Genomic DNA, 57,671 nt, shown 5'->3' with positions numbered 1-57,671 from the left:
CAGGCTTTCGAGATACAGTAAAATCACTCGAATCTGCTCATCTGCCGCGACCGCCTCCGCCATCGCACAAGCCGTCAGATCAATGTCGTTTCCCGTCGCGATTACGTAGCGCACGCCATAGCCGGCTTCGCGAAGTAGAGCGAACGGCATGACACTTGCTGCGCCGCTCTGCCCTATGATTGCGATAGGACCATCTTTGGGCTCGATGTCGGTAAAAACCGTGCTGAAATTGAGAACCGCGCCATTCGCAAAATTAGCGGCTCCCTGTGCATTTGGCCCGACTATCCGCATGCCACGCTCCTCGGCGCACGCTAGCATCTGCAGCTCTCGTTGCCGACCTTCAACGCCGAGTTCTCCAAAACCCGCGCTCATCACAACGGCGGCTTTCACACCAGCTGTCGCGCACCTGGCGATCTGCTCGACCGCACTACGGCCATCAACCGCAACGATCGCGGCATCTGGAGCAGCCTTGATGTCAAGGATGTCCTTGTAGCACCGCAACCCCTGAACAGTGTCGCGAACCGGATTGACAGGGTCGATTTCACCCTTGAATCTGAAACGTTGCAGGAAAGCAATCGGACGCCCACCGACCTTATCGGGGTTCTGCGAGGCACCAATCACCGCCACTGATTTGGGATTGAGTAAAAGCTTTGCAGCATCCAGCGACGCCGCCGCCAGATCATTCGATCGTTGCACCGGAGCTCTCCACCAAGGTTGACCATTTTGCAGTATCGGCCTGCAACAGCTTGTTGAACTCGTCGGGGGTGGTGTGGAACGCTTCCGCCCCAAGAGATACAAGACGCTTCTTCAGATCGTCGCTGGACAACGCCGCGGCAAGCGCGGACGCTAGCCGGTTCTTGATTTCAGGCGACGTACCTTTCGGAACAACGATGCCGAACCAACTTGTCGATACAAATCCTGGCAAGCCAGCTTCGCTCACCGTTGGTACATCCGGAAGAGCCGGAATCCGATTAGCAGTCGTGACAGCAAGCGCCTTGACGTCCCCCGAAGTTATGTAAGGCAAATCGCCAGGCGTTATGTCGAACATCATGCTGATGCGGCCGCCCATAAGGTCCGTCAAGGCAGGCGCGGATCCGCGGTAAGGCACGTGAAGAATGTCGATTTGCGAGGTGCGCTTGAAAAGTTCGCCCGTCAAATGAACAACACCCCCGTTTCCGCTCGACCCGAAGGTCAGAGCGCCCGGCCTCTGTTTCGCGAGGGCGATCAGATCTGTGATGTTCGCCACGGGCAAATCTTTATTCACGATCACCACATGGGATGACAGCACTGCCGTGCCGATCGGCTCGAAGTCCACAAGCGGCTTGACCTGCATCTTGTCCTTGTAGAGCGCGGGATTGACGGTCATCGTGCCGGTCGTGGCGAAGAACAGCGTGTAACCGTCCGGCGAGGATGTCGCGGCGGCATGCATCGCGATATTGCCGCCAGCCCCGCCGCGATTGTCGATGATGACCGATTGACCGAGCTGCTGACCGAGATATTGCCCGACGAGGCGGGCCATCACGTCAGTACCTCCGCCGGGAGGAAACGGTACGATGAGACGAATGGGCCGTTCAGGATAATCGCTAGCCTGCGCGAGATTCGGCGTAAGCAGAATCGGTGCGCAGAGCAGTAGCTTTATGATCGAGCGTCGTGAGCGCATGAAAGCATCCCGTTGTCGAGTGACAAAAGGATGTCATCGCCTTTCGAACAGAACAAGACGTTGGCAAGGAAAGCTGATTTCGATTTAAGTGATGGTGCTGCCGGTGTTCGGCGCCGCTCCGACGATACGCACTTCCTCGCCGATAATTTCGTCCGGGATCGGCTGCTCGGTCAACGGAGCCAACATCGCATGGCAACAAGACATCAAAATATCAATGCAGCGCTAGCTGCTTGACGAGCGGAGGAATCAGCTCACGCAGCCTTGACAATATAAACTTGGTGGCCAGCGACATCGACTTGGGTTGAGCGGATGCGAGATTGATCTGCCGGCAAATCGCAGGATTGGTAATCTTCACAATAGACAGCTTTCCAGCCTTCACTTCTTCCCAAACGCTACATACTGGAAGAATCGCGACCGCGTCTCCCAACATGGCGACATGCTTCATCACAGAGATAGATTCTGCCTCGATTGCGACTGTCAGCGATATGTCCTGCTTGCGCGCATGATAGTCCAGGACAGACCGAAGCCCGTTCTGGAAGTGCGGAAGAACAAGTGGCACACCAGCCAACTCCGCAAAGTTGACCGTACTGGACAGCGCTAGGCGATTTGTCGGCGAGCAGACCACAAATGTCTCAAGCTCGCCCAACGAGTATTCATCCTGATTTCTGGCGATCGAGAAACGGTTGATTACAGCCATGTCGATGCTGCCCGCAGTCAACCATTCGTCGATGTGGCCATTCAGCCCCTCGCGAACGATCAACCTAATCTCAGGCGCGCTCGACTGCAGGTCAGCCCTCAACATAGACATGACGTTCGTGGCCAGCGACGGAATTATGCCAAGGCGGACGACACCCGACGGCACTTTTGAGGACTGGCGCGCCAAGTTATTGAGCTCCGCCGATTGATCCAGCAGCGTGATGGCGTTCGGTAGCATCTGGATTCCGAACTCGGAGAGCACGAAGCCCCGGCCCGTCCTATGAAAGAGCGCGCCGCCCCAGCTCTCTTCAATTTGCCCGATAGTGCGACTGATGAGCGACGGAGCCAGTTCCAGCAGAGCCGCCGCCTTGGATAGAGAGCCAGCGCGAGCGACCTGGATAAAGACATCCAACTGCCGAAGACTGACGTGTGTCATGCCAGCACCTCCAATTAGACCTACGACAGAGCAAAATCCGGGCCAACTCCAGTTCGTTTCGGATGGCTTGAATCACACCAGCGCAGAAAATTACTCATCATGGCGCAGAATTGACCGAACATGGCTGCGCTAAAGCCCTCATAGTAGTCAGTTCTTTTCCTCATCGGATATCAGAGGTCGAGCCATTCCTGGGGACGCTGGGCCACACGCAACAGCTGATCATCAGGTTCCTTGACGCCAGGCGCTAAGCTTACGATTGAGACTGCTGTCGAAGCGAGATCCATCGATAATGAAGCGGTCATGGATTCCGGTACCAATCGTCTCCCGATCGTCCCGGCAATCAATCCTAAAGCGCAATTTTCGTCCCTCGATGGCGGTCAGTTCGACCTCGGCCGTAACGTGCATCCCGACAGGCGTCGCGGCAATGTGATCAAGAGCAATATGTAGGCCTACCGTTTTCTGATCTATCGCAAGAAACGGCACCAACGCCCGCATGCATGTCCACTCAGAGAAGCCGACCAGATACGCCGTCGCGAATACGGCCGGCATTGCCGAAAATCCCGGGAAGATTGAACCCATGCCGGGCACCGTGATGGTCGGCGTGACCTCCATGGTCTCTCTGTGAACCAGCCCGACGTCTAGCTTTGCCAAAGTCAAAACATCCTCCATGGATCTTCAATACTGTTTCTGCACGTTGATAGCCGAACCCTCCGTTCGGATATCTCAAGCTCACCCGGCACCCGCGCGAAATGTTTCGAGAACATTATCGGCTCGCAACCTACAATCAGCTCTTCCAGCCGCTGAAAGTGGCCGCGATCCGATCGGTCGGAACCGATAAACGGGCCGATGCCGCGTCGAGGTAAGGCGCGTCCGCCAATTGAAGACGCGGATCGCGGATAAAGGCCTCTCTCTCTGCCCGTCGATCCTGCGCCCCTTGACGGAGATAACCATTCGGCGCCATCGCAATCGCACCAACGGGCGGCAGGTCAGCCCGTAACTTGACGCCTCGCAGTCTCTTACGCATCGCCCAACCATTTTGTCTCGATGCGCGGTTCAACCGACCAACGTACAGACATCGCCCATCGGACCGGGCTCGATACGGCAGGCTGCGAGCCCTTCAGCATCGAACGGCGCGGGCTCTCTCACCAAGATGCATCAGCTATCGACGACCATGGCGCTCCCGATCGTCGACGGGCTCTCTGCCGCGACAGAGTGCTTGGATTCTGCGAGTAGGTACTGCGCCACCAAGATTTCAGCCGTGACCCTGAGCGTAAAGAGAGCCGATTTTTTCATCTTGCTATCCTAACCTCAACGATACGGGATCCTGAACTCAAACCAGATTTGACTTTAATTCACGAGACCGGTGCGCTTTAGAGGTCCCCTCGCGTTTCGATCAGTCCGCAAAATGCTCGGGACTTTCCAGATTGGCGGTAATCCCAGGTGCTCACGCAGCGTCGCGCCACTTTATTGAGTTCGGAAGGCACCCCGGCGTCGTCCGGGATCACGTGGTCGACGAAGGCTTCGAGCCTGATGGCAAAATATCCAGCATCGTATTGAAGCCATTGGCGGCTCCAGATTGAAACCAGCATTCGATGGAGTCGGCGATCTGCTCGGGGGAGCGAACAATGATGCGGTGGTGAGTGCCACCTCGCTGGTATTCAGCAGATCCCTCACAGTCCATTGACTGTCTCGCGCCAAGGTCGTGGCGACCTTGAACGACGTCTGGACGCTGTCCTTCGGCAGACCCGCGGAGGAGGCTTATCGAGATCAAGAGATTGAGGGCTTACTCCCAAAGTATCCGTAAGCCGGGCGTGTCCGAGCTCGAGCGGAACAAGATCCCATATCTGCCTACTCTTCGTGCTTCCATCGTGAAACGCTCCTAGAGCTTAGAAGGTCTGCTTGAACTCCGCGCCATCTAGGCCCCTTTCCGACAAAAGATCGCGGCGCCCGTGAGGAATAGAACGGCCGTACCGAGATTCCATCCGAGGATCATCGCGGTCGCATCCAGCGGATGGAACATCGACAATGCGGTTGCGGTGATAGCCGAAACGGCAAGACTCCCCATCAGGATGACCGATGTTGGTCGGAGCGTGGCGGCGTAGCGCAGCATAGCCAGCATCAGCAGCGACAGAGGCAGGCTGGTCAGGACCAACGTCGCGAGACAACCGGACGCCGCCTCGATGGTAATCGCGCCTGGCGGTACCGGGACCCAGCCAGCGAAGCACTGATAGCCGATGGTCGACAGCCAGACGACGAGCGCCGGGGCGGGTAGGAGAAGCCACCAGCGGGACCGGTCCGGCAGGCTTATGAAGAAAGTAGCGATGGTGGCAAGGACACCCGTCATGAGCGACGAGATCATATTGATGGCGAATACCGCATCCTGCATGCGTTCGGCGAATTGCGGCCGCACGCCATGGCTGATCGTCATGAGGCCCATGATCGCGGCGGCAAGCAGGAGCCATCCAACAGCTCGAACCAGCGGCGGACGAAGGCGTTTGACCGGCGGAGCGTTGGTGGCGAGCGAGCGGATCAGATCGGCCGTGTCCATCACGAATCCCTCCGATCCGAGAGCAAGGTCCGAAGGTTCCGGAGCGCCCGATGCGTCGCCATTTTCAGCGAAGCGATGGAGAGCCCGGTCGCATCGGATGCCTCCCTTAGCGACATTTCCTTCAGCTTGAGGAGATCGACAGCCGTTCGCTGGATCGGCGGCAGGCCGCCGAGAGCCTCTGTCAGGCGACGCTTGTCAAACACGTCGTCGCTGTTGTCGGACGCTGCGGCAGTTGCCTCGTGCACGGCGGTGAGTGGCGCCTCGCGCGATATCTGCCGACCACGTCGACGCAGCCGATCAATGGCGCGACGATTGGCGATGCCGACCAGCCAGGGACCGAATGGCCGTGAGGGATCGTAGGTGTGCCGGATCGAATGTAGGGTCAGCAATATGTCCTGCACGGTATCTTCGATGTCCCAATGGTCCTTGTTCCATCGCCTGACCAATGATCTGAGATAGGGTGTGATCTCCTGGAGCAGGCGCAGGTAGGCGACCGTATCGCCGTCCTGCGCCCGCGCCATGAGAATTGTCCAGTCGAGATCGCGGGACGCAGCGGCCTCTGGATCCCCCGGCGTAGCCGTCGCCTTTTCTCGTGTCGCCTCGCCATCCGAGGCCGCCAGCGTCAGACGCCGCCGCCCGTCATCCTGCATTGCGCCAACTCCCAGAGACAGCAGCTGTAAGCCAGCAATGGCCCTGGGGACCGGTATGGAGGCAGCCGTGCTGCATCACCTTGCCTCCGGCGAACCAGATCGAGCACCACCTTTGTTGATCCAATGGTCGAGCGAGACTGGACCTGGGCCGATGGCTATGATGGCCATGGCCAAAGCTGCCCAGTACAGGTGGAAGTTAGCCCAACCATTCGGAAACACCAGCTGGATGACGCCCGTCATGACCAGCAGGCCGAGTGCGGCAAATCGCGTTCCGAGACCGACTATCAGTTGAATGGGCAGCGCGATTTCGGCAATTGCAGTCATCAGGGCCAACTGGTCAGGTGCGGGAAGCGCATACTCTCCCCCGAAGACATGCAGCTTGAACTGCTCCTCGAACAGGAACAAGGTCCCAAGCGAGAGCGACAGGAAACCGTCCCACCGCGTGAGGCCGGAGCGAAGGAAGGGAAGCGCCAGGGCAATGCGCACTACCGGAGGTGCGAGCCATTGCGCGGTCGCTTCGATCCGGAGGAGCACATGACGGACCGTTGCGCTCGTGCTGCTCAACGATGTCGGCTGCGGGCTCATGCGGCCTCCATCGATGGGGCTGACTGCATGTCATAGCCGACAATGACGCCTGCCTCGATCATGCCTCGAAGCGTACTGGCAAGATCAAAACGTGGATTGACTAACAGCCCTTCCTTCATGGCATCGACGATGGGCGATCCTGCCCGAAGCGCTTCTATGAATGCAGCGGCGCCTCCCGGCAGACGCCGAATCTCGACCTCCGCTTCGGGGCGTGCGACCAGCGCATCCTCTCCTCTGTCATCGAGATCGATTTGCACAGCTTCGATGCCGTCAATGTTCGCCTGCCAGATGCCGACGATCGGAAAGGCAGACCTCACGATGCGGACGGACGGGTGCAGGACGAGCCGTATCGTCGGGACATCGCCCGGCGGCACATGGCCGAGGGCTGACGGTGGCAGCGGGGATGCTTCGGCTGCGTGGTAGGCTTCCACCCACGCCCGCTCGAAACGCGCGACATCGGGGAGATAGGCAAGCACGGTGGCGGGCTCGAAGCGCGCGATGAAGGCGGGAAAGCCGGCCCCATAGTCGAGCATTATCGGAGAGGCCGGCGGTTCCGCCATCACATAGAGGCGCGCCATGGCAATGAAGAATTCCTCGCCGACAAGACGATGAACCACCGGATAGGCCGCCTTCAGGGTCTCGATCAACCCGACGACGACATTGTTGCGATAGACGGCGAAGCGCTTTGCGCTCGGCCGTCCGTCGGGGCCGACCAGCCCCGAAGGAGCCAGCTTCTGCGGATCAAGGATCGCACGGGCGAAGTCAGCCTGTCGGTCGGCGAACCCGTGCATGACGGAATCTTGCTCGGGGCCTTCAAGAATCGAAGCCGAGATGCCAGTTGATCCGATCATGGGCGATCACCACGACGAGCACGCTGAACGACGTTGGTCCAGAAGGTTTGGAGGCTGTCGACGCCGCCGGCCGTCGAACTCCATAAGGTTGCATCCCCGACCAGCAGCGTGCCCGCGAAGATGTCCGGCTTCGACTGCAGCAGCGCGTCGAAGGTGGTGCGGCCGTTAGCCGTGAAGGGATGGGGCGGAGCCGCGAGATCGATCTTCTGGCGCACCAATACGTCGAGTTTCGTGAGGGCTTCACCCACGCGCTCGAAGTGCGGCAGGTGGGGGTGAAGATTGAAGGTGCGCACGCCCGAGAGCAGATGAAGGCGGTCGAGCGAGGCATCGGCGTCGATCAGCGATGGCGTGCCATCGGCCTCGGAGGCCGGGCGCAATCCAAACCGATTTTCGGCCGGAACGCCCAACTCGGCGAGCAGCGAACGCCCGAAGCCGCCAAACCCCTGTCTCGGCGGAATGGTCTTGTCGCCATGATGCAAAAAGTCCGCGACCTGCCGTCCGATCATCTCCACATGCGAGCCAGGCTCTTCTTCTCCGATGTCGTGATGCGGGCCAACGAATACGAGATGATCCGGCTTGGAAAGAAACGAGCGGACGAAATCGATTTCCGCCGCGCTCGCCTGCTGATGGGTTCGCAGCGAGTCGAAGCTGATTACGATGAGCGTATCGATGCCCTCAAGGGCTTCGGATCCGAGCGGGGTGAGCCTGCCATCGTCAACGACACGTTCGATCTCGACAACCGGAAGCCCTGTGATCGCTTCTCCCAGCTTCACGAACGCAGCGAAGTTCTGCCTCACGATGTGATCGAGAAAACCTGCTATACCCTGGTCGTATCGGGAGGGATCGCTCCGCTCCTCGAAGCGGGGAAAGAGCATGCGGCAGCTCTCGAAGAGCGCTGGAAACCGGCTCTCGATGATGTCGAGGGGAGCTCCAGCCTCATCCGGCCGGCTCCAGGCATAATAGATAGCAACTCTCCGCGCCGGCATATGAGCTCCTCCGAGAATTAGTGTGCGTGGATCAGGGCGGGTGTCCGCCGCTGTGCGCGGTCGATGTCAGCCATTATGAGTTCGGCGCGCTCCGTCTCGGCCTTCAGCGTCGGCCAATCGGGCACATTTGCGTCCCACTCGATCAGAGTTGGAACCGGGCCGATGCGCTCGATCGTATGGGCGAACAAACCCCAGACGATCTCTTCGATCGGTCGGTCGTGGGCGTCGATCAGCAGGGGACGGCCTTCTTCATCGACGTCGGGCGCGAAGCCGGCCAAATGGATCTCCTGCACATTAGAAAGCGGGTAGGCATCGAGATAGGCGATTTGGTTCCAATTCTGATTGGTGCAGGCGACATAGACGTTGTTCACGTCCAACAACAGACCGCACCCTGTCCGTCTCACGATCTCTGCGATGAAGTCCGTCTCCGACCAGGTGCTCTCGGCGAAGGCCAGATAGGTGGACGGGTTCTCCAGCAGCATCTGGCGATCGAGAGCGTCCTGCACCTGGTCGACATGCTCCACGACCCGCGCGAGCGTCTCGTCCGTGTAGGGCAGCGGAAGCAGGTCGTTCAGGAAGCCGACGTCGTGGGTCGACCAGGCGAGATGCTCCGAGAACAGCGCGGGGGAATAGCGGTCGATCATTTGGCTCAGACGCGTGAGATGATCCTTGTCCAAAGCACGATCCGCGCCAATCGACAGGCCGACGCCATGGAGCGACAGCGGATAACGTTCGCGGACCGCTGTGAGGTAGCGATGCGGCGGCCCGCCCGCGCCCATGTAGTTCTCGGCATGAACCTCGAAGAAGCCAATGTCGGGGGAGGTTTCCATGATCGTGCGGTAATGCTCGGCCTTCAGGCCGACGCCGGCACTCTTCGGCAACGGTGCCTGGGACGGCTTGATGGTCAGTTTCGGCATGGTTTTCACCTCAGGCGTTTCAGGGATGGCCGGGCCGTGGGAGGCGGCCCGGCCGGAATGGGGACTAGACCTTAGGCTTCAAGCTGCCTGATCCGTTGGGGGTGGAGATCGTCGTGCAGGTACCGGTCGGTACCAGCTTGAAGGCGTTACCCTGGTAGTCGGCGGTGCTGGTGCCCGCGCAGGTCGTGCCTGCACCCGCGTAGCAATCGTTCTGTCCCTTGAGGGCGGTGCCGAAGCAGGGCTCGACCTTGCCGGACTTCACCTTCACAGTGTTGTCGGCCTGGATTTTCTTCTGCTGCGCCGTGAACTCCTGAGCATTCGCGGGCACCGAGGCGAGCGTGCCGAAGGCAGCAGCGAAGGCACCCGCCACCAGCGTAGACATCAGACGATCGGACATGTTGGATTCTCCTGAAAGTTAAGCCAGCACATCGATTGCGGCTGGCGGGATGGCGGCTGTTTCGGCGCGCCTGTAAGGTGGTTCGTTGTGACGTCCTCCGAGGTCACTCTGCTTCGGAGGATTTTTGTCAGCGGCCTTCTGCGCGTTGAATTGGCTGCGGGACGACCACGCAGCCGCTTCAGGAACCGACGACGCATTCCGCTGTCCGACCGCGAACAGCGGTTCAGGTCGACGGGGCCCTTTGAACTCCCGTCTCGCTCAGGCCACCGGCTTCGACGCGATCACCGCACTCGGATGCAGCTCGGGCTCGCCGGCCAGCAGTTCGGGAACGGTCGCGAAGATCTGGCTGGCGGCACTGCCGGACATATGGGCGCAACTCGGCCCGGTCAACGACACCGCGTGCCGTCTGCAGCGTCCGGCACCGCATCGTTCAGCTCAAAACCAGTGCAGGAATATGAGGGAGATTTGATCGGCTCTCGCTGATCGTCACGCTATCGAAAAGCCGGTTGAACGAATGGCCGGGGCACGCCGGCGCCCTCATCGGAGCTGGCGAAGGTCCAGCTTCTTCCTTCCACCGCCACACAACGGGTAGCTCGTGTTCGGCGTCGATATGCACAGGCGTTCATCATCTGGCAATCCGGATCAGATCGGCGACTGTTGCGCGAGCCCCCTTGCGCGCACATAACCGGACAGCGCCGCCGCCAGGTGTTCAAAGACTGCACGCATCGGCGAGCTTGAGCGCAGGTCTTCGTGCATGGCAATCCAGACTTGCAAGCTCAACGAAAATTCGTTCGGCAATAAGCGAACGAGCGCAGGATCCCTTCGTGCAACCGCCGTTTGGCAGATCCCAATCCCGAATCCGGCTCGGATCGCGGCAAGCTGTGCAACATGGCTGTCCGTTCGCAACGCGAAGTCGTCGCGCCTCAGGTTCATTCCCAGCTGCCGCAAGGCGCGGATTGATACGCCTTCCCGATCGAATCCTATCAGCGCGTGCTGGGTCAAGTCGTGCATGCTGTGGGGTCGGCCATGTTCACCCAGATAGCGTCGATGGGCATAAAGCCCCAACGTGACCTGACCTATTCGGCGCGCAACGAGAGTTGCCTGCTTGGGCCTTGTCATCCGCACGGCGATGTCGGAATCTCGCCGGAGCAAGTCTTCCGCGCGGTCGGAAACGGATAGCTCGATGATGATCTCCGGGTGACCGGCGCGAAATTCGGTGAGAATCGGAGGCAGCACTTCCGTAGCCACGATCTCGCTCGCTGCAATCCGCACGACCGCGCGAGGCAGGGCTTCGTTGCTGGAGATTGTTCGGACGAGAGTTGCCGCTGCGGCGGCCATCGCCTGCGCGTGAGGTTCGATCGCGCGCCCTGCAGTGGTCGGTCTGAGACCATCCTGCGCGCGCGTAAACAGCGAGGTGCCGAGAGTGATCTCGAGCTCCTTGACATGCCGACTGATCGTAGGCTGGGTAAGCCCCAGCGTCCGTGCCGCCCCCGACAAGCTTCCTTCCCGCAATACGGCGAGGAATGAGCGGTAGAGCTCCCAACCAGGATCCTTCTCCATAAATTCCTGTATATCGGTTCGACGCCTTTCTACAATTCCATTTAGACGCCGCGTTGACCATCTTGATCCGGACAACAACCACCGGCACTCGAGGTCCTCATGCGCGTACATGCTATCCAAACCGGAACCGTCAGGATCAAAACGGCCCAGGTCGCGGGCCGCGGCCACGGATTTCGGCGCCAGCTCGCGATGTTCACTGACCCCAACTGGACCGATTGGCTGCCTACCTATGCCTGGGCAATCGAGCACCAGGAGGGCGTCATCGTCGTCGACACCGGCCAGGGGACACACCTGCTGGAAAGTGCACAGTCGTGCCATCCTTATGTGAGGTGGGAAGTAGCGTTCCGAATTGAGCGTGAGCAGGAGATCGGTCCGCAGTTGCGTGCCCTCGGCATTGGGGCGCGAGACGTGAAGAAGGTTGTTCTAACCCACTTGCACATGGATCACGACGGCGGACTGGTCCATTTCCCGAACAGCGAAATCTTCGTTGCTCGGGACGAGATGCGCGCGGCGAGCGGATGGATGGGGCGCATACGCGGATATCTACCTCATCGGTGGCCTACGTGGTTCGATCCGCTTCCGCTCGATCTTGCAGCTGAGCCGTTTGGACCCTTCATGCGCAGCCGTCGCCTGACCGATGCCGGAGACATCATTGTCGTCGGCACACCCGGCCACACCGCTGATCATGTCTCAGTCCTTGTCCAGGACGGTGACATGACCGTATTTCTTGCCGGCGACGCCTCTTACAATCAGGCCTTGATGGTAGCCGGCACGGCGGACGGCGTCAGTGCAAACGAAAAAATATCGACTGCGACGTTGGAGACAATCGGCACCTATGCAAAGAGTCGTTCAACCATCTACCTGCCGACCCACGACCCCGAATCCGGCACCCGGCTCGCAAATCGCTGTATCATAATGAGCTGATCTTTGGCTCTGCCGTTCGCCGCGATGCTCGGTTGCCTCGATCTCATGAGTCGGCCTCGAACTTCGCGTCCATCCAATCGAAGAAATCCGCGTGCCACAGTGTCTGCGCGCCGAGTTGACAATGCTCGGCGCCGCCTGAAGCGCGATCGTACACCCTTGTTGTAATGCTGCGCGCGCCCGTGAGCGCTTTTTCGAACTGGGTGACCTGCTCAATCGGGACGAAGTGATCTTCAGTACCAGCGAGGATGAGAAGGTCGGCGGTGATGCGTGGAGCGACGCCGTCAAGCGTGTACTTGCGCAACTCGATGGCGCTATCGAGCGGATGTTTGGTGCCGAGGGTCCACATGCCGCTCGCGATCGCCCAACGGAATCCGGGAGACCACGCCGCCTTGAGGCGAACCATGAGATCGACTGCGGCACCGAGACCGTGCGCGCGCAGCCAGGTGACAGCCGGCGGCACGAAACGCGTCGCCGACTGACCCGCGTCGAACATCACATCATAGGCGGCGACACCGTCGAAGCGCTGATCGAACGCGGCGGCACGCGGCGCGAAGTACCCCCCCATACTCATGCCGACCAGCACCATCTTGGCGGGCCGCGGATGGCCGCCGAGAAAGCTGTCGATCACCGCACGCACCGGCTTCTCCCACTCGTGCGTGAACGTGAGGCCCTGTTCGCGCAGCATCGCGCCCTGTCCGGGTCCGTCGTAGGTCAAGACATCATAGCCGTGCTCGTTCGCATCCTTGACCAGCGCGAAATAGAGTTCCTCAATCGTCGAGTCGAAACCGCCGCCGAACACGATCAGGGATCGCTTCTTCGATGGGCCGTCGGCGGCCGGATAGTAGACTGCGTCGAGGTGATGCGCTTCGCCGTAGGGCACTACGATCCTCTGGTAGCGCACGCCGAGCGCGTCGAGGCCGGCATAGAATGCGCGCCGGTTCTTCCCCGCGGCCGACGGACGCTTCGGGTCATCGGGCGGAAGGAAGAACTCGGCCGTGCGGTAATAGTTGTGGGCGCGCAACAGCGCCCGGCCCCGCCCGAGCGGATCCTTGATCGTCTCGGCGCGAGCGCTGACGCGATCGGCGGTCGCGGTCCAGGCTGCGAACCAGCCCTGCGCGTCGCCGGAGCGGATGTGCTTGATCGTTTCCAACACCTCCGACGTATCGGCGCCGTCGGCGGCGATGTCGGTCAAAGCCCGCAATGTTTGAAAATGATAGCTCTGGTCCGCGAAGAACCGCCCCTGACCGACATCGGCCGCTCCGATCCACGCATAGGTCCCTGCTCCCGCCCCAAGCACTGTCAGCACGATCACGATCCACTTCAGGGTCATACGCGCCGTCTCCGCCGTTAACGCAATATTTCTTGCGTTAAGATGCCGAAGGCTCACATTAATGCAAGCCGAATTGCGTTTATGATGAGGATGATTCGAAACTGGAGACGCTGATGGCTGAAGAGGGTGCACCGAAGAAGCGGCCGGGCGGTCGGAGTGCCCGCATACACCAAGCAGTTTTGAAGTCCGCCTTCGAGGAGCTTTCCAAGAGCGGTTTCAGGGATTTCAGCATCGCCGACGTCGCGGCGCGGGCCGGCGTACATGAAACCTCGATTTACCGGCGCTGGGGCTCACGCGAAGCGCTGGCGCTCGACGCGAGCCTGCATTTCGCCGACGACGCGATCGCCATTCCCGACACCGGCGTACTGAAGACAGACCTGATGGAGATCATGCAGAGCGCGATCCGACTGCTCGGCACACCACGCGGCCAAGCGATGCTTGCGCTGGTGGAATTGCGCGACGACAACATGCAGCGTTTGAAGCGCGCCTACTGGCGCGAACGGTTCTCGCGGCTGCGGCCAGTGTTTGATCGCGCGATCAAACGCGGCGAGTTTCCTGCCGACGCCGACCCGATCATTTTTCTCGAAACGCTGGTGGCACCACTGTACTTCCGCCTGTTGGTCAGCATGGAAGCGCCCAGCAGTTGGCCGCTCGACGAACAGGTGGATCGCCTGCTGAAGGCTTACGTGAGCTAGCGCGGCATGCTTTAACCTTGATCGCCTGGTGCTCTAGGCTTATTTCGACCGTAGATGCCTGGGTTACTCGAGTGACGATCACAGATTTGACCAACGGCTTATACATCCCCGCATTTTGGCAGCCGACCAGCAGCACATGCGAACAATTGAATTTGACTGAATCGAAATCGGGTAAGCCAATTCAGCGCGGATCACTGTAGCGACAGCTTCGGCGCTGTTGACGGTGACGCGTCAGGCATCATCCGGACTTCGCCGCCCCCATTCCCAATCCTCGACGCGTCCGGTCGACGGCGAGGCGTAGTTGACTGGTCGTAGTAATAGATCTGCCTTACCAGGACGGAAGCCAAAGCATCACAAACGGGACCGGAAATGGCAGCGGAAGGGGGACGAATACCAGCTGCATCGGCCCAGCTCTCAGCACCACGAATGATTCTCTGGAGGGCACAAAAGCACTGCGACCCACTCGCTTACGCCGCTCGTGGTACTCTCGAAAGTCGATAATATTGTTATCGTCGCTGCTCATCAGGTTCTCCCTACTCCGCATAAGCGGGGCGGCATGACCCCAACGGTATCGCCAAGTCGTCGGGCAGTTCGTCGTCTTGCCTCTCGCCGATCTTGACGCACATCCTATCGACCGATCGTCAGAGAGATGTCCGGCACACACTCTCTCAGTGGCACTCAACTGATGGCACCTGACTCGCCACCCATGCTAGCGCGTGTACAGGGCGCGTTTGTTGGCGGCTTTGCCCGTAACAGCGGCGAAAGCGGACATCGCCAGAGGCCTGAGACGGGCCAAAAGGCGGCGTTGCTCCGGCAACCTGGAGGTATCAGCTCAAGGATCAAGAGCGTCATCCGGTGTGGGGGAACTTTTCATGCGTGCTCGAAGTCGAACGACGATTTCGCTTACTCGCTTAGCGTCGTTAGCGATCGCATTGAGAGCTAGTCGGGCTTCTTCCAGATCTGGCGGTTCAGCGCTCAGCCAGTTTAACCCGGCATCTGCATTAAGGACCGTCGCTGTGAGCGCGTCGACGATGGCACTATAGGTGCGCACAAATTCCGCGGAGGTTTGCAAGGACGCTTCGCCAAGACTTCCATCTGGTTCGTTGAAACAGGAGCGATGCACTTTACGCTCCCTTAGATGCTGAACGGGGTGTGGAGCCTTGCGGATCACATCGGGTACGAGGTCGGGTTGGGAAAGGATGGGGACGTCTGCTGTCGGTCTCAAAGGCGGTGGCGCCTATGCGTTCTGCGATAAAACGTTGAAGCTCCGGTTGGGCGGCGCGGTCCCTATTGGCCACGATGTGGCAACTCGGCATCCACTTCCATGACATAGCGCGCTCCTCTACTGGGCTGTGAGAACGACTCGGCGTTGGCGGCCCGAGGAGCCGCTCCAACGTCGATGGACTGGGCATATACTCGTGAATCTGTGCCTCTATGAGTACTCGCCCTTCTGTAATGGGCCCGATGATGTCAAGCCTCCCGAGTGAACGCCACGCCGCCGAGCTCATGCTTCTGTTCGTGGTCGACGCCTGGCCGCCACATCATGCTGTCAGAGGGAGCGGTGAGCCTATCTAGATACGCGTGGTTCGTCGGACGACGGCCACTGGGCGTGTAACGGCTTCACCGCATCCACCGTCCCGGCGACGGGACTTCGGGCACCGGGCTTCAGTTCATCCCGGTTGCGTTCTTGATCTCCTCCACGTCTTCTATGCTGCGATTGAGCCCGCTTCGGCCCATCGGTAAGTCGTGCCATCGACCCAGATCCGATGCAGGATCACTGCGAGCTTGCGTGCCAAGGCGACCTTTGCGCGCTTCGAGCCTCTCCGCTTGGCGACGTCCATCCCCCAGCGTTTGAGTTTTGAGAACCGCGTGATGCGCGATAGCAGAACGTTGGCGGCTTCATACAAGGCCGTCCGCACCGTCTCATCGCCGGCCAGCGTGATTCCGCCCGTGACGTCCTTTTCTCCCGATTGATATTTCTTTGGCGTGAGCCCGAACAGCGCGCCTGCTGCCTTTGACTTTACAATGCGATGAGGATCATCAATCGCCGATTTGTAGGTGATGGCCACCAGGGGACCAACGCCTGGTACTGTCATAAGCTGGCGCCAGACTGCATCATCACGCACAATTGCCAGCACAGCCTTGTGTAGTCTTCCGTATTCTGCCTTCAGGGCCGATCGTGCCGAAAGCATCGCACCAGCAATGCGCTCCAATGTCGCCTGGCCTGCAACCAACTCTCGAATCCGCGCTTCGAAATTCCTTCGCGTCACCGGGCCAACCTTCAGACCGAAGCCGCGCAAAATCCCTCGGATACTTAATTCTACATCGATCAGCCGCCCGAGAAGCTGTTTGCGTGCGATCAGGAGTGCCCGGATCTCTTGCGCATCAACCGACTTTGCGTGTACCTGCCGAAACCATCCCATCCGGATCAACTGGGCGATCCCGCGGGCATCCTTGCGATCCGTCTTGACCGTCATTGCAGATAATGCGGCCTTCACGTGCCGCGTTTCCAGCAGAACTGTTTCAAATCCTGCACCTTTCAGGCCTGCATGCAGCCATTGCGACAGCGGCCCAGCCTCCAGCCCGATCCGCTTCACTGCAAAGCCGAGCGTCTCAAAAAACTCAACTAAGGCGTCGGGTTCGCTTGCGACCTTCGCTTCCTTCAGGATCTTACCCTGGGCGTCCACAACACACACGCTCGACAGTTCCAATGACACGTCGATTCCGGCATAATTCTCCACGGCTGTCCTCCGTCTCCAGATGCTTGGGGCCGACTCAAGTCGTGACCCCGTTTCATCATCTATCGGGGGACAGCCACCATCATGACCCCTTGCTCCGGAGCCGGGCCCATTACCGCATCTAGTTTGAGGAGCTTCGCATTGTCGTAAGCCGATCAGGCTGCGGCTTCGACCGGCGCCCGCGCGCCGGTCATGAAGGCAACCGCATCCGACATCGTATACGACTTGGGATCGATCACGGTGAGCCGCCGGCCGAGCCGATGGATGTGGATACGATCGGCAATTTCGAAAACGTGCGGCATGTTATGGCTGATCAAGACAACCGCCAGACCTCGCCCCCGAACGTCCAGGATCAACTCGAGCACACGACGGGATTCCTTGACCCCGAGCGCCGCAGTAGGTTCGTCCAGGATCACCACTCGCGAGCCAAAGGCCGCAGCCCGTGCCACTGCCACGCCCTGGCGCTGACCGCCTGATAGCGTCTCGACGCGCTGATTGATGTTCTGCACGGTCATGAGGCCAAGCTCTGTGAGTTTCTCGCGCGCGATGCGCTGCATGGCCTTACGATCGAGCATGCGGCAGATCGAGCCGAAAGGCCCCGCGCGGCGCAATTCGCGACCGAGAAACATGTTGTCGGCGATCGATAGACTCGGGGAGAGCGCAAGCGTCTGATACACAGTCTCGATGCCTGCAGCCTGCGCGTCGAGAGGCGAGCGGAAGGCGACAGGCTTTCCATCAAGCCTGATCTCGCCCGCGTTGGGAACGAGTGCTCCGGAAAGCGCGCGGATCAGCGAGGACTTTCCCGCACCATTGTCTCCAATGACGGCGAGTATTTCGCCGGGAAAGAGATCGAAATCAGCGTGATCGAGCGCCGTCACGCGACCATAGCGCTTGACGAGGCCGCGCGCCTGCAGAAGCGGCTGGGGAGTGTTGGATTGAATGCTCATGCCGACACCTTGCGAATCCATTGATCGAGGGCTACCGCGATGATGATCAGCCAGCCGACGGCGAATTCCTGCCAGAGCACGTCGACATCGGACAAGGCGAGCCCGTTGCGAAACACACCGACGATAAGGGCGCCGATCAGCGTGCCGACAATCGAACCACGGCCGCCGAATAGGCTGGCACCACCGACGACCACCGCCGTGATGCTGTCCAAATTGGCCGTCTGGCCAGCCTGAGGGCTGATCGAACCAATGCGCCCGATCAATGCCCACGCACCGAGCGCGCAAATTACGCCAGCGATCACATAGACGCCGAAGAGGATGCGGTCGGTTCGGATCCCTGCAAGCCGCGCCGCATCGGAATCGTCGCCCACCGCATAGAGATGGCGCCCGAAGGCGGTACGATTCAGCACGAACCAGAGAAATGCCACGAGTCCGAGCATGAAGAAGGAGCCGTAAGTAAAACGGGCGCCAAAGATGTTCACCGGCGTTCCCAATGCCTGGAGCAACGGGGCGATTTTCGCCACATCCTGCGAACGGATGGTTTCGGATGCCGAATACCAAAGGTTGAGAGCGAAAAAGATCGACCATGTCCCAAGCGTCACGATGAAAGGCGGCAGCTTGAGTCGGGTTACGAGCGCACCGTTGAGCACGCCACAACCCGCGCCCGCGGTGACACCCACGACGAGTGCGATTGGAGCTGGCAGTCCCATGGTGACCGCGAGCTTGCCCATGATGACGGAGCACATCACCATGATGGCCCCAACCGACAAATCAATGCCGGCGGTGATCACGATCAACGTCTGCGCCGCCCCGATTACGCCGATGATCGTGACCTGCTGGATGATCAGCGACAGGTTAAACATCGAGAGAAAGCGCGAGCCGACGGTGAAGCCGAAGGCCGCAACGCTGAGCAGGAGCACGATCGCCGGCACTGCCGTCGGATTGGCGTGCAGAAAGTGTTGAAGCTTCTGAAGCGGCGATCTTGCACGGACTTCGAATTCGGCGACGCGGCTCTCGGCCTTGTCGGGCACAAGCTCGAAGGCCTGGGCAGCGGGTTGGCTACTGCCAATATCGGTCATGACCGTTTTCCTCGTTGCATCTGGAACCTGCGGTTCCAATCTCGGGCGAACGTCCCTGGCTTTTCTGGCGCCCGGATCGCAGGCGCCTGTCCTTGCCAGGGGCAACAAGTCCGGGGTGCGATCAGCCCCAGCACTTCTTCAATGCGGCGGCGCTGTCGATCGATGGCAGATCCGCGGCCGGCTTGTCCGAGACGAGCTCGACACCGGTGTTGACGAACTCCAGGCCTGGTGACGCCTGCGGCTTGCCGCCACCAGAAGCGAAGGTCTTCACTGCTTCAACACCTTTCGCCGCCATCAGTAGCGGGAATTGCATGGAAGTGGCGCCGATGACGCCGTCCTTCACGTTGCGCACGCCGGGGCAACCGCCGTCAACGGAGACGATCAGCACGTCCTTGTCGCGACCGACCGAGCGCAGGGCCTCATATGCTCCCGCTGCCGCCGGCTCGTTGATGGTATAAACGAGCGAGATGCCGGGATCCTTTTGCAGCAAGTTTTCCATCGCCTTGCGACCGCCCTCCTCGCTGCCGAGCGTCACATCATGGCCAACGATGCGCGCATCCTTTTCGTCGCCGATCTTGGCGGGGTTGCCGAGATCAATGCCAAAGCCTTTCAGAAAGCCCTGATCGCGGGCGACATCGACCGAGATCTGGTTCACGTTGAGGTCCAGTAGCGCGATCTTTGCAGACGCTGCCTTGGCGCCCAGCGTTTTGGCGGCCCACTGGCCGATCAGTTGACCAGCCAGAAAGTTGTCGGTGGCAAAGGTCGCATCCGCCGCATTCGCCGGATCAAGCGGGGTGTCGAGGGCAATGACCAAAATGCCCGCCGCCCGCGCCTTCTCGACGGCCGGAACGATAGCGCGGGAGTCGTTGGGTGTGATCAGGATGCCTTTCGCACCGGCAGCGATCAGGTTCTCAATAGCTGACACCTGGCCCTCATTATCGCCGTCAACCTTTCCGGCGAAGGATCGCAGCTCGACGTCGTTCGCCTTGGCTGCCTGCTCAGCACCGGCCTTCATCTTCACGAAGAACGGATTGGTGCTGGTCTTGGTGATGAGTCCGACGATTGGCTTGTCGGCCGCGAACGAGCTGGTGGCGCCGAACGTAAACACGAGTGCCGCGAATAGTCCGAATGACTGACGCATGTGTTCCCTCCCTAGGGTTTTGGCGCGGTTCGACCGCGTGCCACGTGATCCTAAAAGGACCCAAATGGCCCTGTCAATAAATAAATCATCCCGACTTATTTATTGACGTCACCCGCAACAGCGGTCATTGTAGCGGTCAAGCGCCTTCGGAGAGGCGTAACGGACCTGTCCCGATGGCCAATAACCAACGAATTGCGGAGCCGAGGATGGACGAAGCAGCAGCGGCCGGAGCAACTAACCCGTCGGTGGCCTTGCCGGGCGGAAGCCGCGGCAGCACTCAGACGGGCGTGAGGCTGTACAACGAGCGGCTGGTCCTCTCCCTTATCAGGCGCCATCGCAGTCTCGCCAAGGTCGAGATAGCGCGCTTGACTGGGCTTTCGACCCAAACCACGACAGTGATCATCAATCGGTTGGAAGCCGATGGCTTGGTGCTCGCAGGCGAACCGCAGCGAGGCCGCATCGGCCAACCTTCCGTCCCCTATTCGCTCAACCCGGCCGGCGCTTTCGGTCTCGGTCTGATGATCGGCCGGCGAAGCTCGGATCTCGTGTTAATGGACTTCACCGCCGGCATCCGCGCCAGGCGACGCGCGATCTATTCCTTCCCCGAGCCCGAAGAGATTTTGGCATTTGTGGAGCGCGAGGTACCCAATCTCCTCGCCGAGTTGCCTGAAGCCCAGCAAAGCAGGATCAGCGGCATCGGCGTCGCGATGCCATTTGAGCTTTGGAGCTGGGAAGCTGATCTGCAAACGCCGCCAGGCGTGCTCGCCAGGTGGCGTGACTTCAACGTAGCCGCTGAACTCTCGCGCCGCTTCGGTCCTCTGCCGGTCCGCGTTTGCAACGACGCGACTTCGGCATGTGCGGCCGAACTGACTTTCGGTGCTGGCGCAGCATACCGTGATTTCGCCTACTTCTACATTGGCGCCTTCATCGGCGGCGGCATCGTTCTGAACGGCAGCCTCTTCCCGGGCCGTAGCGGCAACGCGGGCGCACTCGGCTCCATGCCGACCATGCGACGGGACGAAAACGGTGAGACAAGTCTTCAGCAGTTGATCCGCACTGCCTCCATCTATCAATTGGAGCGCAGAGTGATCTCCGCTGGTCGACGTGGAAGTGATATCTGGCTCTCGCCCGACGATTGGTCGAACTTCGAGGAGCCGCTCGATGCTTGGGTTACCGCGGCAGCCGAGGCCCTGGCACAGGCAATCGCCGCATTGCTGGCCGTGATCGACTTTGAAGCCGTCATCATCGACGGGGCCCTTCCGGTCGAAGTGCGTCGTCGTCTTGTCGAGCGGACAAACGACTATTGGGCCCGCATGGACAGGCAGGGCCTCACCGACGCCGTGGTGGTGGAAGGCTCGATCGGCCGCGATGCCCGCGCGATCGGCGGTGCCGCGTTGCCATTGCTCGCGGCGTTCGCTCGCGATCATGACGTACTCTTCAAGGATTGAGCGTGGTCGACGACATGGCTCTCCGATCCGAGCGCACTATCGCGGATCCTTCGCGCAAGTTCCTGGCAGCCTCGAGGCTTGTCGTGATGAACAAGGGTGACGCATCGTGATTCTTGTCTGTGGCGAAGCCCTGATCGATCTATTTGTGGCAAGGTCCGGCCGGTCGGAAATGTCGTCCCGTGCCGTTGCGGGTGGCTCTCCTTTCAACGTTGCTATTGGCCTCGCTCGGCTCGGCGTTCGAACGGCTTTCCTGAGTGGCATCTCGCGCGATCACTTCGGCGCGTTCATCACGGACAGGCTGGCTTGCGAAGGTGTGGATGACGGCTTTCTCGTGCGCACCGACCGACCATCCACGATTTCGATCGTGGCGACAACCAACGACGGTCAACCGAACTATGCTTTCCATGGCGACAGTGCAGCAGATCGTTCGCTTCAGCTTACCCACCTGCCCAGCACGCTCCCAGACGACATTCAGGCTTTGACTTTCGGCTCCTATTCCATGGCTGTCGAGCCGGTCGGCAGCACATTTGCCGCGCTCGCCCAACGCGAGCATGGGCGCCGCGTCATCAGTGTCGATGCCAACGTCCGTCCAACCGTCGTCAGCGATATGCAAAGCTGGGCCACTGCCGCGGAACGCTTTTACCGGACGGCCACGGTGATCAAGGCCAGCGACGAGGATGTTCGCGTTGCGTGGGGCGGTCGTGTCTCAATCGCCGATGCGGCCGCCTATTGGCTCAAGTGCGGCGCGCGCCTCGTAGTGGTGACCGAAGGAGCGAAGGGGGCAACCGCTTTTTCCGCCGCCGGCAGCGTTTCGGTGCCCGGTCGCTCCGTGGTCGTGCGAGACACCGTGGGCGCCGGCGACACATTCCACGCCGCGCTGCTTGCGCAGCTTGCGAAGACCGACAGGCTCCATCCCGAGGCCATCGCGGCGCTCAACCTATCGGCAATCCGCGAGTTGCTCACCTACGGGACGGCTGCCGCCGCCATCACAGTTTCCCGCGATGGTGCCGACCTGCCGACCGCCGCCGACATCGATGCGAGTACGGAGCCATGCCATGCTTGACAGAGTGACCGACGCAACGCCGCAGATCAGAGGGGATCGAATTGAGAAAGGCTCGCGCATGACAAGCCGCGTGATTCCGGTGGCTCCCTTTGTGCTGACCGTTTTCGGAGCGACCGGCGATCTGGCGTGCCGCAAGCTGTTGCCGGCGCTCTTTCGTCGCGATTTTGCGGGCCAGCTACCGGAGAAAGCGACTATTTTTGGCGTCGCGCGCGGCGCAATGTCGCGGGATGATTTCCTCGCCATGGTGCGCGCGGCGATCATGAAGTATGTGCCGGCATCAGAAAACACGGGACCCGAACTCGATCGCTTCCTGGCCCGTATCTCCTACATCGCTGCCGATGCCGAAGGCGAGAATGGTTGGACCGAACTCGCAGCCGCCCTGTCGGCCCACGCCGAACGCATTCATGTCCATTATCTGGCGACAGCACCGCATCTGTTCGGACCGATCTGCGAAAGGCTAGGTCGCTACGGTCTTTCAAAAGGCGATTCCCGCATTGTTATCGAGAAGCCGATCGGCAAGGATCTTGAGTCCGCAATCCAACTCAATCAAACCGTCGGCATGATTTTTCCGGAGGAACGCGTCTACCGGATCGATCACTATCTCGGCAAGGAGACGGTCCAAAATCTGATGGCACTACGGTTCGCCAACGCATTGTTCGAGCCGCTGTGGAATGCCGGTCACATCGACCATGTGCAGATTACCGTCGCCGAATCCATCGGCGTAGAGGAACGCGGCACCTACTACGACAAGTCCGGCGCCCTGCGCGACATGGTACAAAACCATCTTCTGCAACTGCTCTGTCTGGTGGCAATGGAGCCGCCACATTCGCTCGAAGCCGACGCCGTGCGCGATGAGAAACTCAAGATTCTGAAATCGCTCGAACGGATTGACGAAACAAACGCGGCATTCCTGACCGTGCCGGGTCAATACCGCGCCGGCGCATGTGACGGCATCGCTGTTCCCGGTTATGCGGAAGAGATCGCCGATCGCCCAAGCTCGACCGAGACCTTCGTTGCGCTCAAGGCGGCCGTTGCGAATTGGCGATGGACGGGCGTTCCCTTTTACTTGCGCACCGGAAAGCGGCTGCAGCAACGCAGCTCCGAGATTGTCGTAACCTTCAGGAAGGTTCCGCATTCGATCTTCAACTCAGATTCGGGAAAGGCTGTGCAGACGCGGCTTGTGATCCGCTTGCAGCCCGACGAGGGAATCAAGCTCTGGCTCATGATCAAGGAGCCCGGCCCCGGCGGCATGCGGTTGCAATATGTCCCCCTCGACATGAGCTTTGCGGAAGCATTCGACGTCTCGGTACCGGACGCTTACGAACGGCTGTTGATGGATGTGGTCCGCGGAGACGCGACGTTGTTCATGCGCCGGGATGAAGTCGAGGCAGCATGGCGCTGGATTGACCCAATCCGCCGGGCGTGGAGCCAGATGAATGAAATCCCGCGCCCATACGTTGCCGGCAGCTGGGGTCCCTCTGCCGCCGTCGCCCTGATCGAACGCGACAGCCGAACATGGATGGAGGACGCTGCGTGACGTCGGAGCGGCGCATAGTCAATGCTCAATCCGCAAACAGGAGACTTGTATGACGATCGAAGCAAGGGTCAATGCGAGGGTCGCCGAAGTGACAGATCGCATCGCTCGGCGCAGTCACGACGGCCGAGCACACTATCTTGATGGCATTGCGGAGACGGTAAGCAAGCCGGTGCGGCGACGACTTGGATGCGCCAACCAGGCCCACGCCTTCGCGGCTTGCGGTGCCCACGACAAGAAGATGATGCAAGATGGCCACGTCCCCAGTCTCGGAATTGTCACGGCCTACAACGATATGCTCTCGGCCCATCAGCCCTACGAGCGTTTCCCTGATCTCATCCGACAGAGTGCGCGTGCAGCGGGTGGTGTTGCCCAAGTCGCGGGCGGTGTTCCGGCGATGTGCGACGGCATCACGCAAGGCGAAGCGGGAATGGAGCTATCGCTCTTTTCCCGAGACGTGATCGCACTTTCCACCGCGGTTGCCTTATCGCACCAAACTTACAATGCTGCGGTCTATCTCGGCATTTGCGACAAGATCGTGCCGGGTCTCGTGATAGGGGCCCTGTCCTTTGGACATTTGCCAGCAGTGTTCATCCCGTCGGGCCCGATGACCTCGGGACTGCCAAACGATGAAAAGGCAAAAATTCGCCAAGCCTTTGCCGAAGGCAAGGTCGGACGTGATGCGCTGCTCGAGGCGGAGGCGCGAGCCTACCACGGTGCGGGCACCTGTACCTTCTATGGGACCGCGAACACCAATCAGATGCTGATGGAGATAATGGGCCTCCATTTGCCGGGCGCATCCTTCGTCAATCCGAACACTCCTTTGCGCGACGCACTGACCCGTGCTGCCACAGAGCGAGCCCTCGCCATAACCTTCCTCGGGAATGAATACACTCCGGTTGGAAAAGTGCTCGACGAACGCGCGTTTGTGAACGGTATCGTCGGTCTCCATGCCACCGGCGGATCCACCAATCACACGCTGCATTTGGTAGCGATGGCCGCAGCCGCCGGCCTCAAACTATCCTGGGAAGATTTTGCCGACCTCGCCGAGGTTGCTCCCCTTCTCACCCGCATCTATCCCAACGGTTCTGCGGATGTGAACCATTTCCATGCCGCTGGCGGCATGAGCTTCCTGATTCGTGAATTGCTCGGGGCCGGCCTATTGCACGCCAACGTCACTACGGTCTGGGGCACTGGCTTGGAGGCGTACCTAAATGAGCCGAAGCTCAGCTCCCAAGGAGCGCTGACCTGGCATGAGGGAACGCAAACCAGCGGCGACCCTTCCGTAGTGCGCGGCGTTGCCGAGCCCTTTCAGGAGACGGGCGGCCTGAGAGTCCTGGAGGGCGACCTCGGGCGGGCCGTCATCAAGACGTCAGCGGTTGTGCCGCAACGGCATCTGATCCAAGCGCCCGCCCGCGTCTTTCATTCCCAAGAAGAGTTTCAGAATGCCTTCGCGGCTGGCGAGTTCACGAACGATCTCGTCGTCATCTTGCGCTTCCAAGGTCCGAAAGCCAACGGTATGCCGGAGCTGCACAAGCTGATGCCCCCGCTTGGTGTGTTGCAGGATCGTGGCCTCAAAGTCGCTCTCGTGACCGACGGAAGGCTTTCAGGAGCCTCTGGCAAGGTGCCAGCTGCCATTCACGTCACGCCGGAAGCGGCGGAAGGGGGCGCAATCGCCAAGATATGCGATGGCGATCTCATCCGAGTTGACGCGGTTGCCGGTCGGTTGGAAGTCCTTGTCGACCGCGAGGACTGGAGGACGCGAGCGCCAGCGCATTTCGACCATTCCATCGCGCAACGCGGAGTAGGCCGGGAACTCTTCGCAATTTTTCGCGACCGGGTTGGCCGCGCCGACAACGGTGCAAGTATCTTTCTGGGAGCGTCGGAATGAGCGCGCAACAAGGCCTCCTCGAAATTCTCTTGAAGACGCCGGTAATTCCCGTGATTTCTCTTGATAGTGCGTCGGATGCGGCTCCGCTGGCACGGGCGCTGGCAGCCGGCGGCTTGTCTGTAATTGAAATCACGCTTCGTACGGCTGCATCCCTTGATGCGATCCGAGCTATTGCGAGCGAGGTCGAAAGCATTGAGGTCGGCGCGGGAACGATCATCGAGCCGGCACAGCTTGAGGCGGCGATGCGGGCCGGCGCCCGTTTCGCGGTTTCTCCAGGACACACCCATCGTCTGCTCGACGCCGCGGAGGCGAGCGAAATCCCACTCTTGCCAGGCGTTGCGAGCGCATCCGAGGCCATGAGTCTCATCGAACGTGATTATCGACTTGCGAAATTCTTCCCGGCTGAATCAGCCGGTGGCGTCGATTTTCTGTCTTCGCTTGCCTCGCCCCTTCCGCAGCTCAGATTCTGCCCCACAGGCGGCATAACTCAACAAAGCGCGCCTCGATATCTGGAGCTTACGAATGTCCTCTGCGTAGGCGGCTCTTGGATGGCCCCAAAGGATCTCGTCTCCGCGCGGGATTGGCAGTCCATCACCACTCAAAGCAGGGCGGCCGCTGCATTACTTGCCATGCGGCAAAGCCAAAGAGGTATGAGATCCAAGATCACGCTGCTCACGTAGCAAGAGAATAGCAGCAAGCCGGATAGCCGAAATGAAGTGATCGACTAGGGTGCAGTCGATTCTGGAATATCGTTGCGGCTTGTCGCTTCGCGGACAAGCTCCAACCACGCCCTCGAGGCCTCCGAAAGATAGGCACCGCGGCGCCATACCATGGCCATGACCCACTCAGTTTCCGGTCCCTCGAGCAGAACGTGCCGAACTGCGGCGTTGCGCCGTTGGGCAGCGATCATCCGAGGCAGGAAGGCAACCCCAAGACCGGCACCGACCAGCTCGATCATGAAATCGATCTGACTGCTACGCGCCACTACGTTGGGCTCGAAATTCGCGCGCCGACAGGCGTCGAGGATCAGGCGGTGCAGAGCAAAGCCGCTCTCGAAGAGAATGAAGGGTGTGTCCTTAAGATCGGTGAGCGAGACCGATCGCCTACCAACCAAGTTGTGGTTTGAAGGGAGGAGCGCGATCAGCGGCTCACGCCGCACCATCTCCCAATCGAACTCCTCCGAGGTCGGCAAGAGCGCCCCAGCAAAGTCAATCTCGCCCTCGCGCAGGCTCTCTTCGAGTTGGGCGCTGCCATGCTCGACGAGCTTCACCTCGATACCCGGATAGCGCTGGCGGAAGACAGCGAAGAGCGGCGCAAAAAGCGAGCTACTGCCGACCGGCGGCAGACCAAGCCTCAAGGAGCCCCGCTTGAGTCCACGAATCTCGTCGAGTTCGGCGAGAAGATCATCGCGATCGGCCAGAAGCTTCACGCCGCGACGGTAAACCACTTCGCCGGCGGCCGTCAGCACGCTTCGGTGCCCGATCCGATCAAGCAGCGGGACGCCGATCTCGTCCTCGAGCTGTTTTACCGCCTTGCTGACCGTGGACTGCGTCGCGAACACAGTCTTGGCGGCTTGGGAGAAGCCCCCTTGGCGAACGACCTCGACAAATGCACGGAGCGGTCGAAATTCCATATCCAGTCCATATCAGAATAGTCAGAATTCAATCAATTCATTTTCAGCATGCTGCAATGCAGCGTATCTTAACATTGGTAATGAGGACGTTCCATGAGCGCACTTCCCAAGGTAGCTAGGCTCGTTCGACGCAGCACGCCGCTGCAAGTCGGCATCGTGATCGCATTCTGGCTTGCCGGCGAGGCGCTTGTCCGAATGTTCGCCGCTCCGCTCCCCGGCGGGATGGTTGGACTGCTCTTCCTGCTCCTGCTCCTCGCCACGCGACAGCTAAGCGCGCTCAGCATACGGCGCGGCGCGGAGTGGCTGCTCGCCGATATGCTGCTGTTCTTTATGCCGGTGGCACTCGCAGTCCTGGACCACCGTGAATTCCTGGGACTGGTCGGCCTCAAGATCCTATTCGTGATCCTGATCAGCACTGCAGCCGTCATGTTAGTAACGGCCTTTGCCGTTGATCGCTGCTATCGCTGGAGGGCTGGCCATGTCTTGGCTGAGGCAGATCCTCGCTGAAACCGCATTCCAGGCGCTGCTTTGGTCGGCCGTCACGATCGGCTTCTATGGGGGCGCCAAGCGCATCTACCGTAGATGGCCACGATGGTGGCTGATGCCGCTGACGATAACGCCGGTTCTTATCGCCGCCGCCGTCCTGTCGTTGCATGCGAGCTACCACGACTACATTCGTGGAACAAAGTGGCTCGTGCTGCTGCTCGGTCCCGCGACCGTCGCCTTCGCAATCCCGATCTACGAGCAGCGCGGATTGATCCGTCGCCACTGGCCGGTTCTACTTGTCGGCATCCTCGCCGGAAGCCTGACTGCTATAGCTTCGAGTTGGGCGTTGGCGACACTCGTTGGTCTCGACGGATCGCTTCGTCTCAGCCTATTGCCGCGCTCGATCAGCACTCCCTTCGCCATGGAGGTCTCCGGTGACATTGGCGGCATCCCGGATCTGACGGCCGTGTTCGTCATCGTCACGGGGATTGCCGGAGCTGTAATCGGCGACATGATCCTTGCACGGATTCCATTCGCTTCCGCCCTTGCGCGCGGCGCACTCTTCGGCGTCGGCGCGCACGGGGCCGGCACGGCCCGGGCGCACCAGATCGGCCACACAGAAGGAGCTGTGGCCGGGTTAGTCATGGTACTGGTAGGCCTCCTCAATGTGCTCGTGGCGCCTCTCATTGCGCACCTCATGAGATTATAAGCAATGTCACCCTGACACGCTCTGTGTTCAGCGGCATGGCAACTACGCGTCCGGACTCGTCACAAGGGAGATTAAGCAACAAGTGCAGCCAATCTCTTTCAAGCTGCGGGGAGGCGCAGCTCCGCGTGTAGGCCACCCCTGTCGTTAGTGGAGAGCTCGACCGAGCCGCCGTGGAGCATGGCAAGATCGCGCACGATTCCCAGACCACAGGCTTCAGTATTCCCTTCCACGCCGCCAACCTGCATCGTTCCAGAAGATGACTTAAACTAGGACTGTATCGACGGGACGGCGCGGCGCGTAGAGCATGGCAGGACCATAGCCGAAGCGGACCACGAGGTCCGGACGCTTGTGCGGCTCGCCGATTAGCGCGGCTAGTTCCGGCCGCAATCGCGCGACCTCAACCGGCTGGTTGATGAAGGCACATTTGAGGCCCAACCAGGTGGCGGTGAGCAGGAAGCGCTGGCAGGCACGCCCCACTTCGATCCAATTCGCCGGATCCGCCGCATCGCCGACGAAGACGGCGAGGGCTGCCGACGATTCGAGTTCGCGCGCCAGCTTGTCGTTCTCTGTGCGAGCGGTGAAGAACAGGTCGAAAGCACGCCGTCCGATCCAGTCGGGCAACACGGGATTGCCGGTGCTGGCTGCGAACAGGCCGTCGCCGCTAGTCATCGCCGCGCTCGGGTTAAAGCGCAGCCAGCTTTTCAGCTCGGCGACGAAGGCAGGATCGGCGAGTTGGACGTTGTTGCCCGCAATGGCGAGCTCACGCACCTTGTCCATCTGCTGCCGGTCAGTCAGGAGGAATAGCCGCACGCCGGGCCGCGTACCCGCGCGAGCCAGCGCATCAAGATCTCTGCCTGGGACAGGCCTGCCGTCATAGAGGGCGCGCGTCGACTGCCGCTTCGCGATGACGTCGAAAACAGGATCCCGCGAAACGGTGCCTGTGCCGAGTTGGAAGCGTAGACTACCATCAGGCTCGGACGCCACCTCGCAAGACCGCCCCGCCGCCCTTGCCGCGACGAAAAGATTCTCGGCCGCACAGCCGAGGCTAACGAACAGATGATGGTCGTCGGGATCGACAATGGGCGTACGTCGTCCGAAATCGGGCAGAAGTCGCACGTCATTGCCGCGAACCTGAAAGCGCCAGGGCTGTGTGTTGTGGCCGTTGGCGGCGAGGGTCGCGTAGCGGATCAGATTCGAGAGTCCGGCCTCTGGTCCCAGCGCAGTCCTCAGCGTGGCGACATAATTGTCGTAATCGGCCATGGCGCTGGCGCCTGAATTGCGATTCCAAGCCGTGGCGCCGATTACACCGGCTACTACAAGGACACCCCCGCTTCCCAACAAACACTGTCTTCGGCTCAGGTTCTTCATCCATTTTCCTCAAGAACTGCGCTAAAATAATCCTCGCTTAATGCGGCGCACCTTGATGACGATCAAGGTAGCACTAACTTCACCTCGAACTGTGCGAGACGGACCTGACGATTGCGCGGGTCTTTAGAGCCGGCCAAATGTAAGCTGCATGATCCGCGTCGAGCGATTGCCGATCCGCGCAAATGAAGTGCCCTTGGCCATCAAGCTGCAGCCACGTTCTCGCGTTGCTGCAGCTCCAGAAATTATGACGGAAAATCTCCAATCACGACCTTGCCAAGCATACGGCCGCTTTCGACTAGCGCGTGAGCTTCGGCCAAACTTGCCGCGCTAATGGGGCGCAACTCTTTAGTTGCGGTCGAGCGGATCACACCTGCGTCCGCCAAAGATGAAACCTCCTCCAAAATGCGATGGTGTGAGATCAGATCGGCAGGTGCCCCGAAGGCCGTCCGCGTCACCACGTCCTCCCAGTGCAGCGATGCGCTTTTCGCTCTCAGCGGCGTCACGTCTAGGCTATCGTGGTTTGTGATGACGCCGACCTTTCCGCCGGGCGCGATGATCTCGGTGATGGCGGGCCAGTGCCGGTCCGTCTCATTGAGCGCGGCGATATGCGTTATGGTCGGCGCTTGGATAGCGCGAAGTTCGTCGGCCATTGACTTGGAGTGATCGATGACGGCGTGCGCGCCGAGCGACAAAGACCAATCCCGGCTTTCGGGCCGAGACGCCGTCGCTATCACTCTCAATCCGGTCAGGCGGCGCACAAACTGAATCAGCATCGATCCGACCCCTCCGGCGCCCCCAACAATGAGTATGGCACCAGCATCGAACGATTTGCCTGGCCGAACGTTCAGGCGCTCGAATAGGAGCTCCCACGCAGTGAGGGACGTGAGCGGCAGGGCCGCAGCCTTGGCGAAGGTGAGACTGGCGGGCTTGCGACCGACCAGGCGCTCGTCGACAGCATGCAGTTCGGCGTTGCCGCCGCTGCGATACAGGCTTCCTGAGTAGAAGACCTCATCTCCCGGACGAAACAAGGTGACCTCGGGACCGATAGCGACTACGACGCCGGCAATATCCCATCCGAGGACATCGATGGCATCGCCCAGGAAAACCCTGCCATCACGGACCTTAGTGTCGACGGGATTAACGGAGACAGCGCGCACGGAGACCAGGAGGTCGTGAGCTGCCAGAATGGGCTCGGGCTTCTCGGTCTCGAAGAAACTTCGCGGGTCGCTGGACGCGGATCCCGGGATATAGGCAATGGCTTTCATGAGGCCTCCTCAGGCGCTTGTGGTTCGCCCGGAAGAGATCGACACCTATCTCAATTGAACAAGTACGGCGATTTGGCGTATCAAGTATCCGAAAGGGAACTATGAATGAAATTCAAACATTATGTGGACGTTCCAGGCTGTCCCGTCGAAGTGACGCTGGACCTCATCAACGGACGGTGGAAAGGCGTGGTGCTATTCCATCTCCTCGAGGCGGGCTGCCTGCGATTCAATCAGCTTCACCGCCGCCTGGCAGGGATCACCCAACGGCTGCTCACCAAGCAGCTTCGCGAGCTTGAGGAGGTCGGACTGGTTCTTCGTACGGTATACGCCGAGGTTCCGCCGCGCGTAGAGTACCGTGTCACCGAGGAAGGCGAGAGCCTAAGACCAGTGATGGAGATGTTGTCGCGATGGGGGACGGCTCGACTGGATCGACAGAGCGCTATGCAGGCCGCTGCCGGTCACCGGCCTGTGCCTCGTCCGCGCTGTGGCTAACCCTTTCGCGCCACCCTGCTGATGCCTGCGAGTTCGACGTGTGCAGCGGCCACATCCGCAAGCGTACCAAGGACTCAACGCCCGGTGGCAGCACCGGACGTGACGATTCTTGGCGCTCGGGACGCGATTGCAATGACCGACGCCGAGGCGCGGTCACCACTTGCTTGCGAGTATTTCGCGCGACACAGCAAAACCTACGCTACTCCGCAAGCCCGATCAGTCGCAGTTTCGGTCTTTCGCATCGAGGAGAGCAGCGATCTTGCACGATGAGCCGTCATTGTCGGAAACGTACGCACCAAGGCGGCCGAACTTATCTTTCTCGTCGATATTGCTGCCGCCTAGATATATCCCTGCCCTGCTAACCGACCCGCTGTGAAGCCTGACAATGTCACGCGTGGACGGTGCGAGGAGCCAACCCAAGGGTAAGTCGTAGTCGTACAGATTGAGCATGAACGAAACCAAGTCGACACGCTTGCCGCATTCCGAATACGTGGTGCAGAGTTCGGTAAAGCGGCTCAAATTTCCAAGAGCCACCACCGCTCGCGTTTCTCGCGTGCTCAACATGGTCCGGATCGGCGATAGCAGCTCACCCAATCCGAAGCCGCCCGGATGTTGCAAGATCTGGAGGTTTGTCACTGCGATGCCCAGAAAGCGAACCGGCGGCTTTCCATCCCGGAGCCTGCTATCCTGATTGTAGAACCGCGCAAGAGCGTAAATCAGGTCGAACGCGGTCTCAGATCCTGAATTCTCGACATAACCACCGTCGACCATCCTCATGGAGCCGCTTTGGAAATGGAAACTGCCGGCCGGCATGATCCACGGAAAACGCGCACTGAGCGATACCGCCGCCGCCAACGAGATGTCTCTCATTTCATCTGATGAACTGTCGTCGCCTTTTCGTATCTTAGCCAGGGTGTGAAACTCCGCCAGATTGGACAGCGGAATAATATTCCCCACTTCACCCCAATCGATGATCGTGAACGGAGTTATCGCAACACGATTGCCATGCTCGACATTGGTAAAGTTGAGAATGAGCGCAGGCGCAGATTTTGCTGGATCCCAGTGATCCAAGAAAGGCTGGGACCACACGTCGCTATCAGTCTTCGATTGGGCCCACGCCTCGGATATGCCTTGCTCGAATACTCGGGCCCGGTCGAAACGAGACGACCATGCGGGCAGGAATCGCTGCGCGGCATCGGGGAATAGCGCGGCTGCGAGTACGGGAGACAAAAAGTCGTGGCTCATAAAGCGATCCGCTGTCGCTTCGAATTTCCCTTCGCCCTGCATTCCGAGATTGCAGTCGGCATGATCGCCATTCGGCGCCATTGTTTTGGCCATGCTGGAGAAGACCGCGCCTCCAAGGCTTCCGCCGGATACGCCGCTGATCGCAAAGACATGCTGTGCGAAATTCGGGCATCGATCCTGCATACGCGAGAGCACGGTCGCGGCATGCTGCGCGGCGTACAGCCCGCCACCGGAAGCGGCAACAATGAACACCGGATAGGGAATTTTACGGTCTTCGTACCATTTCCTATCCTCTCGCGCGCTGTACCACTTCTCAAATTCCTCGACAGAACGCTCAAGACGGGGATGGATACTAGGTGATAGCGTCACTTCGTGGTTGTCGGTCAAATCGAAGTAGGACAGAGCCAACGCCCAGAGAATGACAAGCGACAACAGAGGAATTCCGATCCGATCGCCAACTTTCGTAAGCAGCGCTCCGAAGGAGACGATTCCGATCACGGCCAGAAGGAATACTCCCAGCGGTCCCACCAATTGAGCGCCTGAAATGGAAAAGATCGAAAAGAACAGCATGCACAGCGCACCAAAGAGTGCGACCTTGCTAATTCGAACCGCGTGACGAGCGAAGATCCTGTGAACGCGTGGCGCGCGCAACCCTATGCCGGGCAGCAAAAGAGTGGCTGTCACCGCCACGAAGACGGCGGCCTCGAGATAGAGAACATTGGCCGCGGTGCTGAGGTTGCGGATAAGAGCCGCAAGCTCAGGCAATTTCGTCAGGGTTTCCTGCGGCGGCGTGCCAATCAAGGTCTCCCGAGCCGCGAAAAACATGCCTAATGCGAGGCCGAGCGGAGGAAGCACCGCACAAACGAGCGGCAAAACCCTTCTCAGAAACCGATTCTCCGTGCGTGGCATTACGGCGCGCAGGAGTTCTCTGGTGATCAGCGAAAGCGCCACCGACGTCATCAGGAGGATCGGAAGAGCAAAAACCAGTTGCGGAAGATAAGCGAGAAAATCCTCCGCCATCGCTCGGTAGACTTCCCGCACCTGAGGCACGCTCGACAGCATATATGCTACGATGATCGCGACGACGAGCGGCACTCTCGTGGCTCGCATCGTCGACAGGACAGATGCGATGCGACGGATGGTAAGGCTTCTCGCAAGGCGATGGACAAATCTGCGGACGTATATTCCGTTCGCGGTTTCGGGGCGAATTTCGGTATTCAAATCGTCTGTTGGCATGTCGTCGGCCAGGCTAGTAGGTGTTGTCGAAGCTTGGGCCTTCCGTGACGCCTCGGCGCGCCCCATTCCAAATTGATATCGCACTACTTCCGCCCCTCCCGCAGTGGGCCGATTTGCCTCTCAGGTCACCATATAGGCCGAGCGGAAGCTGCGGACACCTTCCAATCCGTGCAAAAGGAGCGAACTACCTTAAGCTGAGCAGACTTATCCAAGCAGAGCAAGAGCTCTGCGGTGACATACTCCCGAGCCGATCGCAATTCTAGCTGCCTCCGAGCGCGCATTGCTCACTGATCGACGTCTCATTTGCGAGATCGGAGATGATGAAAAGAACGTCAGGGCGTAGACAGCAGACGCTCCAGACGCGCGATTATGCGGGCACCCATTTGTATTCGCTCGCCATCGATTTGAGCTTGCGATCGCTTTGACAGCGTCCACCCGAGCGCCGGCGCATGGGCATAACGGTCAGCCAGACGGAAGTGACTGAATACCCCATTGACCGAAGCCACATAGGTCGACACTAAGCTCGCCGTGAAAGTGCTCTGCGTCGACTGGCCACGCAAGAGCGCAAAGAACGGTAACCAGGTCTGGCTCAAATTGTACACCTTGTTTGGCACGGCAGCCGCGCCGACCGGGAGCACAGAGATCGAACTGAGCCCATCGCTGAATAGGAGATTCGATCCATCGTCCAACGTAGGATCGCTACTGACCTGCACAAAGACGGCTTTGCGAATGAAGCGTCGCGTACCTGGAGGATGAGGTTCACGGTCGTCCTGGATGAGATTGCCGACCTCGCGAAGGACCTCTAGCGCCGAATTCGACCCAAAATTCTCAACGTATCCGCCATCCACAACTGCGTCGTAGAAGCGACCGGTCCTGTCGTAAACGGAGCCCGCGGGCTCGATGAACGGAAAGCGCGTGCTGATTCCGATCGCGGCCGACAGAGGCAGGGGCCGGACTTTCGCAACGTTGAGCAGTTGTTCGTTCTCGGTGAGACCGGCGGCCAGTATCCTCTGCCCAGTCAGAGCGGAGACACCGTTCAGAACGAGAACAGGAAAGCGAGAGACGGAGTTGACCCGATCAAATCGTCGGGCGAGCCCTTCTCCAGGGTCAACCATCGTGCTCTGCCAAGCGGCCTCCCAAGCTTCCTCGAGAACTGCCGATCGGTCTCGTACCCAAGGCAGGGGTAAAATGTCGCGGAATAGTAGCGCGGCAAGTACCGGCCCCGTAAAGTCGTGGTCCAGTATGGCCTGACCGCAAAGGCGATAACCTGTTATCGTTTCTCCCGCGCCGTTTCGACACGAGACGGCCTTGCCAAGTCGTGCATGCTCAAGAAGGGCGCGATACACACCCGCTCCGAGCGACCCGCCGGATACGCCACTGATCATGAAAGTGTGCCGGTCGAACGTGGCAAGGCGATCCTGAAGATCGCCGAGAATCGTGGCCGTCCAATACGCCGCCCTTAGACCACCTCCTGCGGCCGACACCAGGATGATGGGGCGTCGCTCATCGACTTGGTCCAGAAACTCGTAGGCGTAGAGCTTGTTCACTAGCGGGGCCGATCCACGCAGGCTCGCCTTCCGGTCGTCTTCGTCGACCGACGGCGCGCTGCGGACTTCGGGGAATGACTTTGCGTCGCAGTCGGCACATCGGATCGAATGAGAGTCCACCCCAAGGCTGGCGACAGTCGCTACCGCAGCTAAGCCCAATGGAATTGCGACCCATATCCGTCGCCAGTGAAGCTGGGCGTAAGTGATTGCTGTCAGCCAGCACGAAGCGGCGATCAGCAAAGTCGCTTCAGGGCCGACGGACCATGCGAATTTGATTGGCGCGAGGAAGGCCCATGCGAACAGCGCTGCGACGGCGATGCCGAACAACAATCGCCGTCGCAAGGTCCGAACGAGAGCCAGGCAGCAGCACCGCAGATAAGATCGAGCGCGCGCTCCGATTGAGCGAAGGGCAGCCGGAAATATCAGAACGCCCAGGGATTGCATCTCGAGGAGAGGATACAGATGAATTGGATCCCGCGGCAACAAAGCCGCCCTGTGCAATGCCCGCACTTCGGCGATCGCCATCAGGCCAGCAAATCCGACCGCGAGCAGCGCGGGCATCACCGATCGGCGGAAAGCCGCGAGGCGACCCGCCAGTAGTATGGGTCTAGATCTGAACTTTGCATCAGCACAGTGCCAGATCGTCACCGAAAACCAAATTGAGGCAATCAACATTCGGGCGAACGCCGGGAGAGATTCGGCGCGGGCCAGAGCCAGCTCCTCTGCTTGCGGGACAAGCAGGAAAACCGCGAGAACGATAGAGATGAACACGATGGTCGTGCCTGCCCCGCATGTGGTCCGATGCACTCTCCTTAACAGAAGCCACAACAGCGCACCGACCGTGCCAAGCCAGCCGTGGACGATGGCAAGCCGGGACAAGCTGCCGTCCCTCCCTCTCGAACGGTCGAACATCATGCAAGGACACTACCATTCTGGTGAGCGCGTGCCAGACACATCCCGGCGCCCGCATGCGGCCAAACCAATAATGCAGGCTCGATCAACTAGCCGGATTGGGCGGCGCCAACTCCACCATCAATTCGTTGAGCACGGCAGCTAAGCCCGTTGTGCGGATCAAGAGCGCGCAACTTTGGCACTGCTCGGTGATATACGGGAAGGTTGGTTTGCCCGTTTATGGGCGAAGAAGGGTGGTCGCGAGCGTGCCCTTGTCGATTTCGACGAAGCCAGCGCCGCGTGCTGCTTGTCTGGAGCCGACTCATCATGCCGAATGGCCGCTCGATCGTGCTGGAGCGCCAGCCAGGCGCCGACGCGGAAGGCTATGCCGGTCTTGAGGACGGTGTCGACTACCACTGGTGGGATCTTGCCAAGGCGGCGGCGCTCTCAACGCTCCTCGGTGTCGGCGCGGAGCTCGCGACCGATGACAACGATCGCCTCGTGCAGGCTATTCGTGACGGAGGCCAGGACACCATCAATGACGCCGGCCAGCAGATCGTCCGCCGTCAACTCAGTATCGCGCCGACGCTCACAATCCGACCTGGATTTCCCGTCCGCGTGATCGTTACGCGCGACCTCGTGCTCGAACCATACGGAGGGTGACATGACCAAGCTCAAGCTCGGCGCGATCGCTGACGACAAGCCGATCAGGGTAACTGTTGAATTGCCGGCCGCGCTCCACCGGGATCTCGTCGCCTATGCCAAGGACCTGGTCTTTGCAAATATGGGAGCTGCGGAGATGCCGCATACAACCGCAGCAGCGATGAGACCATTACCGATCTTGATGTTCGTTCTCCTGGCTCCTTGGCCTGCTAATCCGCCGAGGCGGTCAATTCGTCTCGTTGGGAAGCGATCGCGCGTACGCCGCGGCTGAACCGCGGGCGTCCGGTCGTGAAAAAGCCGCTGCAAGCGTCCTTCTCGTCACATCGATCGCATTCTTCAACAAAGCCATTCTTCCAGTCCGAGATCGACTGGAGCGCATGCGGCCAGACTGACTTTGGGAGGACACATTTCGGAAGGTTATAGACCGACACGTTGACGCCTGCGGCGCTCAAGTGATCGACGGCCCTGGCGAGCCCGTCGCCATAATCCACCGGATCCATCCAGAGCAGGGCATCGTTTGCAATGGCAAAGCCCGTATTCTCGAGACCCATCAAGGCGACGTGATCGATGAACGGCAGATTGCGGGCAATCCAACGGCTCGTGTCCTCGATGATCGGGGCGGTCAATGCATGCAGCACGACGCGGATTTCGACTCGTTGTCCCCGGTCCTTCAGCTTCAGGATGCCTAGAATCGTCTCGTCGAACGCACCCTTCGCCTGCACGACGTGATCGTGCACGTGATCGATCGAGGAATAGACCGGAATGGCGGCCATCAGATTCGGATGGCCGACATCTTTCCAAGCGTCGACGATCCGCGAGTGGGCGAACGCCCGGCCGTTGGTCAGCACCTGGATGGCGGTCGCCGGCAGCCGATCGCGGCACTCCTTCAGGACGGCGATGAAATCTTCCCAATCCGACAGGGTCTCTCCACCGGTGAACGTCAGCGCACGGGTTGCCGGATCAATAAGAGGCAGGCCTTCTTTGATTTCGCTCAGGATCCACCGGTCATCGACATCTTTCGGTGGTTGCGAGCACATCAGGCAGTAATTGTTGCACCGTTCCGTGACCAGAAACGAGTTGTGCGCCGAATTCCGGCGATACAGCGTGCGGAATTTCCTCGACGCATGATCGAAGCCGATGACATCGCCGTCCGCGAGATAATCATACTTCGGGGGGACCGCGACGAGCCGTCCTGTGAACGCGCCGGGTAGATCGATCGCGCCGTCGGAGACGACAAGGATGGACGGCCAGTCGGCGTCTATCGCGCGCCGGATGTCGTCTGGCGTTCTGGCAAGCGCAAAATCCGCCAGGTGACGTTCGGCGGTACTGTCTACCGACCGGAGCCTGACGACCGAGCGGGCCTTATCTGAGAACAATCCAACGCTCTGGGAGGCTGTGCCATAGAGAGGAAGGGTCATGCGGCCGCCCACCGTCGCAAGATGGCGGCATCTTCCGGAGAGTTTTCAAGAATGTCCAGCAGCAGACCGATGATCCCTTTTTGCCGAGCGCAAAACGCCGATAGAGGCTTGATTCCCAGGGTGTCACCCTGCGTCGCGTGATGATAGACGGGGTCCGCCCCGCAGTGGCTCTCATACACACAGGTCGAGCATTCGGGCGCGCACTGCGTCAGCGACGACGAAATCACGCCAACCAGCTTATCCGACAGGATCAGAGAATTATAGCTGTCGTGTTCGACGTGACCGAGCCGGAACGCGTCGTCACCGGTCTCGGCCAGCATCCTGCCTTCATCCGAAGCGAAAACACTGCCGTCATAGTTGTAGACCAGCGCGCCAAGGCCGGCGCCGGCGGGGCTGCGCAAATCAACATAGCCAATGGGACGGTCCGAGAGCATCCGTGTGAGAAGCAACGCCGCGTAGAACTCTCGGAACGGGGTACCCTGTCGGTTGATTTCAAGAACCCGGCGCAATCCACGCTCGTAGAACGCAAGCCACTTCTGCGCGTCGTACTTGGAGAACTGCTTCGTTTTGATCGCAAATCCGAACGGAGAAAGCGGGCGCAGGAAGATGCCATCCAGCCCCAGTTGGAGATATTCGTCGATGATCTCATCGACGCGGTCGAGGCTCGCCTCCGTGGTAGTCATCAAGGCCCCGACCCGGTCGGGACCTAAGATCTCCCTGGCTCGCCGGATTCCGGCAACAGCTAGTTCATGACTGTTTGCACCGGGTCGGGGACGGTTCTTGTTGTGCAGGTCGGCTGGACCGTCAAGGGAAGTTGAGAGCAGGATGTTGTTCTCTTTGCAAAATTCGAGAACGGTGTCGTCCAACAAGGCCAAGTTTGAGGCGATGACGAAGTCGAGCTTCTTGCCGGACCGTTGTTTCGCAGCGGCAACAATCTTCCTGATCAGCGGAAAATTGAGAAGTGGCTCCCCACCCTGGAACTCGATCTTGATCCGTGCCGTCGGGCTGGCGAACGCGATGTCGAGCGCACGCATCGCGGTTTCTTCGCTCATGTCGAAGCGTGAGCGGTCGGTACTTTGACGCGAGACCTGGCAATATGGGCAAGAGTGTTCGCACCGCAGCGTCACGACGAAAATATGAAGCGGGGTCGTCTGCTGCAGGAACGACATCCGGCTTCTCAGCCGGGCCGCCAAAAGCTGCCGTTGCGCCTTCTGGTTCGCTCCGGTGACCAGATGACCGGCATAGGCCTTTTCGTAGAGGCCGTCGCCGGGTCGGACCCGAAGGTCGACAAGCCTGCTCAGTTCATCCTCCGTCAGGCGGATGAAATCGCCGATCATGTTGGCGACGAGATACTGGTTTGCTCCGGTGCGCTCAAAATTGAACGGCAACAACGATAGATCTTCGGTTGCCGCTCTGAAGGTCTCAGGAGATAAAAACCGCGCCATGGTCCTCCGGCAGGACTTTATCCGGCATTATTTTGGTTAGTGGCCAGGGCCCCGAAGGCAAGTGCGAGGATGACGTTCCGAACGCCTTCGGTTTTTTCAGCGACGCGAATCCGCAAGTTTTCGTCGGCGACAAGGTACAGAAACCGCTCCTTCAGTTCGTCCGAACTGAGCACGGCTCCTTTTTGCGGATTGCCAGAAGAAACTAAGCGGCAAATATAGCGGTCGCCTGCCCGGTCAACCTGGCAGGTCGCCAATCCGATCAGACGATAGGCTGCCGCATCCAAAGCGCTCAGGCTTTGGATGCTTGAATCGAAATCGACAGCTACCTCGACCTGAGACGCCGCAGGAAGCTTAGCGGCTGGAGGCATGAGAGGCATGTGAAGCATGCGACGCGTGGGAGCTATGTCCCGCGACGATGGTGCCGTCGGCCTGCTTCGTCATGACGAACCCGAGAAGGTCTTCCCCCGCCTGATAGTAGCCATTTGCCTTAGGCTTAGTGCCGGTATTTTCGGCCGCTACCGCGGTTGTATCGTTGGCAATTGCGGTCCTGGCCTCAGCGCCCTGAACCGACATACCGGTAAGCGATGCAAGCGCAGCGCCAAGCGAAAGCACGGCTTTTGATTTTTCCTTCATATAGCCCCCAACATATTTGCTTAGTGAATAGGCATTCTTACAACTTGCGAGCGCGTAAAGTCTATAGTTCTATTTTTTATTCCCGCGCCGTATGCTGCGTTGCAAAAGTAGGGGCGCTCGCATAGTAGCTTGAGGTCAATCAGACCGCGGCTCAGACGGCTCGATTGGAGATTGGCGCTTCCCGAATAGACCGGTTATCCAGCGCCTCCCTTCTGAGCGCGCCGAGCGTGGTGCGTGCGCAGTACAGAGGTTGGTTCGGTTTGGCGAAGGTGGCGATCAGGAACGGTACTTCGACTTCGAATACCTGTTCGAGCAGCGGCCGATTGTTCGTGTCGATACACCAGGCCAGGCAGAACGCGATATGAGCCCGCGCCGAGTGCCTCCGGAAATTGAACTGACACGTATTCTGATAGCGATCGATCAGGCGGGCCTTCACTTCGATCAGTAGCTCGCCCTTGAGTAAATCATGTCCCTTGGTGTTCCGCTCGCTCCTCACCGCCCCTGTGTAAGCCGCGATCAGGGACTCCGAAACTTCCCCGAGCGCGATCGACCGGGTCTCGCGGCCGAAATGCTTATTTAGCGTTGTGAGCGCGTCGATTGTCTCGCCTAGTTCACTGGAGAGCAGCGATTGAAGCTCGCTCGTAACGTCCCTGATCATGATCCTAACCGGTAGTTGCCGAGGCGACGCCAGCATCGTTTTGTTGCCTGCAGCCTTCTCTAGGTGCGCGAGCAAGCCTGCACGAGAACTCCTGCAGGGAGAAGTTCATTCTGGCTCAAGGATTCGCGCGGATTTTCAGCGGGCGCGACCTGGCGCCACCGTGATGACCGATCGGCGCCAATATCGCCAAGTCCATGATTGTCGTTTGAAGCTTAGCCACAGACCCCAACTGTTTCACCCTCGACTGTGCTGCTTTCGATCCATTCTCAAGCTCCGCGGGTCGAGGAGCAGGGCTATGCCCCTAGCTTCGCCCTGGTCGAAACCATACTCATCGAGATCTTCGACCATAGGACGAACGTCGATCGCTTCGAAGTGCGCCAGACGGGGTCGTCCGTCTGCTCGAAGGTTATTTTCGCACTGTAGGTCAACGTGGCGTCAGCCAACGAGCACGTTCGGAATAGGAGAGCTTCGAGCGATTGTGGCCCATCATCATCGCTGAGTCTTTGGAATTCCAGCCGCATAACTGGCCTGGGATTGACAAGCATCTCGACCGCAACCTGCGCCTCATCAGCCGTCCAGATCTCATCAAAATTGAAGGGGACGCCTGAAGCGACGCCGGCCTTCGACAAAAGCATTTGCCATCCGTCCAAGAACCTGGAGATCGCCGGTAGTTCGTCGATGTATGGGCCGCTGAGCAAATCGCCGACCGGTAGCGAGATCGACGGAATGCGTGAGTTTCCGGAGATTGTGAGCTCGGCCTGACCAACTGCCATTAACGAAAGCGCTCGCGCAAGCTCCGCGTGTTGTTCGAGAGAACGCTGAACATTGTCCAGGTCTCGCGCGGTCTCGAACTTCGCTCCGCCGCGCGTGATTCGCACTAGAAAATCAGCATGTCGAACTAATAGGTCCGGCCCATCGATATCGTCGATAGGCGGTCCAATGAACATTTCGGCATCAAACCGTGCGGCTCGTTCGAACCCTCCCCCTCGGACGGACACTACGCAGGGACCAAGACTAGGAGGCGTGAACACCAATTCGTTGAGATCATCGAAGAGCGGTCCTTGATATGGCAGCCGAATGCCAAATCGCATGTCGAATACTTGGAGCTGCTTCGGCTTGATCGGAGCTAGCCCGAGCAGCACGTGGTTCAGATGCTGCGGGCCTTCGATGTGCGCGATGGCCTGCGCCTCGAACCGTCCCCTTTCGTAGCCGAGCTCTGCGAGCTGCCTTTGCTTTTCTATGGTGTAAATGGTGGTATCCGCCCGGCAGATCGCAGACAGGGCTTCCAGCATTCCCTCGGCAGTAGGCTCGAAGCGCGCTCCAACCTTCTCGTAGTCGTAGCTTATGTCCGTATTGTTGATGTCGCGCGCCTCTTCCACCTCGGCCAGGCGAAGCCTTTTCAGGACCCTTCCGAGCTCGTCGCCGATAAGATGCACGAGATAACCAGATTGGCACTTACCTTCCTGGCTTATGCGAAGAACAACAATGACGGAAGGATGCGCATCCTTCGCGAGCCTATCAACCGCAGAGAGGCTTAGCCGCACTCGGCTGCTCGTGCGTCCAACTGTTGATTTCAGTTGCACGCGAACTGCCTTGGCTTGGCGCTGGTCTAACGCAGCGTCACCCCCGAAGTGCTTTGCCGGGAACTCGACGATGAAATCCCAACCCATCACATCGACAGTGCTTTTGTTGCAAACTAGACCGGCCTGCGCACATAGAAGCTGGAACTGTTGCTCCCCGATAAGACCGATGCGCTCCGATTCGAGATCACGCTCCATCCAATGCTCCATGTTGCGCGCCGGCACCGAAATAGATCGGCACGGTCGAACTCAGACGGCGACCAGCCCGTCCATAAACCCTTCCACAGTTCTGCAGACGCGTGTCAGGCGCGTCAATGCAACTGAATCCGGAGCTTCGCCCGAGAGCTCGCGAAATCCTACGGAACGCCCCCCGATGCTTCCAGTCGACGTCCAGCGGCCCGCCAGGGCCTCGCGCTTAGTCGCGAGCGACGAGATGAGCAAGATCTCGCAGGAAGGTAAGCAATTTGTTCAGCCCCTCAGGTGACCCGTCCCATACCCCTGCGACTGCTTTGGCGAGCTGCTCCCTTCCGCTATCGGCGTGTTGCACAGTGTCGACCGCAAGCCTCTTTTTTGCATAATTGCATAATTCGACAAGAGTCGGAGTGAGCCGAGGTGGCCTGCGGTTCAACGCGCGGTGGACGCTCGACTGGTTCACGCCAACTAACTGCGCCAACGCCGCGTCTTTCAATCGCGAGGATTTCTTGAACTGAATGACAAAGGCGACAGCCTCGACCGCACCCTCTTCGGGGCTGACGGGCCGTCCCAAAGAACCCTGAATTTCAGCTTTTCTGCGGGCCACTGTTATGCAATAATGTAGAAATTGAGTCTTCACAAGAGGTCGGCGATGAAGGAAATCCGCTTTTATCGTGCAAGCGAAAAGCCGTACGGCGTGTTCAGCAATCTCTACAGGCGGCCGATCACATTTGAAGAGCGCGTCTATCCGACCTCCGAGCACGCGTACCAGGCTGGGAAAGCACGCAAGGAAGAGGTGCGAGATTGGCTCATGGCCGCCCCCTCACCAGCATTGCTCGCGATGGCGGCGCATGGCCTCTATCAGTGGGACATCGCTCCCGACTGGTCGAGAATAAAGTTCGACCGCATGAGAGCTGTGCTCATGGCGAAGTTCACCCAGCACCCCGATTTGGCGGCTATCCTTCTCAACACCAAGGATGCCGTGTTGATCGAGACCGCAACCGTCGACAATGCCGTGAACAGGCTCTGGGGCGAGGTGCCGGGCAGGGGCGGAAAGAACATGCTCGGAATAATGTTGATGGAAGTCCGCGAGCGCATCGGGCAAACCAGCAACAAGCGGCGACGCAAGATCACCATGCAGGCGGCTGAATAGAACTTCAGCCGCGGCTACAGCTTCCGAGCGTTGTCACGTACGAGGTGGACGTCTCGTCGATGCCTTGATCGAGCATCTCGCGAACGTGGCTCGCACCGGCAGCCAGGAAAAGTCCGCGAGCACCGGTGAATCCGCAATTTAGCGCTGCAAGGCGTTGCCCGACTTTGATTCCATCGAAGATATCTTCGACCTTCCAGCTTCCTTCGCGATACCAGCGCTTCAGAACGAGATCCAGCAGGCCGGTCGTCACCATGTCGCCCGATCCGCACGTGTCGATTACGCGCGGAGCAAAGCTGGACGGAAAATGACGCCGAACCTTTCCGTTCGAAACCGTCAATCCATGCGCCCCGTGTGTCCTGATGACTATCGTTTCAGGATCAAGATCGTCGTCAGCAATCTGTTTTCCAGCAGTCTCATCGGACAGCTTGATGACGGTAGCGCAACGAACAGCCCTGGCGAACAAATCGTCGTCAACTGACGCCGGCTCGAAGAAGACAAGAGCCCCCGCTCGCTTTGCCTCTTCCATCGCTAGCATGATCGTTTCCGAAACTCGATCCGTGTAGAAAACAGACACGGATTTCAGTGTCTCGGCAGCTCGCCAAACGTGGTCATGATCAATCGATCGCCACTTTGGAAAACGGACTGACGTTTGCGGACACGTCGAAGTGAACCGATGAGTCGCGTTCACGGTATCAACGATTTCAACAATAACGGGAGAAGTGCCAGTGCCGGCTCTTGAGACATAGCGCGTCTCGCACCCCGCCTTCTCGAATTCATCGAACAGAAAACGGCCGAGGTCGTCATCGCCAAGATTGACGACGGGGAAGACCGGATGGCCCAGCATCGCAAGCGACAGAAGAACATTCCCGCAAGAACCACCGAGCGCTTCCGTCGGAGCGGTGTGCGCGTCCGCATAGATACGGTCGACGGCTGTCAGACCGGTGCCTGCAACGGCAGGGCGCGCCGAGGGCGGCGTTTTCGCTCTGGCTCTCAATTGGACCATAACATGAACATTCTATCAGGGCCGACGCAATATGGATACATCTAGTTGCGCGCTGCCCGTACCCTTCAGGCGCATGCCGGCAAGTATCCTTAGCAGACCATCAGGACCTGAGACGTTGCCTGGCAAAAGATTCCAACAGGAAATCTCACGCTCGCAAACACGATCCACGCTCAGTCCGAAATCCTCTCCCAGCAGATCGTAGTCGTTGCCATGACGATCGCCGCTATCACCGATCGCGAGCATTTGAAGCTGAGCATCGACCATCTTGGCTCGAATGGCATTCAGGACGCGCGGTTTAGCCGCCCATACGGGACAGATATCGATCGAGTGGCCGGAGCGGACCATTTTCAACCCTGGGCGCGCCTCCACGATCTCCCGCAGCCGACGAAGGCCGTCCGCCGACGACGCCAGCTTGTCGATCGCTATCGTAATTTGAAACGGATTCTCCTTTGGAAGCCATCCGTTCCGGAACATCGCGGCTCCGGCCTGGATACGACCGAAAGCATCCGATATTGCAGCGTCCGGTTCCAGATGCGATTCTCGAATATCCTCGGACAACGGAGCGATGTAGGCACCGTTGTAGTATCCAACGAGCACTCGCTCGCAATGCTCGGCCGAAAGGCACTGCCGCAATTCCTCACCGACCGACCCTCCTCGGCCGGTCGCCAGCGCGATCGCGACACCACCATCGAGGAGCTTCCGGACACCGTTTATGATTGGCTCAGTCGGCAGCTTTCCCCTCTTATCTGTCGCTACCATCGTCCCGTCGTAGTCCAGGATCAGAGCGCCGAACTCTGCGGCACCGAGACGCTCGATGAATTCGTCACGCCGCGAACTCCACGGAGCGGCCATTCTATCAGGCTCATCGGCTCTTTGCTCCGAACGCCGCTTGCGGCGCGTCGCAGCATCTTCGCTCTCAATTGCAACGAGCAGATCCTGGCTGTCATAGATCGTCCGTCCGAAAGGTGCGACACCGGGCTTTCCTGGGTCGATACCTGCCGCCGTCCCTAAGCCTTCAACGATTCCGAACGAGGTCAAAACCGCATCAAAAAGAGTATGCCGTCCGGCTGCTCCGAAGCCAAAGTGCATCCGCGGTATCGTCGATGGGATACAGGATCTGATCGACTCCCAAAACGGCCGGCTGCGATCGCAAGTTAGTGAAAGCAGAACGGTGCGGTCAGCATGCCGATCGAGCCAAACATGCCGACCGTGCCCGAAGTTTCTAAAATCCGTCCGCTGTACCCTGCAGAGCCCCGCTTCCCAGCAACTGGTTTCGATCATGACAGCCGCAGCGCTCAAAGCGGGATCATGCAGGATGATTAGAGTATCGCGCTCAGAATCCCAAGCTTCCGCAACCATCCCCATAGTCCGGTCCCGACTCGAGGACGACAGGAGGTTGCCCGATCTGGTCCTCACTCGATCGCTTCTTTCAGCAACTCCATGTCCCGCAACCTGATCACTTGCCAGAAGCAGCGAAGTGACAGTTGAAGTGAGCGAGTGCGTTGCTAGAAATCCGTCCTTCTCATCAATAACCGGAACGACGTGGAGTCTGACATCGTCCGTATCCGCGCCAGCGATCAAGCTTCTACCACGCGCGGTGACGACATCGATGCGCCGGGCGTGTTCTTTTACTGCCGTCTGGAACGCCGCCCGGATGTCCGGGTTTTCGCCGCCCGCGGTGAAGAGCCAGACGCCCCATGTCGGCAATACGGGATCAAGCGCAAATGCCATCGGCGTCGTCACGGCGGTCGCTGAGTGGAGCAGCCACGTCCTGCAAGAAGATAAGAACTCGGCCGCAACTGCCGAGCCGCCGCTTCCGACAGCGACCACGGGATAGTCGGCAGCACGCTCGAGAGCCTCGGTTAAGGCCCCCAACTCGCTTCCGCACACCGCCGAAACGGTACTCTGTAGTCCACTTACCTTGGCCGTGAACACCGCAGTCATCTGCCCTACCGAATTTGTTCGCCGGTCCATGCCGGACGCCTATTACGCTAGCCAGCCACTGCTTCGGACGTCATATCGTAGCTCCCGTAGACAGGCCCGTGAAGCCAGACGTGAACAGCCATGTCGGGTGGCGCGCCCGACTCTTTCGTTTCGATTGGCTCGAACTCGTAACGCAACGTCTCGACGTACTGAACGGAAAGGTTGTGCTCTATCGCAGCCATCATTGCGCCGACCGCGATCACTTTGCTGCCAAACGGAGAGAGAATGAGTTGTGGGAAGAACACGCCCTCCACCGTTTGATCGTATCGCGACTTCAGTGTCGATATCGTCCGATAGCAATCGAGTGGGTTGCGTTCCGACACATGGATAATATCTCGCGCATCGACCTGCCATTCGTTCAAGAGCTGCGCTTGATATTCGGCTAGAAGCTCATCGACCCTCCTCGGGTTTCGCGCCGGAAAAGGCACTACCGGGCACACTTTATATACGCTGTCGAGCGTGCTCCGTATCCTACGCAGCGTCTCGACCCGGCCGCGCCCAAGCTGAGGCAGCCAGACCTGAGCAACAGGAAGGGGCTCGTAGCCCCCCGACGGACCCGAATAACCCCGAACGGATTGCACTTGCGGCGACGGCTCTCCGATTATCCGGTCGTCAAGCTCGGGGTTCGAGACGAGCATCACATGCAAGCTAACGCTGGGATTCGCTTCGGCATATTCGAGCAGGAGCTTGGCCAAGGGAAATCCGACCCCTGTCGACAGTGCGCTCATATCAAGCACGATGTCGGTGACTTCCTTGGGCCAATCGTACTTTTCGAGCGCGGCGCGGACGCCGTGCCCCCCGATGGGAGCCTGGTCGTCAGCGGAGAAAATCGGGATATGAGCGATCTGGGCGTCGGCAATAATCGCTTTGAGTTGCGCCTCATTCTCGTTAGCCAGCTCCCTTAGGTTGACAGCCGGGTCGCCGCGTTCTTCCCGAATGAAGAAACCATGCACGCGCGACCCCATGGCCGCCGAAAGCCCCTGCGCGATGCACTTGGCTCTAGGATCGAACCCGGCTCCAGCCACAAGGACGCAATGTCGGGAAGACTGAGAAAAGTATTCGTCGATGAACCGATAAACACCATCGTCGAAATGGGTAACGCAGTTCTCCCAATGGCGGCGCATGAGTCTCAGACCTCTTCTTCGACCAAGGTAAGATCAGTGGTGCGGCGCTCCAGAAATCCACCTCGATTGAGAGTCAAACCGTACGCAAGGCAAACGGGACCGGACAATTCGAGTAGGCACCAGTTCTTTCCTCCTTGACCGTAGTCGCGGATCGCCACGATCGCACCGTAGGCGATCGCATACTTAAGTATCAGAGCGGTCTCGCTTTCGCTCGCTAGCAAGTCTTTCATCTCGACTTCAAGAATCCCGATCGCATTCGCGCCCGCTCCCAGGGATGCATTGGGTTCGGTAGACACGTCCCGGCAACCGACTGCAAACCGGTCAACTAAGGCGCGCACCCTTCGTGCGAACGGAAACCTCCAAGAATCTATCATTTCCTTCGACTTGTCGCGCAACGCGCTTTGTTGCTGCGCAGGCGTCAATGCCGGATCTTGGTTTCTGATCGCCTTCGTCTCCATTCTCTCGACGAGCGCGCCCGCCAATTGCAGAAAGACTTCCGCATTCTCGTTGCTGGCGTCGCAGAGATCGTCCAGTCCGAAGTGAAAGGGACGATTGAACTTGTCGTTGAGGATCAGACGGGCCGCGTCCGCAATAGTACTTTTTACGCGCAATGGCTGGCGTGGTTCCGGATCGTCCGCGAAGAGATTGCCGGTCAGTCCCGTAGTGCGGACGATATAGCGATGGAGCAAAACGCGATACATCATCAACTGAACATCTTCGCCGAGATCGATCGATTTTGCGCCTTTGATATAACGATCGACGATCTGCTTGATCTTGCCTTGGCGATCCTGCGAGATCCCACGATCTCTCTGTTCGCGATCGATAAGAGCACGCAGTTCATTGAGCTGACCGGTCGTTAGCCTAGGAGGCTCTTCGCTCAGAAGGTCTCTAAACCGATTGTAGTTCCGGTCGCGAAGCGGCTGCACAAGACGGAGGTAACGATCCGCCATGTCGGTTGCCATCCTGCGAAATTGACGGCGCTCGTCGTGTCGAACGCTATCAGTCTGCATGAAGATATCCAGATAATCGCGCTCCGCCTTGAGGCCTGGCAACGCATCCGCGTCTGCCGATCTAAAGACCGCATTGGGCGATAACGCGTCCATCCTCATCATCATCCATCGCGCGAACCGGATCTCACGCCGCGCGATCGCTCGGAAGAGCGCTTCAAACTGCTCCGGATGCAGTGTGTGCACATCATCGAGTATCGTCAGTGGACGAAGGCGGCAGGGACTTCCGTCCCAATCGATTTCGATTTCCTGTATAGCCTCGAAAGGCTGATAGGGCTCGCTCGCCTCTTTTGGGATATTTTCAAGGGAGGGAGGAAGTAGGCTTGCTCCGATGGAATAGATGGCGCGCTCGACGCTGCGAGCGCGTACGACGATGCTCTCCGCGTCCGATCCACCGATTTGCTCGAGCTGCGCTCCCGCGCCGTCCCGCGGAACGAACTTGATGTCGCTCACGCGACGTCGCCGGTTCGCGGTAACGTTGCGTACTAATTCGAGAATGGTGCGAGCCTGGATCAGAGCCAGTACGAGCTTGGTTTTGACTGCGGGCTCATACGGAAGCTCCCAGAAGTCGCGATATTCGGATTCCATCGGTATTCTGACGGCGGCGATTGTGGGGCGCTCGTCCTGCGTAAAGCCGCAACTTGCGAGAACTGAGGCCAGCGACCGGTTGTTCTCGCTGCTCTGGTCGCGGAGGATCGACTCGATAAGTCGAAACTCGACTAGACTCGCCATCATCGTCTTGCCGCTTCCCGGCGTTCCGATAACCCGGACCGGATGATCGAACAGAAGCTCGCGCTTCTTATGTTTAGCGACAAACGTCGTGAGCGGCTCCGGGCTGACGATCGCAAGAAACGCGGAATCGTCCCGGATGTATTCGGTAGCGCGCCTGAGGAACGGATTAGTCATTGCAGGGACCCGTGTCTATCGCGTCGATAGAAGAGCGAGCGCATCTTGTGCGCGCCGCCCTTCCCTTCCGTTTCCGCCCACAGCAACGGGATGCTGTTATTCGGCGTGTTGTGCTCAAGCACGATGGGGAGAGCACAATCGGCATAGCCGAGCTTCATGTCGGCCTGACCAGCTTCACGACAATGCTTTTCCGCGCGCGTGAAAATCTCGTGGTCATAATACTTGATGCCGAGGTCGAGCATGCTGTCGTCATTTGGACGCGATAGCGGCTGCGTGTTGGGAAGAAGGAGGCTTTCGGTTACCGTGTGCGCCGCGCAGGTCCACTCGCTCCACTGCGCTTTGGCAAATTCCAGCCGCTGGAGCAACGCCCCCCGGGCCTGAGCGCTCGATATGTAGTGATGGATGTGCAACTCGTACTGCTCTGCGATCGGGAAGTCGTCCACCAAGTCAAGGCGTGCGGACCGAATAAGATCGTTGAACTTCTTCAGCTTGCCCTTCCACTCGCCCTCTTTGTTTTGTCGGATGAAAGTCGTGCCTGACGCGGTAAAGTCGTCGATGAGGTACACACAATCGAACTTCTCACCGGGCGACATGCCTTGCGCCTCCTGAAGGTTCTTACTGAGATCCCGCCATTTGTCTCGGTCCACGTTCATCATCGGTACAACCTGCTCGGTCGAAATTCGACCGGCGTTCGCGCGCCGGAGCATGTCGATGCGGCTTCCGTCACTCATCCCGACGAACAGCGTCTTTCGCAGGCATCGCTTGAATGCATCCGCGCCGATTTTGTTGGTCCAGACCTCGTAGGGTTTGATGCCGAGCCCGATCGCGACCGTTTGCCGTAGATGCGGGGTAACGATCTCGGGTACGAAGGTCTCGACGAGGCGCTGCATTTCGGGCAGCGAGATGTAAACGAGCCGCCGCTTTATGAAATCGTATGCTGCAGCCCGGTCTTTCGGATCGAACTGCTTCAGCCAAGTCGCCAAGCTTTCGAGAAATCGCACCCCGGCTCGGAAATACGAGTATCCATCGTACTTCACCGCGGACATCATTCGTAGCCAAGCGTATTCGTGAGTTGCTACGGTCTGATCGTCTTCTGGCCATCCCATAATTTCGGCCAAGAGACTTAGCGCCATCCTGTCGTTCAAATGAGCCTCTTCAAGAACAAAATCGAGCCCGAGATCGTCGCGAATCACCGCGAGCGCGGCTAACGACTGGCAACTCGTTATACTGGTAGCAAGCGACCTAGCAACCGATGGTGGATTAGCCGAAAGGCTAACGACGCAGCGCCGGGCTGGATCGCGGCTTGCCAAGAGTGCGCGTTCGTCAAGATCAGACGATCGCTCGCGCCAAACCGTGATTCCTAGGCCCCGGTTTTGAATACGCAGATCTGGCGCGATCGGGCATGACCCAAGGTCAGTTCGGCCGGCTCGGGAGCGGCTTTAATTTCGGGCGACACCGACGGCCAATAACTCCGTCGGAAAGCCAGTGTCCTCGCCATTTGTCTCGAACCCAAGGGTGGCAAGCGCTGCATCGCCTCTAGGCCAGATCAATTCGGCGGAGACAATCCAAGGATTCACTTCTCCAGTCGAAATCGCAGTTCGAACTCCAATGTGCACGAATTCCGGGTCATCGTCGGATGGCCCTTGCGCCCCCGGAGCAAGGAGGCGAAAGGGCGTTGAAAACTAAAGGAAACTTATTTCTCAAGGCTTCGATCGCCACGGCATACGGTGGTACGAGACGTGGTACGAACGTGAACAGACGCGGCTAGCTTTGCAAAAAAGGCTTATTTTGTTGGTAGCGGGAGAGGGACTCGAACCCCCGACCCCAGGATTATGATTCCCGTGCTCTAACCAGCTGAGCTACCCCGCCACAGGGTCGCGAGGGCCGAATAAGGCCGATCTCGCGAACGCGCGGCATATAAGGAAGGGGGCGGCGGGCTGTCAAGCAAAGTGGACCGCCTTTTCCCGCCTTCGCCGAGGCTACGGCGGGGCAAGCCGGCTTGTGAATACTGGCCCATTTATCGCTGAATCCGTCATAGTTGGGTTTGTCCTGGCCACCACGCCCGCCGGCCCAAGAACGTGGATGCCCGGGACGAGCCCGGGCATGACGAGATTGGAGAGGGCAGAATCACCCTATTTCGGCCTGACCGTGGGGTCGCCGCCGGGGCTGCCGGGGGGTGGGATGACCGGCATGGCACCGTCCGTAGAGGGCGCCGGAGCGTGCATGTCGGGATCGACGCCGGAGGGCGGGCAGAGCACGCCGTCGGATTTGGCCAGTTTGTCGCCGAGCGGTTCCCGGGATTGGCCGGTGGTGGTGCCGTCGGGCGCGGTGGCGCGGTTCGGGCGATCCTGCGGCATGCAATTGGCGGCGTGCTGGGCCGATGGCGGCGCGGTCGCTTGCGGCGGCGTTGCAGGTCGCGGCGGGGCCTGCGCGATCGCGCTGCCTGAGGCGGCGATCAGGAGGCTGGCCAGGATGATGTTTGATGTCGTGCGCATGGGAGGGAAACGTCTCCGGCCATGCGGAGGTTCCGGCCGACGCACGGCGAATTGAAGCGCGGGAAATTGGCTGGCGGTTTCCTCGCGGCCGATCCTTCGAGACGCCTTGCGCGGCAACAGTGCTGGCCGACGGCGCGATCCCGGCAAATCACGCTCACGATTTGACGTAGCGGATCAGCGAAAAGTGCCCCATCGGCGGCATCGGGCGGCGCTCGGCGAGCGTGACGCCGCGGTGCCTGGCGGCCCAGTTGACGAGGCGGTCCCACGGGAATTCCGGGCGCCAGCCGAGGCGGCGGGCGATGGGCGCGAAGGCGAGCTCGAACAGCTTGCGCGGGCCGCGCTCGGCGCCGATGTGGTTGACCAGGATCAGCTCGCCGCCGGGCTTGAGCACGCGTACGAACTCGTCGAGCGTACCTTCGGGATCGGGCACGGCGGTGATGACATATTGCGCGACCACCGCATCGAAAAAGTTTTCGGGGAAGGCGAGATTCTTCGCGTCCATCACCGAGAGCACTTCGACATTGCTAAGCCGCAGCGCGCGCACGCGCGCCTGCGCCTTGCGCAGCATCGGCTCGGAGATGTCGACGCCGCAAATCTTCGTGGTGCGCGAATAATCGGAGAGTGAAAGCCCGGTGCCGACGCCGACGTCGAGGATGCGGCCGCCGATGCGGTCGGCCTCCGCGATGGTCGACTGCCGTCCGGCGTCAAAGACCTTGCCGAACACGAGATCGTAGACCGGCGCCCAGCGGCCATAGGCCTTCTCGACCCCGGCCCGCGAGATGTCTGCTGCCATGCCCCCTGCCCCGGAAATTTTCTAGCCGCGTACCGCTTCCACCAGCGGCCTCGCAGTGCTCGTTGCGACTTTCGCGGCGGCGCTCTGGATGAAGCCGCCACCGAGCACGCGTGCCTGCCCCGAGGGCGCGTCGTAGAACACGCAGGCCTGGCCGGGCGAGACGCCCTCCTCGCCGGCGACGAGCTCGACTTCGTAATGGCCGTTGCCGCCGCGCAGCCAGGCCGGCTGCGGGCTGCGGGTCGAGCGGACGCGCACGAACATCTCGAGGCCGGCGCCGATGGCGCGGTCGATGTCGCCGTCGCCGATCCAGTTGACGTCGCGCAGCACGATGCGGTGCATCTTCAGCGCATCGCGCGGGCCGACGACGACGCGGCGGCCCGGAGCATCCAGCCGCACCACGAACAGCGGTGCGTGAGCGGCAATGCCGAGGCCGCGGCGCTGGCCGACGGTGAAATTGGCGATGCCGTTGTGCCGGCCGAGCACGCGGCCGTCGAGATCGACGATGTCGCCGGGGTCCATCGCGTTCGGACGCAGGCGAGTGATGATGTCGGTATAGCGGCCGGTCGGCACGAAGCAGATGTCCTGGCTGTCGTGCTTGTCGGCGACCGCGAGACCGAAGCGGCGCGCGAGCTCGCGCGTTTCGGGCTTGGTCATGTCGCCGAGCGGGAAGCGCAGGAAGTCGAGCTGCTCCTGCGTGGTCGCGAACAGGAAGTAGCTCTGGTCGCGGTCGCTGTCGGCGGCGCAGACCAGCGCGCGCGAGCCGTCGTCGCGGCGGCGCGAGGCCACGTAATGGCCGGTGGCGAGCGCCTGCGCACCGAGCTCGCGCGCGGTCTTCAGGAGGTCGCGGAACTTGACGGAGCGGTTGCACTCGATGCACGGCACCGGCGTCTCGCCGAGCGCGTAAGAGTCGGCGAAATTGTCGATGACGGACTCGCGAAAGCGATCCTCGTAGTCGAGCACGTAATGGGGAATGCCGAGCTTGGCGGCGACGTCGCGGGCGTCGTGGATGTCCTGGCCAGCGCAGCAGGCGCCCTTGCGATGAGTCGCCGCGCCGTGATCGTAAAGCTGCAGCGTGATCCCGACGACGTCATAGCCCTCGGCCTTGAGCAGGGCAGCCGTCGTCGAGGAATCGACGCCGCCCGACATGGCAACGACGACCCTGGTGTCCTCAGGACGGCCTTCGAGATCCAGACTGTTCAGCATGGGCCTTAAAGCGTTGTGACGGCGGCGTTCGCGATCCGCGATGACTTGGACATTCTTCGGCTTCCGGCGGGACATCGACGCTCCCCGGGAACTTTGGTTCCCCCGGGGGCACGACTGCCCGGTCGAAAGCGGCTGAGAGCAGCTCTTTAATATAGGCCGCATTCCGGTGAAGCAATCACGCGGGCGGCCGCTTAGGGCAATTCTTGCCGGGGAGGCAGAAATGGCGGGGCTCTTGCGTTCCTCGCGGCGGTGGCGAAAATCACCCAATTAATTGATTTTGCTAGATAAAATAGATCTCCAGGAAGCTGGCCCGCTCCTTGCTACCTCTATGCTGAAGATGTTTCCAAGAGGTTTTCCGTGGTCGGTCGGGCGTCAGACGTAGCAGCCAGCGTGCAAGTCCAGAGCGCGCAGCAAAAGCCTGCCCGGTCGCAGAGCTCCAAGGACACGTCCAGCAACGACTCCTTCGGCTCGCTGGTCGACAGCAACACCCAGGCGATCAGCAACAACGCGCCGCCGCAGGACACCGCGCCGCGCCGGACCGAGTCGTCGTCCGCCCCAGACAAGAGCCCGCGCGATACCGCCGCGACCGACCAGCCCTCGCAGAGCAAGGCGAACGACGACACCGACACATCGGCCCCCACCGCGAACGACGCGACGGCCGATCCGGCCAAGCCGACCAAGGACAAGTCCGAGACCTCCGACGCGAAATCGTCGGAGAAAGCCGACGGCACCAAGGGCGACAAGACCGACGGCACCGTTGCCGCCACCGCCGATGCCGCCGTGCAGCCCGACGCGGCGCAGGTCGCCGTGCCCGATCCGAACGCCATCGTGGTGGCCCCGCCCGTGGTACCGGTCGATCCGAACGCGGCCGCGAGCCAGGCCAGCGATGCCGCCGCCTCGCCGCTGACGATTGCGGCCGCCGGCATCGCCGCCAGCGCTTCCACCGCGGCGCAGATCGCAGGCGGCAAGACCGACACCGCCACGGCGAGCGACAAGAGCGCCAAGACCGCGGGTGCCAAGGTCGATACCGACACGACGACAACGCTGGGCGATGCCGCCACCGGCACGACCGACGGCACCGCGACCGATGCCAAGACAAATGGCGGCTTGGTCGCCGCCGTGGACCAGGGCACGCCGAAGCCTTCGTTCAAGGCCGTCGCGACCGCGCAACGCGAGAGCGACGTCTCCAATATCGGCCAGGACGCGGGCCAGGCGAACGCCACGCAAACCGCGGCGACGACCGCGCATGCGCAAGCCGCCAAGCCGCAGGCCGAGGCGAACCCGACCGACGCGAAGGCCGGCGCCTCCGACCGCTCCGATGCGACGCCGGCGACGGCAACCACGCACGCGCATGCCGGCACGCAGGCCGCGGTGCCCACGACCGACACCAGCGCGCAGGCCGCCTCCACCATCCAGGCGCCGCTGACCAATACGACGTCGGCCGCCACCGCATCGACCGCGACGCTCACCGCGACCGCGGCAAATTCCACGCCCGTGCCGATCAGCGGCGTGCCGGTCGAGATCGCAGCCGCCGCGCGTGCCGGCAAGACGCGCTTCGACATCAGCCTCGATCCGATCGACCTCGGCCGCATCGACGTCCGCATCAATGTCGACCGCAACGGCCAGGTCACCTCGCATCTCACCGTCGAGAAGCCGGAGACGCTGCAGATGCTGCGGCAGGACGCACCGCAATTGCAGCGCGCGCTCGACGATGCCGGCCTCAAGACCGGCAGCAACGGGCTGTCCTTCAGCCTGCGCGACCAGAATTCATCGGGCCAGAATTCCGGCCAGAACAACGACAATGGCGGCAATGCCCGCCGGCTGATCATCAGCGAAGACGACACCGTTGCTGCGGCGCCCGTCGGGCGCAGCTACGGCCGCATGCTCGGATCGAGCAGCGGCGTCGACATCAGAGTGTGAGGAGTATTCGAACATGACCACCACGAATGCCGCCACCGCCCCGACGCCCGTCTCCGGGACCACCGACGTCCCGAAGTCGTCCTCGTCGAACTCGCTGAGCTCGAACACGGGCGCGACGCTCGCCGGCAACTTCCAGACCTTCCTGACGCTGCTGACGACGCAGCTGCAGAACCAGAACCCGCTCGATCCGCTCGACACCAACCAGTTCACCCAGCAGCTGGTGCAGTTCGCCGGCGTCGAGCAGCAGCTCAAGACCAACGATTCACTGTCCCAGCTCGTCACCCTGCAACAGACCACGCAGGCGACTCAGGCGCTGGGCTTCGTCGGCAAGACCGCGCTGGTCGACGGCTCGACCGCGACCATGACGAACTCGTCGGCGACCTGGCATCTCAACGTGCCGACCGACTCGACCGTCGACATCACGGTTGCCAATTCCACCGGCCAGACCGTGTTCACCGGCAAATATACCGCCGCCGCCGGCACCGACATTCCCTTCACCTGGAGCGGAATGGGCAATGACGGCACGCAATGGCCGGACGGCAAGTAC

At 60.1% G+C, this 57,671-nt stretch carries 51 protein-coding genes, 1 tRNA gene and 1 pseudogene (2 of these 53 only partly in view); 16 read left to right on the top strand and 37 right to left on the bottom strand.

Annotated features, from left to right (window positions below):
- Positions 1–696 carry the 5' portion of an acetate--CoA ligase family protein gene (locus tag ABIB95_RS37895; RefSeq protein ID WP_354247449.1) on the bottom strand. Its footprint begins 1,407 nt before the window's first position, so only the first 696 of its 2,103 coding nucleotides appear in the window; its start codon is at positions 694–696; the stop codon falls past the left edge of the window.
- Positions 680–1,660 carry a Bug family tripartite tricarboxylate transporter substrate binding protein gene (locus ABIB95_RS37890; RefSeq protein ID WP_247312325.1) on the bottom strand — a complete coding sequence of 327 codons (981 nt, stop codon included), beginning with the start codon at positions 1,658–1,660 and terminating at the stop codon, positions 680–682. The genes ABIB95_RS37895 and ABIB95_RS37890 overlap by 17 nt, the downstream gene beginning before the upstream one ends.
- 30 nt (positions 1,661–1,690) lie before the next feature.
- Between ABIB95_RS37890 and ABIB95_RS37885 the strand changes: the two genes are divergently transcribed.
- On the top strand, positions 1,691–1,894 hold the full coding sequence (locus tag ABIB95_RS37885) for a hypothetical protein (RefSeq protein ID WP_354247446.1): 204 nt from the start codon (positions 1,691–1,693) through the stop codon (positions 1,892–1,894).
- Here ABIB95_RS37885 and ABIB95_RS37880 read toward each other — a convergent pair.
- The 10 genes from ABIB95_RS37880 to ABIB95_RS37835 form a co-directional block, all read right to left on the bottom strand.
- A complete protein-coding gene (locus ABIB95_RS37880; RefSeq protein WP_354247443.1) occupies positions 1,872–2,792 on the bottom strand; it encodes a LysR family transcriptional regulator in 921 nt (306 codons plus the stop codon). The genes ABIB95_RS37885 and ABIB95_RS37880 overlap by 23 nt on opposite strands.
- Before the next feature lie 222 nt (positions 2,793–3,014).
- Positions 3,015–3,461 (bottom strand): thioesterase family protein, encoded by a 447-nt coding sequence (locus ABIB95_RS37875; protein WP_354247440.1) that lies wholly within the window; start codon positions 3,459–3,461, stop codon positions 3,015–3,017.
- A 1,246-nt stretch (positions 3,462–4,707) separates the two neighbouring features.
- Positions 4,708–5,340 (bottom strand): NrsF family protein, encoded by a 633-nt coding sequence (locus tag ABIB95_RS37870; RefSeq protein ID WP_354247438.1) that lies wholly within the window; start codon positions 5,338–5,340, stop codon positions 4,708–4,710.
- Complete coding sequence (locus ABIB95_RS37865) at positions 5,340–5,990, bottom strand: sigma-70 family RNA polymerase sigma factor (protein ID WP_354247436.1); 651 nt, start codon at positions 5,988–5,990, stop codon at positions 5,340–5,342. The genes ABIB95_RS37870 and ABIB95_RS37865 overlap by 1 nt, the downstream gene beginning before the upstream one ends.
- Positions 5,991–6,065: 75 nt before the next feature.
- On the bottom strand, positions 6,066–6,575 hold the full coding sequence (locus ABIB95_RS37860; RefSeq protein WP_354247433.1) for a DoxX family protein: 510 nt from the start codon (positions 6,573–6,575) through the stop codon (positions 6,066–6,068).
- Positions 6,572–7,366, bottom strand: coding sequence for an HvfC/BufC N-terminal domain-containing protein (locus tag ABIB95_RS37855; protein ID WP_354247525.1), 795 nt, complete (start codon positions 7,364–7,366; stop codon positions 6,572–6,574). Before ABIB95_RS37855 ends, ABIB95_RS37860 begins: the two co-directional genes overlap by 4 nt.
- Positions 7,367–7,422: 56 nt before the next feature.
- Positions 7,423–8,301 carry a hypothetical protein gene (locus ABIB95_RS37850; protein ID WP_354247430.1) on the bottom strand — a complete coding sequence of 293 codons (879 nt, stop codon included), beginning with the start codon at positions 8,299–8,301 and terminating at the stop codon, positions 7,423–7,425.
- A 128-nt stretch (positions 8,302–8,429) separates the two neighbouring features.
- Positions 8,430–9,329, bottom strand: coding sequence for an MNIO family bufferin maturase (bufB, locus tag ABIB95_RS37845; protein WP_247312300.1), 900 nt, complete (start codon positions 9,327–9,329; stop codon positions 8,430–8,432).
- 64 nt (positions 9,330–9,393) lie between these two features.
- Positions 9,394–9,726: a BufA1 family periplasmic bufferin-type metallophore gene (locus ABIB95_RS37840; protein WP_354247427.1), complete on the bottom strand. Its 333-nt coding sequence runs from the start codon at positions 9,724–9,726 to the stop codon at positions 9,394–9,396.
- A 642-nt stretch (positions 9,727–10,368) separates the two neighbouring features.
- Positions 10,369–11,286, bottom strand: coding sequence for a LysR family transcriptional regulator (locus ABIB95_RS37835; RefSeq protein ID WP_354247424.1), 918 nt, complete (start codon positions 11,284–11,286; stop codon positions 10,369–10,371).
- Positions 11,287–11,385: 99 nt separating this feature from the next.
- Here ABIB95_RS37835 and ABIB95_RS37830 point away from each other — a divergent pair, with 99 nt between their 5' ends.
- The gene (locus tag ABIB95_RS37830) at positions 11,386–12,210 is read left to right on the top strand and encodes an N-acyl homoserine lactonase family protein (RefSeq protein WP_354247422.1); all 825 of its coding nucleotides are present in this window, start codon (positions 11,386–11,388) and stop codon (positions 12,208–12,210) included.
- A 43-nt stretch (positions 12,211–12,253) separates the two neighbouring features.
- Here ABIB95_RS37830 and ABIB95_RS37825 read toward each other — a convergent pair whose 3' ends face one another.
- Positions 12,254–13,672 (bottom strand): alpha/beta hydrolase family protein, encoded by a 1,419-nt coding sequence (locus ABIB95_RS37825; protein WP_354247419.1) that lies wholly within the window; start codon positions 13,670–13,672, stop codon positions 12,254–12,256.
- Between ABIB95_RS37825 and ABIB95_RS37820 the strand changes: the two genes are divergently transcribed.
- A complete protein-coding gene (locus tag ABIB95_RS37820; RefSeq protein WP_354247416.1) occupies positions 13,654–14,235 on the top strand; it encodes a TetR/AcrR family transcriptional regulator in 582 nt (193 codons plus the stop codon). The genes ABIB95_RS37825 and ABIB95_RS37820 overlap by 19 nt on opposite strands.
- 1,706 nt (positions 14,236–15,941) lie before the next feature.
- On the opposite strand, the gene ABIB95_RS37815 is transcribed toward ABIB95_RS37820, so the two are convergent.
- The 4 genes from ABIB95_RS37815 to ABIB95_RS37800 all read right to left on the bottom strand — a co-directional run bounded on the left by ABIB95_RS37815 (position 15,942) and on the right by ABIB95_RS37800 (position 20,140).
- On the bottom strand, positions 15,942–16,976 hold the full coding sequence (locus ABIB95_RS37815) for an IS110 family RNA-guided transposase (protein ID WP_354247413.1): 1,035 nt from the start codon (positions 16,974–16,976) through the stop codon (positions 15,942–15,944).
- 152 nt (positions 16,977–17,128) lie between these two features.
- Positions 17,129–17,941, bottom strand: coding sequence for an ATP-binding cassette domain-containing protein (locus ABIB95_RS37810; protein ID WP_247302563.1), 813 nt, complete (start codon positions 17,939–17,941; stop codon positions 17,129–17,131).
- Positions 17,917–18,999, bottom strand: coding sequence for an ABC transporter permease (locus ABIB95_RS37805; RefSeq protein ID WP_354247410.1), 1,083 nt, complete (start codon positions 18,997–18,999; stop codon positions 17,917–17,919). Before ABIB95_RS37805 ends, ABIB95_RS37810 begins: the two co-directional genes overlap by 25 nt.
- Positions 19,000–19,120: 121 nt before the next feature.
- On the bottom strand, positions 19,121–20,140 hold the full coding sequence (locus ABIB95_RS37800; protein ID WP_247302559.1) for a sugar ABC transporter substrate-binding protein: 1,020 nt from the start codon (positions 20,138–20,140) through the stop codon (positions 19,121–19,123).
- Positions 20,141–20,346: 206 nt separating this feature from the next.
- Here ABIB95_RS37800 and ABIB95_RS37795 point away from each other — a divergent pair, with 206 nt between their 5' ends.
- The 5 genes from ABIB95_RS37795 (at position 20,347) to eda (ending at position 26,756) form a co-directional block, all read left to right on the top strand.
- A complete protein-coding gene (locus ABIB95_RS37795; protein WP_247302556.1) occupies positions 20,347–21,588 on the top strand; it encodes an ROK family transcriptional regulator in 1,242 nt (413 codons plus the stop codon).
- Between the two features lie 106 nt (positions 21,589–21,694).
- Positions 21,695–22,651: a carbohydrate kinase family protein gene (locus ABIB95_RS37790; RefSeq protein ID WP_247302554.1), complete on the top strand. Its 957-nt coding sequence runs from the start codon at positions 21,695–21,697 to the stop codon at positions 22,649–22,651.
- Positions 22,652–22,709: 58 nt separating this feature from the next.
- Positions 22,710–24,188 (top strand): glucose-6-phosphate dehydrogenase, encoded by a 1,479-nt coding sequence (gene zwf, locus ABIB95_RS37785; protein ID WP_354247522.1) that lies wholly within the window; start codon positions 22,710–22,712, stop codon positions 24,186–24,188.
- A gap of 49 nt (positions 24,189–24,237) precedes the next feature.
- Complete coding sequence (edd, locus tag ABIB95_RS37780; protein ID WP_354247406.1) at positions 24,238–26,076, top strand: phosphogluconate dehydratase; 1,839 nt, start codon at positions 24,238–24,240, stop codon at positions 26,074–26,076.
- Positions 26,073–26,756, top strand: a complete 684-nt coding sequence (gene eda / locus ABIB95_RS37775) for a bifunctional 4-hydroxy-2-oxoglutarate aldolase/2-dehydro-3-deoxy-phosphogluconate aldolase (protein WP_354247403.1) — start codon at positions 26,073–26,075, stop codon at positions 26,754–26,756. Before edd ends, eda begins: the two co-directional genes overlap by 4 nt.
- A 44-nt stretch (positions 26,757–26,800) precedes the next feature.
- On the opposite strand, the gene ABIB95_RS37770 is transcribed toward eda, so the two are convergent.
- A complete protein-coding gene (locus tag ABIB95_RS37770) occupies positions 26,801–27,709 on the bottom strand; it encodes a LysR family transcriptional regulator (protein ID WP_354247401.1) in 909 nt (302 codons plus the stop codon).
- A gap of 93 nt (positions 27,710–27,802) precedes the next feature.
- Between ABIB95_RS37770 and ABIB95_RS37765 the strand changes: the two genes are divergently transcribed.
- Together ABIB95_RS37765 and ABIB95_RS37760 are read left to right on the top strand one after the other, a co-directional pair.
- Positions 27,803–28,216 carry a CidA/LrgA family protein gene (locus ABIB95_RS37765; protein ID WP_354247398.1) on the top strand — a complete coding sequence of 138 codons (414 nt, stop codon included), beginning with the start codon at positions 27,803–27,805 and terminating at the stop codon, positions 28,214–28,216.
- Positions 28,188–28,904, top strand: a complete 717-nt coding sequence (locus ABIB95_RS37760; protein ID WP_247302544.1) for an LrgB family protein — start codon at positions 28,188–28,190, stop codon at positions 28,902–28,904. The genes ABIB95_RS37765 and ABIB95_RS37760 overlap by 29 nt, the downstream gene beginning before the upstream one ends.
- Positions 28,905–29,165: 261 nt before the next feature.
- Here the strand turns inward: ABIB95_RS37760 and ABIB95_RS37755 are convergent, their stop codons facing one another.
- Together ABIB95_RS37755 and ABIB95_RS37750 are read right to left on the bottom strand one after the other, a co-directional pair.
- On the bottom strand, positions 29,166–30,272 hold the full coding sequence (locus tag ABIB95_RS37755; protein WP_354247395.1) for an Acg family FMN-binding oxidoreductase: 1,107 nt from the start codon (positions 30,270–30,272) through the stop codon (positions 29,166–29,168).
- A 242-nt stretch (positions 30,273–30,514) separates the two neighbouring features.
- The gene (locus ABIB95_RS37750) at positions 30,515–31,537 is read right to left on the bottom strand and encodes a zinc-binding alcohol dehydrogenase family protein (protein WP_247302542.1); all 1,023 of its coding nucleotides are present in this window, start codon (positions 31,535–31,537) and stop codon (positions 30,515–30,517) included.
- 105 nt (positions 31,538–31,642) lie between these two features.
- Between ABIB95_RS37750 and ABIB95_RS37745 the strand changes: the two genes are divergently transcribed.
- The gene (locus ABIB95_RS37745; RefSeq protein ID WP_247302540.1) at positions 31,643–32,029 is read left to right on the top strand and encodes a winged helix-turn-helix transcriptional regulator; all 387 of its coding nucleotides are present in this window, start codon (positions 31,643–31,645) and stop codon (positions 32,027–32,029) included.
- 216 nt (positions 32,030–32,245) lie between these two features.
- Here the strand turns inward: ABIB95_RS37745 and ABIB95_RS37740 are convergent, their stop codons facing one another.
- Together ABIB95_RS37740 and ABIB95_RS37735 are read right to left on the bottom strand one after the other, a co-directional pair.
- Entirely contained in the window at positions 32,246–34,369 is a 2,124-nt protein-coding gene (locus tag ABIB95_RS37740; protein WP_354247391.1) for a hypothetical protein, read from the bottom strand.
- A gap of 473 nt (positions 34,370–34,842) precedes the next feature.
- On the bottom strand, positions 34,843–36,936 hold the full coding sequence (locus tag ABIB95_RS37735; RefSeq protein WP_354247388.1) for a hypothetical protein: 2,094 nt from the start codon (positions 36,934–36,936) through the stop codon (positions 34,843–34,845).
- Between the two features lie 303 nt (positions 36,937–37,239).
- Here ABIB95_RS37735 and ABIB95_RS37730 point away from each other — a divergent pair.
- Positions 37,240–37,611 (top strand): annotated as a pseudogene (locus tag ABIB95_RS37730) (TraB/TrbI/VirB10 family type IV secretion system protein); the annotation flags it as partial.
- 1 nt (position 37,612) lies between these two features.
- Positions 37,613–37,882: a DUF2274 domain-containing protein gene (locus ABIB95_RS37725; protein ID WP_354247385.1), complete on the top strand. Its 270-nt coding sequence runs from the start codon at positions 37,613–37,615 to the stop codon at positions 37,880–37,882.
- Here the strand turns inward: ABIB95_RS37725 and hxsC are convergent.
- From hxsC to ABIB95_RS37695, 6 genes are all read right to left on the bottom strand, one after another.
- Positions 37,821–39,029 carry a His-Xaa-Ser system radical SAM maturase HxsC gene (hxsC, locus tag ABIB95_RS37720; RefSeq protein ID WP_247302535.1) on the bottom strand — a complete coding sequence of 403 codons (1,209 nt, stop codon included), beginning with the start codon at positions 39,027–39,029 and terminating at the stop codon, positions 37,821–37,823. The genes ABIB95_RS37725 and hxsC overlap by 62 nt on opposite strands.
- A complete protein-coding gene (hxsB, locus tag ABIB95_RS37715; protein WP_354247381.1) occupies positions 39,026–40,474 on the bottom strand; it encodes a His-Xaa-Ser system radical SAM maturase HxsB in 1,449 nt (482 codons plus the stop codon). Before hxsB ends, hxsC begins: the two co-directional genes overlap by 4 nt.
- Before the next feature lie 17 nt (positions 40,475–40,491).
- On the bottom strand, positions 40,492–40,851 hold the full coding sequence (locus ABIB95_RS37710) for an HxsD-related protein (RefSeq protein WP_354247378.1): 360 nt from the start codon (positions 40,849–40,851) through the stop codon (positions 40,492–40,494).
- On the bottom strand, positions 40,826–41,107 hold the full coding sequence (gene hxsA2 / locus ABIB95_RS37705; protein ID WP_354247376.1) for a His-Xaa-Ser repeat protein HxsA2: 282 nt from the start codon (positions 41,105–41,107) through the stop codon (positions 40,826–40,828). The genes ABIB95_RS37710 and hxsA2 overlap by 26 nt, the downstream gene beginning before the upstream one ends.
- 151 nt (positions 41,108–41,258) lie before the next feature.
- Entirely contained in the window at positions 41,259–41,765 is a 507-nt protein-coding gene (locus ABIB95_RS37700) for a hypothetical protein (protein WP_354247373.1), read from the bottom strand.
- A gap of 293 nt (positions 41,766–42,058) precedes the next feature.
- Positions 42,059–43,543: a hypothetical protein gene (locus ABIB95_RS37695; protein WP_354247369.1), complete on the bottom strand. Its 1,485-nt coding sequence runs from the start codon at positions 43,541–43,543 to the stop codon at positions 42,059–42,061.
- Positions 43,544–44,189: 646 nt separating this feature from the next.
- On the opposite strand from ABIB95_RS37695, the gene ybiA reads away from it, so the two are divergent.
- Positions 44,190–44,690 (top strand): riboflavin biosynthesis intermediates N-glycosidase, encoded by a 501-nt coding sequence (ybiA, locus tag ABIB95_RS37690; RefSeq protein ID WP_354247366.1) that lies wholly within the window; start codon positions 44,190–44,192, stop codon positions 44,688–44,690.
- Positions 44,691–44,694: 4 nt separating this feature from the next.
- Here the strand turns inward: ybiA and ABIB95_RS37685 are convergent, their stop codons facing one another.
- The 9 genes from ABIB95_RS37685 to mnmA all read right to left on the bottom strand — a co-directional run bounded on the left by ABIB95_RS37685 (position 44,695) and on the right by mnmA (position 55,204).
- The gene (locus ABIB95_RS37685; protein WP_354247363.1) at positions 44,695–45,693 is read right to left on the bottom strand and encodes a PfkB family carbohydrate kinase; all 999 of its coding nucleotides are present in this window, start codon (positions 45,691–45,693) and stop codon (positions 44,695–44,697) included.
- Positions 45,694–45,708: 15 nt separating this feature from the next.
- Positions 45,709–47,436 (bottom strand): HAD hydrolase family protein, encoded by a 1,728-nt coding sequence (locus tag ABIB95_RS37680; RefSeq protein ID WP_354247360.1) that lies wholly within the window; start codon positions 47,434–47,436, stop codon positions 45,709–45,711.
- 248 nt (positions 47,437–47,684) lie between these two features.
- Positions 47,685–48,800 carry a hypothetical protein gene (locus ABIB95_RS37675; RefSeq protein ID WP_354247357.1) on the bottom strand — a complete coding sequence of 372 codons (1,116 nt, stop codon included), beginning with the start codon at positions 48,798–48,800 and terminating at the stop codon, positions 47,685–47,687.
- Between the two features lie 5 nt (positions 48,801–48,805).
- Positions 48,806–50,713, bottom strand: a complete 1,908-nt coding sequence (locus ABIB95_RS37670) for a hypothetical protein (RefSeq protein ID WP_354247354.1) — start codon at positions 50,711–50,713, stop codon at positions 48,806–48,808.
- Positions 50,710–51,906 carry a phosphoribosyltransferase-like protein gene (locus tag ABIB95_RS37665; RefSeq protein WP_354247351.1) on the bottom strand — a complete coding sequence of 399 codons (1,197 nt, stop codon included), beginning with the start codon at positions 51,904–51,906 and terminating at the stop codon, positions 50,710–50,712. The genes ABIB95_RS37670 and ABIB95_RS37665 overlap by 4 nt, the downstream gene beginning before the upstream one ends.
- 599 nt (positions 51,907–52,505) lie before the next feature.
- Positions 52,506–52,582: transfer RNA gene (locus ABIB95_RS37660), tRNA-Met, on the bottom strand.
- 263 nt (positions 52,583–52,845) lie between these two features.
- Entirely contained in the window at positions 52,846–53,208 is a 363-nt protein-coding gene (locus ABIB95_RS37655) for a hypothetical protein (RefSeq protein WP_028153254.1), read from the bottom strand.
- Between the two features lie 154 nt (positions 53,209–53,362).
- A complete protein-coding gene (locus tag ABIB95_RS37650; protein ID WP_166080997.1) occupies positions 53,363–54,001 on the bottom strand; it encodes a class I SAM-dependent methyltransferase in 639 nt (212 codons plus the stop codon).
- Between the two features lie 21 nt (positions 54,002–54,022).
- Complete coding sequence (gene mnmA, locus ABIB95_RS37645) at positions 54,023–55,204, bottom strand: tRNA 2-thiouridine(34) synthase MnmA (RefSeq protein ID WP_063981204.1); 1,182 nt, start codon at positions 55,202–55,204, stop codon at positions 54,023–54,025.
- 357 nt (positions 55,205–55,561) lie between these two features.
- Here mnmA and ABIB95_RS37640 point away from each other — a divergent pair, with 357 nt between their 5' ends.
- Positions 55,562–57,124 carry a flagellar hook-length control protein FliK gene (locus tag ABIB95_RS37640; protein ID WP_354247346.1) on the top strand — a complete coding sequence of 521 codons (1,563 nt, stop codon included), beginning with the start codon at positions 55,562–55,564 and terminating at the stop codon, positions 57,122–57,124.
- Positions 57,125–57,137: 13 nt separating this feature from the next.
- Positions 57,138–57,671, top strand: partial view of a flagellar hook assembly protein FlgD gene (locus ABIB95_RS37635; RefSeq protein ID WP_085399144.1) — the 5' portion only. Its footprint extends 174 nt past the window's final position; only the first 534 of its 708 coding nucleotides appear in the window; it begins with the start codon at positions 57,138–57,140; its stop codon lies beyond the right edge, outside the window.

Origin of the sequence: Bradyrhizobium sp. LA2.1 (assembly GCF_040547725.1) — a bacterium.
In the GTDB taxonomy this organism is placed as follows: Bacteria; Pseudomonadota; Alphaproteobacteria; order Rhizobiales; family Xanthobacteraceae; genus Bradyrhizobium; species Bradyrhizobium barranii.
This window is presented reverse-complemented; position numbering and strand designations above follow the sequence as displayed.

Bases quoted from the DNA above. Each gene is read 5' to 3' on its own strand.
- ABIB95_RS37890 (WP_247312325.1), bottom strand. From the start codon at position 1,660: ATGCGCTCACGACGCTCGATCATAAAGCTACTGCTCTGCGCACCGATT.
- ABIB95_RS37885 (WP_354247446.1), top strand. From the start codon at position 1,691: ATGTCATCGCCTTTCGAACAGAACAAGACGTTGGCAAGGAAAGCTGAT.
- ABIB95_RS37880 (WP_354247443.1), bottom strand. From the start codon at position 2,792: ATGACACACGTCAGTCTTCGGCAGTTGGATGTCTTTATCCAGGTCGCT.
- ABIB95_RS37875 (WP_354247440.1), bottom strand. From the start codon at position 3,461: ATGGAGGATGTTTTGACTTTGGCAAAGCTAGACGTCGGGCTGGTTCAC.
- ABIB95_RS37870 (WP_354247438.1), bottom strand. From the start codon at position 5,340: ATGGACACGGCCGATCTGATCCGCTCGCTCGCCACCAACGCTCCGCCG.
- ABIB95_RS37865 (WP_354247436.1), bottom strand. From the start codon at position 5,990: ATGCAGGATGACGGGCGGCGGCGTCTGACGCTGGCGGCCTCGGATGGC.
- ABIB95_RS37860 (WP_354247433.1), bottom strand. From the start codon at position 6,575: ATGAGCCCGCAGCCGACATCGTTGAGCAGCACGAGCGCAACGGTCCGT.
- ABIB95_RS37855 (WP_354247525.1), bottom strand. From the start codon at position 7,366: ATGCACGGGTTCGCCGACCGACAGGCTGACTTCGCCCGTGCGATCCTT.
- ABIB95_RS37850 (WP_354247430.1), bottom strand. From the start codon at position 8,301: ATGCTCTTTCCCCGCTTCGAGGAGCGGAGCGATCCCTCCCGATACGAC.
- bufB (WP_247312300.1), bottom strand. From the start codon at position 9,329: ATGCCGAAACTGACCATCAAGCCGTCCCAGGCACCGTTGCCGAAGAGT.
- ABIB95_RS37840 (WP_354247427.1), bottom strand. From the start codon at position 9,726: ATGTCCGATCGTCTGATGTCTACGCTGGTGGCGGGTGCCTTCGCTGCT.
- ABIB95_RS37835 (WP_354247424.1), bottom strand. From the start codon at position 11,286: ATGGAGAAGGATCCTGGTTGGGAGCTCTACCGCTCATTCCTCGCCGTA.
- ABIB95_RS37830 (WP_354247422.1), top strand. From the start codon at position 11,386: ATGCGCGTACATGCTATCCAAACCGGAACCGTCAGGATCAAAACGGCC.
- ABIB95_RS37820 (WP_354247416.1), top strand. From the start codon at position 13,654: ATGGCTGAAGAGGGTGCACCGAAGAAGCGGCCGGGCGGTCGGAGTGCC.
- ABIB95_RS37810 (WP_247302563.1), bottom strand. From the start codon at position 17,941: ATGGATTCGCAAGGTGTCGGCATGAGCATTCAATCCAACACTCCCCAG.
- ABIB95_RS37805 (WP_354247410.1), bottom strand. From the start codon at position 18,999: ATGACCGATATTGGCAGTAGCCAACCCGCTGCCCAGGCCTTCGAGCTT.
- ABIB95_RS37800 (WP_247302559.1), bottom strand. From the start codon at position 20,140: ATGCGTCAGTCATTCGGACTATTCGCGGCACTCGTGTTTACGTTCGGC.
- ABIB95_RS37795 (WP_247302556.1), top strand. From the start codon at position 20,347: ATGGACGAAGCAGCAGCGGCCGGAGCAACTAACCCGTCGGTGGCCTTG.
- zwf (WP_354247522.1), top strand. From the start codon at position 22,710: ATGACAAGCCGCGTGATTCCGGTGGCTCCCTTTGTGCTGACCGTTTTC.
- edd (WP_354247406.1), top strand. From the start codon at position 24,238: ATGACGATCGAAGCAAGGGTCAATGCGAGGGTCGCCGAAGTGACAGAT.
- eda (WP_354247403.1), top strand. From the start codon at position 26,073: ATGAGCGCGCAACAAGGCCTCCTCGAAATTCTCTTGAAGACGCCGGTA.
- ABIB95_RS37770 (WP_354247401.1), bottom strand. From the start codon at position 27,709: ATGGAATTTCGACCGCTCCGTGCATTTGTCGAGGTCGTTCGCCAAGGG.
- ABIB95_RS37765 (WP_354247398.1), top strand. From the start codon at position 27,803: ATGAGCGCACTTCCCAAGGTAGCTAGGCTCGTTCGACGCAGCACGCCG.
- ABIB95_RS37760 (WP_247302544.1), top strand. From the start codon at position 28,188: ATGTCTTGGCTGAGGCAGATCCTCGCTGAAACCGCATTCCAGGCGCTG.
- ABIB95_RS37755 (WP_354247395.1), bottom strand. From the start codon at position 30,272: ATGAAGAACCTGAGCCGAAGACAGTGTTTGTTGGGAAGCGGGGGTGTC.
- ABIB95_RS37750 (WP_247302542.1), bottom strand. From the start codon at position 31,537: ATGAAAGCCATTGCCTATATCCCGGGATCCGCGTCCAGCGACCCGCGA.
- ABIB95_RS37745 (WP_247302540.1), top strand. From the start codon at position 31,643: ATGAAATTCAAACATTATGTGGACGTTCCAGGCTGTCCCGTCGAAGTG.
- ABIB95_RS37725 (WP_354247385.1), top strand. From the start codon at position 37,613: ATGACCAAGCTCAAGCTCGGCGCGATCGCTGACGACAAGCCGATCAGG.
- hxsC (WP_247302535.1), bottom strand. From the start codon at position 39,029: ATGACCCTTCCTCTCTATGGCACAGCCTCCCAGAGCGTTGGATTGTTC.
- hxsB (WP_354247381.1), bottom strand. From the start codon at position 40,474: ATGGCGCGGTTTTTATCTCCTGAGACCTTCAGAGCGGCAACCGAAGAT.
- ABIB95_RS37710 (WP_354247378.1), bottom strand. From the start codon at position 40,851: ATGCCTCTCATGCCTCCAGCCGCTAAGCTTCCTGCGGCGTCTCAGGTC.
- hxsA2 (WP_354247376.1), bottom strand. From the start codon at position 41,107: ATGAAGGAAAAATCAAAAGCCGTGCTTTCGCTTGGCGCTGCGCTTGCA.
- ABIB95_RS37700 (WP_354247373.1), bottom strand. From the start codon at position 41,765: ATGATCAGGGACGTTACGAGCGAGCTTCAATCGCTGCTCTCCAGTGAA.
- ABIB95_RS37695 (WP_354247369.1), bottom strand. From the start codon at position 43,543: ATGGAGCGTGATCTCGAATCGGAGCGCATCGGTCTTATCGGGGAGCAA.
- ybiA (WP_354247366.1), top strand. From the start codon at position 44,190: ATGAAGGAAATCCGCTTTTATCGTGCAAGCGAAAAGCCGTACGGCGTG.
- ABIB95_RS37685 (WP_354247363.1), bottom strand. From the start codon at position 45,693: ATGGTCCAATTGAGAGCCAGAGCGAAAACGCCGCCCTCGGCGCGCCCT.
- ABIB95_RS37675 (WP_354247357.1), bottom strand. From the start codon at position 48,800: ATGCGCCGCCATTGGGAGAACTGCGTTACCCATTTCGACGATGGTGTT.
- ABIB95_RS37670 (WP_354247354.1), bottom strand. From the start codon at position 50,713: ATGACTAATCCGTTCCTCAGGCGCGCTACCGAATACATCCGGGACGAT.
- ABIB95_RS37655 (WP_028153254.1), bottom strand. From the start codon at position 53,208: ATGCGCACGACATCAAACATCATCCTGGCCAGCCTCCTGATCGCCGCC.
- ABIB95_RS37650 (WP_166080997.1), bottom strand. From the start codon at position 54,001: ATGGCAGCAGACATCTCGCGGGCCGGGGTCGAGAAGGCCTATGGCCGC.
- mnmA (WP_063981204.1), bottom strand. From the start codon at position 55,204: ATGCTGAACAGTCTGGATCTCGAAGGCCGTCCTGAGGACACCAGGGTC.